At 35.3% G+C, this 57671-nt stretch carries 47 protein-coding genes (2 of these 47 running past the window's edge); 37 read left to right on the forward strand and 10 right to left on the reverse strand.

Annotated elements, in window-relative coordinates; translation table 11 throughout:
* From HCX49_RS24410 to HCX49_RS24470, 13 genes are all read left to right on the forward strand, one after another.
* Positions 1-1199, forward strand: the 3' portion of a protein-coding gene (locus HCX49_RS24410) for a RagB/SusD family nutrient uptake outer membrane protein (RefSeq protein WP_132772192.1). 337 nt of this gene lie to the left of the window's left edge; 1199 of the gene's 1536 nt are visible here — the last part of the coding sequence; its start codon lies beyond the left edge, outside the window; its stop codon occupies positions 1197-1199.
* A gap of 190 nt (positions 1200-1389) precedes the next feature.
* Positions 1390-2703, forward strand: a complete 1314-nt coding sequence (locus HCX49_RS24415; RefSeq protein ID WP_132772193.1) for a PDZ domain-containing protein — start codon at positions 1390-1392, stop codon at positions 2701-2703.
* Positions 2704-3133: 430 nt separating this feature from the next.
* A complete protein-coding gene (locus HCX49_RS24420; protein ID WP_168128402.1) occupies positions 3134-4021 on the forward strand; it encodes an alkaline phosphatase in 888 nt (295 codons plus the stop codon).
* A gap of 82 nt (positions 4022-4103) precedes the next feature.
* A complete protein-coding gene (locus HCX49_RS24425) occupies positions 4104-4931 on the forward strand; it encodes a glycoside hydrolase family 16 protein (RefSeq protein WP_021188184.1) in 828 nt (275 codons plus the stop codon).
* 126 nt (positions 4932-5057) lie between these two features.
* Positions 5058-7430 (forward strand): PQQ-binding-like beta-propeller repeat protein, encoded by a 2373-nt coding sequence (locus HCX49_RS24430; RefSeq protein WP_237682885.1) that lies wholly within the window; start codon positions 5058-5060, stop codon positions 7428-7430.
* Between the two features lie 378 nt (positions 7431-7808).
* Entirely contained in the window at positions 7809-8390 is a 582-nt protein-coding gene (locus HCX49_RS24435; protein ID WP_021188183.1) for a helix-turn-helix domain-containing protein, read from the forward strand.
* Positions 8391-8571: 181 nt separating this feature from the next.
* On the forward strand, positions 8572-9909 hold the full coding sequence (locus HCX49_RS24440; RefSeq protein ID WP_206368703.1) for a DUF5690 family protein: 1338 nt from the start codon (positions 8572-8574) through the stop codon (positions 9907-9909).
* A gap of 14 nt (positions 9910-9923) precedes the next feature.
* Positions 9924-11081, forward strand: a complete 1158-nt coding sequence (locus HCX49_RS24445) for a TIGR03364 family FAD-dependent oxidoreductase (protein WP_168128403.1) — start codon at positions 9924-9926, stop codon at positions 11079-11081.
* A gap of 212 nt (positions 11082-11293) precedes the next feature.
* Entirely contained in the window at positions 11294-11851 is a 558-nt protein-coding gene (locus HCX49_RS24450) for an RNA polymerase sigma factor (protein ID WP_132772195.1), read from the forward strand.
* A 114-nt stretch (positions 11852-11965) separates the two neighbouring features.
* On the forward strand, positions 11966-13054 hold the full coding sequence (locus tag HCX49_RS24455; protein ID WP_132772196.1) for a FecR family protein: 1089 nt from the start codon (positions 11966-11968) through the stop codon (positions 13052-13054).
* Positions 13055-13165: 111 nt separating this feature from the next.
* Complete coding sequence (locus tag HCX49_RS24460; RefSeq protein ID WP_237682886.1) at positions 13166-16522, forward strand: SusC/RagA family TonB-linked outer membrane protein; 3357 nt, start codon at positions 13166-13168, stop codon at positions 16520-16522.
* Between the two features lie 11 nt (positions 16523-16533).
* On the forward strand, positions 16534-18132 hold the full coding sequence (locus HCX49_RS24465) for a SusD/RagB family nutrient-binding outer membrane lipoprotein (protein ID WP_168128404.1): 1599 nt from the start codon (positions 16534-16536) through the stop codon (positions 18130-18132).
* Positions 18133-18199: 67 nt separating this feature from the next.
* Positions 18200-18673: a hypothetical protein gene (locus tag HCX49_RS24470; protein ID WP_168128405.1), complete on the forward strand. Its 474-nt coding sequence runs from the start codon at positions 18200-18202 to the stop codon at positions 18671-18673.
* 109 nt (positions 18674-18782) lie between these two features.
* Here HCX49_RS24470 and HCX49_RS24475 read toward each other — a convergent pair whose 3' ends face one another.
* The 3 genes from HCX49_RS24475 to HCX49_RS24485 all read right to left on the reverse strand — a co-directional run bounded on the left by HCX49_RS24475 (position 18783) and on the right by HCX49_RS24485 (position 22297).
* Positions 18783-19484 carry a class I SAM-dependent methyltransferase gene (locus HCX49_RS24475; RefSeq protein ID WP_021188174.1) on the reverse strand — a complete coding sequence of 234 codons (702 nt, stop codon included), beginning with the start codon at positions 19482-19484 and terminating at the stop codon, positions 18783-18785.
* Positions 19477-20649, reverse strand: coding sequence for a nicotinate phosphoribosyltransferase (gene pncB, locus HCX49_RS24480; RefSeq protein WP_168128406.1), 1173 nt, complete (start codon positions 20647-20649; stop codon positions 19477-19479). The genes HCX49_RS24475 and pncB overlap by 8 nt, the downstream gene beginning before the upstream one ends.
* Positions 20650-20797: 148 nt before the next feature.
* Entirely contained in the window at positions 20798-22297 is a 1500-nt protein-coding gene (locus HCX49_RS24485; RefSeq protein WP_168128407.1) for a DUF6600 domain-containing protein, read from the reverse strand.
* A 258-nt stretch (positions 22298-22555) separates the two neighbouring features.
* Between HCX49_RS24485 and HCX49_RS24490 the strand changes: the two genes are divergently transcribed.
* The 6 genes from HCX49_RS24490 (at position 22556) to HCX49_RS24515 (ending at position 26684) form a co-directional block, all read left to right on the forward strand.
* A complete protein-coding gene (locus HCX49_RS24490; RefSeq protein WP_132772204.1) occupies positions 22556-23314 on the forward strand; it encodes an MlaE family ABC transporter permease in 759 nt (252 codons plus the stop codon).
* 2 nt (positions 23315-23316) lie between these two features.
* Complete coding sequence (locus tag HCX49_RS24495; RefSeq protein ID WP_132772206.1) at positions 23317-24090, forward strand: ABC transporter ATP-binding protein; 774 nt, start codon at positions 23317-23319, stop codon at positions 24088-24090.
* A gap of 4 nt (positions 24091-24094) precedes the next feature.
* Entirely contained in the window at positions 24095-25099 is a 1005-nt protein-coding gene (locus HCX49_RS24500; RefSeq protein ID WP_132772207.1) for an MlaD family protein, read from the forward strand.
* Between the two features lie 153 nt (positions 25100-25252).
* Positions 25253-25948 (forward strand): RluA family pseudouridine synthase, encoded by a 696-nt coding sequence (locus tag HCX49_RS24505; protein ID WP_168128408.1) that lies wholly within the window; start codon positions 25253-25255, stop codon positions 25946-25948.
* Positions 25949-25991: 43 nt separating this feature from the next.
* Positions 25992-26261: a hypothetical protein gene (locus tag HCX49_RS24510; RefSeq protein ID WP_021188167.1), complete on the forward strand. Its 270-nt coding sequence runs from the start codon at positions 25992-25994 to the stop codon at positions 26259-26261.
* Between the two features lie 12 nt (positions 26262-26273).
* Positions 26274-26684 carry a DUF983 domain-containing protein gene (locus HCX49_RS24515; RefSeq protein ID WP_031287100.1) on the forward strand — a complete coding sequence of 137 codons (411 nt, stop codon included), beginning with the start codon at positions 26274-26276 and terminating at the stop codon, positions 26682-26684.
* A gap of 14 nt (positions 26685-26698) precedes the next feature.
* Here HCX49_RS24515 and HCX49_RS24520 read toward each other — a convergent pair whose 3' ends face one another.
* A complete protein-coding gene (locus tag HCX49_RS24520; protein WP_132844490.1) occupies positions 26699-26983 on the reverse strand; it encodes a DUF4286 family protein in 285 nt (94 codons plus the stop codon).
* A 160-nt stretch (positions 26984-27143) separates the two neighbouring features.
* On the opposite strand from HCX49_RS24520, the gene HCX49_RS24525 reads away from it, so the two are divergent.
* The 9 genes from HCX49_RS24525 (at position 27144) to HCX49_RS24565 (ending at position 35980) form a co-directional block, all read left to right on the forward strand.
* Positions 27144-29033 (forward strand): alpha/beta hydrolase family protein, encoded by a 1890-nt coding sequence (locus HCX49_RS24525; protein ID WP_168128409.1) that lies wholly within the window; start codon positions 27144-27146, stop codon positions 29031-29033.
* 7 nt (positions 29034-29040) lie between these two features.
* The gene (locus tag HCX49_RS24530; RefSeq protein ID WP_168128410.1) at positions 29041-30699 is read left to right on the forward strand and encodes a sensor histidine kinase; all 1659 of its coding nucleotides are present in this window, start codon (positions 29041-29043) and stop codon (positions 30697-30699) included.
* Between the two features lie 13 nt (positions 30700-30712).
* Complete coding sequence (locus HCX49_RS24535) at positions 30713-31411, forward strand: response regulator transcription factor (protein WP_132772215.1); 699 nt, start codon at positions 30713-30715, stop codon at positions 31409-31411.
* A 142-nt stretch (positions 31412-31553) separates the two neighbouring features.
* The gene (greA, locus tag HCX49_RS24540) at positions 31554-32027 is read left to right on the forward strand and encodes a transcription elongation factor GreA (RefSeq protein WP_021188161.1); all 474 of its coding nucleotides are present in this window, start codon (positions 31554-31556) and stop codon (positions 32025-32027) included.
* 117 nt (positions 32028-32144) lie between these two features.
* On the forward strand, positions 32145-32558 hold the full coding sequence (locus tag HCX49_RS24545; protein ID WP_132772218.1) for an HIT family protein: 414 nt from the start codon (positions 32145-32147) through the stop codon (positions 32556-32558).
* Positions 32559-32734: 176 nt separating this feature from the next.
* On the forward strand, positions 32735-33385 hold the full coding sequence (locus HCX49_RS24550) for a DedA family protein (protein WP_132772219.1): 651 nt from the start codon (positions 32735-32737) through the stop codon (positions 33383-33385).
* A 5-nt stretch (positions 33386-33390) separates the two neighbouring features.
* A complete protein-coding gene (locus HCX49_RS24555; protein ID WP_021188159.1) occupies positions 33391-33933 on the forward strand; it encodes an inorganic diphosphatase in 543 nt (180 codons plus the stop codon).
* A gap of 8 nt (positions 33934-33941) precedes the next feature.
* Positions 33942-35255, forward strand: a complete 1314-nt coding sequence (locus HCX49_RS24560) for a hemolysin family protein (protein WP_132772221.1) — start codon at positions 33942-33944, stop codon at positions 35253-35255.
* Positions 35256-35260: 5 nt separating this feature from the next.
* On the forward strand, positions 35261-35980 hold the full coding sequence (locus tag HCX49_RS24565; RefSeq protein WP_168128411.1) for a 16S rRNA (uracil(1498)-N(3))-methyltransferase: 720 nt from the start codon (positions 35261-35263) through the stop codon (positions 35978-35980).
* Positions 35981-36001: 21 nt separating this feature from the next.
* Here the strand turns inward: HCX49_RS24565 and HCX49_RS24570 are convergent, their stop codons facing one another.
* The 3 genes from HCX49_RS24570 to HCX49_RS24580 all read right to left on the reverse strand — a co-directional run bounded on the left by HCX49_RS24570 (position 36002) and on the right by HCX49_RS24580 (position 38662).
* Complete coding sequence (locus HCX49_RS24570; RefSeq protein ID WP_132844481.1) at positions 36002-36478, reverse strand: hypothetical protein; 477 nt, start codon at positions 36476-36478, stop codon at positions 36002-36004.
* 176 nt (positions 36479-36654) lie between these two features.
* Complete coding sequence (locus HCX49_RS24575; protein ID WP_168128412.1) at positions 36655-37998, reverse strand: ABC transporter permease; 1344 nt, start codon at positions 37996-37998, stop codon at positions 36655-36657.
* Position 37999: 1 nt separating this feature from the next.
* Positions 38000-38662 carry an ABC transporter ATP-binding protein gene (locus HCX49_RS24580; protein WP_168128413.1) on the reverse strand — a complete coding sequence of 221 codons (663 nt, stop codon included), beginning with the start codon at positions 38660-38662 and terminating at the stop codon, positions 38000-38002.
* Between the two features lie 266 nt (positions 38663-38928).
* On the opposite strand from HCX49_RS24580, the gene HCX49_RS24585 reads away from it, so the two are divergent.
* Together HCX49_RS24585 and HCX49_RS24590 are read left to right on the forward strand one after the other, a co-directional pair.
* Positions 38929-40176 carry a hypothetical protein gene (locus HCX49_RS24585; RefSeq protein ID WP_168128414.1) on the forward strand — a complete coding sequence of 416 codons (1248 nt, stop codon included), beginning with the start codon at positions 38929-38931 and terminating at the stop codon, positions 40174-40176.
* 93 nt (positions 40177-40269) lie between these two features.
* The gene (locus HCX49_RS24590; protein WP_168128415.1) at positions 40270-43098 is read left to right on the forward strand and encodes a TonB-dependent receptor; all 2829 of its coding nucleotides are present in this window, start codon (positions 40270-40272) and stop codon (positions 43096-43098) included.
* Positions 43099-43145: 47 nt separating this feature from the next.
* On the opposite strand, the gene HCX49_RS24595 is transcribed toward HCX49_RS24590, so the two are convergent.
* Together HCX49_RS24595 and HCX49_RS24600 are read right to left on the reverse strand one after the other, a co-directional pair.
* Positions 43146-44303 (reverse strand): hypothetical protein, encoded by a 1158-nt coding sequence (locus HCX49_RS24595; RefSeq protein ID WP_168128416.1) that lies wholly within the window; start codon positions 44301-44303, stop codon positions 43146-43148.
* 208 nt (positions 44304-44511) lie between these two features.
* Complete coding sequence (locus tag HCX49_RS24600; protein ID WP_168128417.1) at positions 44512-45141, reverse strand: hypothetical protein; 630 nt, start codon at positions 45139-45141, stop codon at positions 44512-44514.
* Between the two features lie 878 nt (positions 45142-46019).
* On the opposite strand from HCX49_RS24600, the gene HCX49_RS24605 reads away from it, so the two are divergent.
* The 3 genes from HCX49_RS24605 (at position 46020) to rlmB (ending at position 49586) form a co-directional block, all read left to right on the forward strand.
* Positions 46020-46739 carry an MIP family channel protein gene (locus HCX49_RS24605; protein ID WP_168128418.1) on the forward strand — a complete coding sequence of 240 codons (720 nt, stop codon included), beginning with the start codon at positions 46020-46022 and terminating at the stop codon, positions 46737-46739.
* 153 nt (positions 46740-46892) lie between these two features.
* A complete protein-coding gene (locus HCX49_RS24610; RefSeq protein ID WP_168128419.1) occupies positions 46893-48704 on the forward strand; it encodes a DNA polymerase III subunit gamma/tau in 1812 nt (603 codons plus the stop codon).
* Positions 48705-48812: 108 nt separating this feature from the next.
* Entirely contained in the window at positions 48813-49586 is a 774-nt protein-coding gene (rlmB, locus tag HCX49_RS24615; protein ID WP_132772237.1) for a 23S rRNA (guanosine(2251)-2'-O)-methyltransferase RlmB, read from the forward strand.
* A 160-nt stretch (positions 49587-49746) separates the two neighbouring features.
* Here the strand turns inward: rlmB and HCX49_RS24620 are convergent, their stop codons facing one another.
* Positions 49747-51627, reverse strand: coding sequence for a DEAD/DEAH box helicase (locus tag HCX49_RS24620; protein WP_021187941.1), 1881 nt, complete (start codon positions 51625-51627; stop codon positions 49747-49749).
* 259 nt (positions 51628-51886) lie between these two features.
* Between HCX49_RS24620 and HCX49_RS24625 the strand changes: the two genes are divergently transcribed.
* From HCX49_RS24625 to HCX49_RS24640, 4 genes are all read left to right on the forward strand, one after another.
* Positions 51887-52501 carry an RNA polymerase sigma factor gene (locus tag HCX49_RS24625; RefSeq protein WP_168128420.1) on the forward strand — a complete coding sequence of 205 codons (615 nt, stop codon included), beginning with the start codon at positions 51887-51889 and terminating at the stop codon, positions 52499-52501.
* A 128-nt stretch (positions 52502-52629) separates the two neighbouring features.
* Positions 52630-53592 (forward strand): FecR family protein, encoded by a 963-nt coding sequence (locus HCX49_RS24630; protein WP_168128421.1) that lies wholly within the window; start codon positions 52630-52632, stop codon positions 53590-53592.
* Between the two features lie 154 nt (positions 53593-53746).
* Positions 53747-57118, forward strand: a complete 3372-nt coding sequence (locus tag HCX49_RS24635; RefSeq protein WP_237682887.1) for a TonB-dependent receptor — start codon at positions 53747-53749, stop codon at positions 57116-57118.
* A 217-nt stretch (positions 57119-57335) separates the two neighbouring features.
* Positions 57336-57671, forward strand: partial view of a hypothetical protein gene (locus tag HCX49_RS24640; protein ID WP_168128423.1) — the 5' portion only. It continues 1020 nt past the right edge of the window; the window shows 336 of its 1356 coding nt (coding positions 1-336); the start codon lies at positions 57336-57338; the stop codon falls past the right edge of the window.

Below are 57671 nucleotides of genomic sequence, written 5' to 3' on the forward strand. Positions count from 1 at the left end.
ATTATTACTATAAATTAATTTCGAACGCAAATGAAATTGTATTAAATATTGATGGTGCAGAGGGGCCAGTTGCAGAAAAACAATTTATAAAAGCTCAAGCTTTAACCTTTAGAGCATACAGCTTCATGATGTTAGCTCAAATTTATGGTAATAGATGGAGTGATTCAAACAATGGACAAACTGGCGGCTTAGTTTTAAGAACAGATGTGTCTACGGGTGATATGCCATTGTCCACTCTTGGACAGACTTATGATTTAATTTATAAGGATTTAAGCGATGCGATATCCATGTACGATGAGTCAAAATTAAACCGCGAATCAGGGAAGAACTTTCAGGTTAATAAAGATGTCGCTTATGCTATTTATGCAAGAGCAGCTTTGAATAAACAAGATTATGTAAATGCTGAAAAATTTGCTATTCTCGCTCGCGAAAATTATAAATTGATGAATAATGATGAATATAAGAGCGGATTTTATGATCCAAATGGAGAATGGATTTGGAGTAGTTATGGTGCGGCAGATGAAACATTATTCTTTTACTCATTCCAATCCTATATAGCTTATAATTCAACTGCTAGTGCTGCTAGAACAACACCAAAAATTATCAGTAGAGAGCTTTTTGATAAAATCCCTGTTTCTGATATCAGAAGAGATCTATTTTTGGATCCTAAAGGTGAGGCATATACAACAGCGACTGGTATTGCAGGTCCTGAAATGAAAGCTAGAGCGTTTCGTACATTTCCAGATTTACAATCTACAGCGGTTCCTTATGCTTATATGAATTTTAAATTTAAAGCAAAAGATCTTCCTGGTGTAGGTAATCTGAATCACTTTAGAGCTGCTGAGATGTACTTGATTGAAGCTGAAGCTAAATATTTCCAAAATAAGCCGGCAACTGCGGTTCAAGCTACTTTGAATGAATTAAATTCTTCTTCTGGTAGAGATGCAAAGTATAATTGTACAAAAACAGGTGCAGAATTATTAAAGGAAATCAAATTATATCGCGCAATTGAGCTTTGGGGTGAAGGATTTGACTGGTTTGATATGAAAAGATGGGGTGATCCGATCATTCGAAACGCGCATGCAAATGGAGGAAATTTCTTGACGTCATTAGCCGTTACCATCAATCCTCAAGATAAAAATAAATGGACATGGTCTATTCCATTAAGAGAGTCAGACTATAATAAAGGCTTAGAATAAATATTACTATTAAAGCCTTGATTCAATTCAAAGCCTCCAAGAAGATTTAAGCTTTTTGGAGGCTTTTTTTATGAATATAATTTAATATTATAATATAACTGTTTATCAAGTCGTCATTGAGAATTATTTAATTCAAAATCGAGTAGCTTATTCCTTTTTTCGTATATTGTCTATACCAATATAGACTTTCATGAAAATAGGCCTCCTATTGTTGACATGTTTGCTTTTCCAAGTTGCTTTTGGGCAATCAGGATTCGTTTTGCATAAAAACAAGAAGCTAAGTTTCCCATTTATATTTGTACATAATCTCGTTATAATACCTGTAGAGGTAAATGGTTTTATGATGAATTTTCTGCTCGACACTGGAGTAAAAGAAACAATGGTCTTTGGAAAATCTCTAGGTGAAGTCGATAGTACAATCTTTAAAAATAAGTTTCAGGGTCTGGGGCGGAATACCGGTGTTGACGGTATTTTAGCGATCAATAATCATGTGGTGGTTGGTAAAAAAATGGAAGATATCGATCATCCTATTTTTATATTAGATAATGAACATATTGATATTTCATCACGTATAGGCGTAGAGGTAAACGGTATATTGGGAAGTCGTTTTTTTACTGATCATAAGATTGCATTTGATTTCATAAAAAAGCGAATAACGGTGTATCCCACCGATAGCAATCCAAAATCATGGTCCAAAATGACATCCTTACCATTGGAGATAATTTCAAGTCGCCCCTATGTTGCGATCAAAATACAGCAGAATGAAGGCGAGATCGACGGTAAAGCACTTATTGATATGGGAAATAGTGATGCTGTTTTATTATTAAAAGATAAAATACAAAATTATCAAGTTCGCGCACCTTTTATAGAAGACTATATCGGTCAGGGTTTCAACGGAGAAATTTATGGACTCCGCAATCGAATCAAGAAATTGTCTTTAGGTCCGTTTACTATGTCATATCCTTTAGTCGCTTATCCGGAATTGGAATCTATACAAAATGCAAAGATGATCAATGATAGGATAGGTTCAGTTGGTAATGAACTGTTGAGACGTTTTAAAATTATTTTTGATTACCCCAATAATCAACTTTATCTAAGTAAAAATAAAAATTTTGATAAATTCTATTATCTCAATATGAGTGGTCTAGAGATTATCCATGATGGTGTCAAATGGGAAAAGGAAGAAGTTCCGGTTGCCTTGAAGAAGGATGGTAGTAAGGAAGTTAATTTCGATAATAAGGTCCAATTTAAGTTTGTTTTGAAAACACTTTTTAAAATTGATATGGTCAGACCAAATTCACCTGCTCAATTGGTTGGGATTATGAAAGATGATAAAATTCTCGTTATAAATGGTAAAAAGGCAACTTCGTACTCACTGGAGGATTTAACAAACTTAATGAAATCGGAAGATGGAAAAGAGATCGTAATGAAAATAGAAAGAAATGGTGAAAAAAAGGATTTTCGATTTATTTTGAAAGATCCTCTTCCTTTTGATCATGATTAGTTTACTTTTAGCAAGTTCATAAAGAAATTCCCATTTCTTACTCTAATTATGCTCATCTCGTAATTAACCAAAATTAACGACTCGCTATTTTTTGCTATGTAAACATCTTGTTAGGTAATTGTAAGCGCTACTTTAAATCAGCCTAATACTTGGATCTCTGTGTAAATATCTTGTTATACAGACATTCGTTATGAATTGGTATTGTTTAATATTGATTAACTTTATCGAGTAATTTTTAATATTAATAAACCAAAATCAAGCCTTTTACCTTTTTTGATTCATTTATAAGTGAAATTTGTATGATTTAAGAATGACAGCAATCAAAAATGAATACTGTATTTCTAAAAGCTTTACTACTTTTAAAACCTAAAGTAGGAGCTAAATGATACAGATAGCAACTAGTAATGATTACTAAAACAATTGTATTATAATGAAAAAGAACCTTATTTTTTTAATTGCCCTATTTTTTGCACAAACCATTAGTCAAGCGCAGACTGGAAAAATCAAACACGTTGTGCTGGTTGGTTTTGATGGATTAGGTGCTTATGCAATCCCAAAAGCTGAAATGCCCACTTTGGAACAAATGATGAAAGATGGAAGCTATAGCCTTCACGTCAGAACAGTATTGCCTTCATCAAGTGCGGTGAATTGGGCATCTATGTTGATGGGAGCTGGTCCAACAATGCATGGTTTTACAGAGTGGGGAAGTAAGACGCCCGAAATCCCAGCGATAAAAACAACGAAGACTGGTCTATTTCCTTCAATTTTTAATGCAGTAGCATCTAAAAACCCTAAGGCTACTTTTGCAGTGATACACAGTTGGCCAGGTATCGGTTACCTCATTGATAAAAATATTGTCCAACAAGTGTATAATATGGAAGACAACGAGGATAAGACATTAGAAAAGGCAATTGAAGTTATAAAAAGAGATAAACCAACGCTTACTTTTGTGCATTTTGATCAACCTGATGGTGTAGGACATAACATTGGACATAATACTCCGGAATATTATGCAGAACTGAAAAATGTAGACCGTAGAATTACGCAATTGCAACAAGCTGTTAAAGAAGCAGGAATAGAGAAAGAAACTATTTTTGTCATCTCAGCTGATCACGGCGGTATTGACAAAGGACATGGAGGTAAATCGTTAGCTGAAGTTGAAATACCTTTTATCATGACTGGTCCAGGTGTACCAAAAGGACAGCAGGTAAATCAACCAATGTTAATTTATGATATTGCACCTACATTGACCTGGTTATTGGGAGCAGAGCAAGATGAGGCTTGGAGAGGTAAGCCCATTAAAGTTTTTCAAAAATAAGGATTAAGATCACGTTCAGATTTGAGTACAAATTTGAACTCTTTTAAGTTTAATTACAATAGTAAAAAAACCATTTATTGCCATGTTTAAATATTTTCTAACAGCTATTTCTTTTCTAGTACTTATCACTTCCTGTAGGGTAAGCAATCATCCAAAGTCACATCCCTATGTGTACATTCAAAGCGACGCTCGTGAAGCTAAAAAATGGAAATTGGTTTGGGAAGATCAATTTAATGAAACCTCCATTGATACGACAAAATGGACAAGAATTTCTGCAGGTAGCGCCGATTGGAATCGCCATATGAGTACAGACGATGCCTGTTTTGCAATGGAAGATGGTAAACTGATTTTGAAGGGAATTAATAATACTGATCTGACAAAAGATCCCCGTCCATTTCTGACAGGAGGAATTTGGAGTAAAGGAAAATTCGCTTTTCAATATGGGCGAGTGGAGATCCGTGCGAAACTTGGGAGTGCTCAAGGTGCATGGCCAGCTATGTGGATGTTAGCGGAATTAGATAAATATGGAAAATATCCAAAAAATGGAGAAATCGATATTATGGAACATTTAAATTCTGATTCCATCATCTACCAAACAACACACTCCTATTATACCTTAGATTTAGGACAAAAAACAAATCCTCAACACGGCGGAACAGCTAAGATCAATGCAGGTGATTATAATGTATATGGTATAAGCTGGTATCCTGATCGAATTGTATTCCAGTTAAATGGTAAAGATACGTTTACATATCCTCGCATAGAAGGGGTTGATAAATCACAATGGCCATATGATCAGCCTTTCTTTCTATTAATTGATCAACAATTAGGCGGTAGTTGGGTTGGAAAAGTCGATCAGAAACAACTGCCAGTTGAAATGATCATTGACTGGGTTAAGGTTTATCAATAACCTATCTCAAAGATCAGATTTAATAGTACCAATGAGTAGCTTTATTTTTAGCTGACAAAAAGTTAAAATAATTAGGTTCATTACAAACAAAACAACTTTAAAAGTTAATATACGATAAACTGTAAAATGAAAAAAAAGTATTATCTATTGACATCCTTATTGGCACTAGGGATGGGTGTTGCAAATGCACAGTATAAAGGTCATATCTTTATCGATTCGAATGGAAATGGTAAGTTCGACAGTGGCGAACGTACTGTTGAGCATGCTGTTGTTTCCGATGGTTATCAGGTTTTGAAAACAGATGCAAATGGACAGTTCGAAATACCAGCAAATCCTGCAGCACGATTTGTATTTGTAACTGCTCCGGCTGGTTTCAAGCCTGCAAAAAGTCATTTTTTAAAAATAAGTCCTGACCGTAAAGAGTATTCAATGGGACTTATTGAGGATACTTCTCAAGATCCGGATGTTTTAAATTTTATTCAAATAACAGATACCGAAACATATTTGTATGGTCCATGGATTGAGAATGTCCGTAAATATGCTGCAAATCAAAAAAGTTCTTTGATTATGCATACCGGTGATATCTGTTATGAACCAGGCATGCGTTTTCATGCGCAGCAAGTAAATAGCCAACTGATGGGCTTACCTGTTTATTATGCTGTTGGCAATCATGATCTCGTAAAAGGAGAATATGGTGAAAAATTGTTTGAAGATTTGTTTGGTCCGACCTATTATTCTTTTGATGCCGGTCCTGCACACTTTGTTGTTACGCCGATGTGGGGAGGCGATTATAAACCAAGTTATACAAGAGATCAAGTTATCGCATGGTTGAAGAAGGATCTAGAATTGAAGGATAAGAATAAACCGGTTATTTTTATTAATCACGATTTTGATATCGGACCTGACTTTATTCTAAAGGGAAAGACTGAGGAAATCGATTTAAAGAAATATAAATTAAAAGCGTGGTTATTCGGTCACTGGCATAATAACTATTCTTTTGTTAATGCAAGCAGCGGTGTTCGTGTTATTAGTACAAATGCACCTAATAAGGGGGGGATCGATCATGCTGTTGGCCAGTTTCTGCATATTAAAGTTACTAAAGATGGTGTTGAAGATGTTGCTCCAAAATACAGTAATTTGTTTGATCATATTCAATTGATAGATCCGGCATTACAAAGCACTGAAAAAGGGAAAATTCCTTTCCGTGCGCAAGTATACGATAGTAATCGAGATGTAGCATCTGTCCACGTGCGAGTACTTGATAGTAAAGGCAATCAAGTAGCCTATGCACCGTTTAAACCATTATCAGATTGGTCATGGGAGACAGAACCTCTTATGAATGTAAGTAATAAAACATGTACTGCTTTTATTGAAGTCAATTACAATGATGGTACCCAGGCAACCAAAAAAGAAACTTTTGGAGTGAATGATAAAGCAAATCAGCTTCAACTTAAATGGACTGGAAACTTAGGTGGAAACACTTGGAAAGTGAGTCCATTACTTGTAGAAGGTCTCGTTTTGGGAGCAACTTTTGATGATGGTGGAAATGGTAAGTCCCAAATTGTAGCTTTAGACGAAAAGTCAGGAAAGACTAAATGGACTTTTTCAACAGCTAATTCCATCAAACAGAAACTCCGTTATGAAAATGGCATTGTTGCGGCAACTGATGTGGCAGGAAATGCCTACGCTGTGGATGCTAAAACTGGGAAGCTGATTTGGAAGAAAGAATTAAGCCAGGGACGATTACCAAGTTATGTTACAGCCGGAGCAATTTATGAAGGAGTATACTATACTGGTTACGGTTCTTATCTGACCGCTTTAGATTTAAAGACTGGTCAAGAGCTATGGAGAAATCAGGATTGGAATGGGGGAGAGGCAATGCCAGGAGAGATCATAGTAACCAAAGATCAGTTGTTTACAGGAGCTAATTGGAACAGTTTATTTGCTCATGACCGCAAGACAGGTAAATTGATGTGGAAGAAAAATGAGGATGGTCTACGTTTTAGAAGTGGTGGAGTTGCGGTAGTAGGTAATGAAGTATATGCAACTGGATTAAATACGGTATTTGTGCTAGATAGATTATCAGGAAACGTTTTACGAAAAAAGACACTTGATTATGATTTCAAAGTAATGGCAACGCCTGTAATAAGTGGCGAACAATTATTACTATCGACTTCGGATAAAGGAATTGTTGCTTTGGATAAGAATACGCTGAATGAAAAATGGAATTTCACAACTGGAGAGGCTTTAATCTATACCTCATCGTATAGTTCACCCGATCAAAATAAGTTAGTTGCAACTGTAGAGGCAGCTCCGCAGCAAGTTGGAACTGACTTTGTATTTGGTGCGTCGGATGGATTTCTTTACCGTCTAGATCCACAGGGCAAATTAAAATATAAAATTAATTTAGGTGCTCCAATTTTAGCAGAGGTGCTTGTAAAAGATGATTTACTTTATGTGACAGATTTTGCTGGAAACGTATATAGTTTTCAACATTAACTAACACATTTTTGATTTTTGAAAAGGCCAACCATCAGTTCGTCTTTTCTTGTTTTAAATCTTTATTAAAATTTGCCAAATAAAAACTCTCATACAACATTTAGAGTTTAGCAAATAATAAAATAGCACATCATAGGTATTTGTAAATACGAAACAAACACTATTTATGCTTTACGACTTTTGCAACATAAGAAATTGTTAACATATGCTATGAAACTTTCTTGTGCAAAATTTTCATTCAAGTTTGAAAGCTGATAAAACTTGGAAATGATTATACTTTTTACTAATTTATGGTTGTGCTATAATATTAATTGTTTTTGTGATAATAAAAACTTAATATGCATCAGGGTAATTATTTGTGTACTTTTGAGGTTAATTATGGAAGATAATACAATATTTAAGATCAGTAATAAAATTAAGGAAATCCGCAAGATTAACGGGGTTACCATTCAAGAAATAGCCCATAAAGCTGGTGTCAGTAAAGGGTTGATTTCTCAGATTGAAAATAACCGAACAGTTCCTTCTTTATTTGTTTTGATCAATATCATCAATGCACTTGATGTGGATTTAAATGAATTTTTTAAAGACTTTAATTCCGATAGTACATTGGGACCCATTATCGTCAAAAGGAAAGAAAATTACGAAGAGTTTGAAAAGGAACAAGCAATTGGATTTCATTATAAGCGAATATTAACCTCTTCTATTGATAGCTCTACTTTAGACATAGTCTTATTGGAACTTCTTCCAGATGCTAAACGGCCTATGGTGGAGACTGAAGCCTTTGAATATAAGTATATTTTGAGTGGTCAGGTTGAATATGTATTTAGGGATCAGGTTATTGTCCTTAATGAAGGTGATTCTATTTTCTTTAATGGACGTCTATCGCATACACCGCGAAACATCGGAAAAGATAAAGCAATCATGTTAATTGTTTACTTTTTTGAGCAGAACAAAAAATAGCGAACTCATTTAAGATCATATTATAGACTTTCTCCCATAGAAAGTCTTTTTTTGTTTTAGGCTTAATTCAATTTATTTCTATATTTGTTTACAAATACTTAACAGAAGTTTAGTAATGTGTTAATCTTTGAAGTTTACTTTTGGTTGTGGAAAAAAATCACATTTACCAAATGTCTAAATAATGGAATTAACGCAAAGATTTAAACAACGTATTAGTCAACTGGATGAACGCTCTGTTGCCATGATATTGGCACTTACAGCATTTCTTTGCTATACCTGTATGTATTCATTTAGAAAATCTTTTACTGCCGCATCTTATGATGATGCTTCAGTATGGGGAATCAATTATAAAGTCTGTTTAGTTATTACTCAGATGGTCGGGTACATGTTCTCTAAATTTTATGGTATAAAATTTATTGCAGAAAGTAAGCAAAAGAATCGTGGACGCTATCTGATTATATTGATTTGTATTTCGTGGTTAAGTTTGTTAGCATTTGCTTGGTGTCCACGTCCTTGGAATATTATTTTTCTTTTATTGAATGGATTTCCTTTAGGTATGGTGTGGGGTTTGGTTTTTAGTTATCTGGAAGGTAGACGTTATACAGAAATAATGGGAGCAGTTATGGCTGTCAGTTTGATTTTTGCTTCAGGTTTGATTAAAACAGTGGGACGTTGGTTAATGGCTACTTTTCCAATTGATGAGTATTGGATGCCCTTTTGTACAGGTTTTTTATTCTTACTTCCTTTTATCGGTTGTGTCTGGTTGTTAGAGCACGCACCGGGACCAACAGAACAGGATAAAGCCTTGAGAACAGAACGAGTAGCGATGGATAGTACTAGTCGAAAAGCGTTTTTTAAAATGTTTAAACCTGGAATTTTGCTCACTGTTGTTATTTATACCATGTTGACAATTATCAGGGATGTTCGAGATAATTTTGAAATTGAAATCTGGGAAATGCTGCATGTAAAAGGCAATGGCATTTTTGCAAAAGTTGACGGTATAATTGCTTTGATTGTATTGGTACTGGTGGCATTGTTGATTGTGGTGAAAGATAATTTAAAAGCATTTAAATTGATTCACATGTTGATTATAGTAGGTTTTCTTATAGCAGGTGGTTCTACTTATCTTTTTAGCCATCAACTTATCGATGGATTAAGTTGGATGTTGCTGGTAGGGCTTGGTCTTTATTTAGCATATATCCCGTACAACGCCATCTTTTTTGAAAGGATGATTGCTACATACAAAATGAAAAGCAATATAGGTTTTGTCATGTACTTGGCAGATTCGATCGGATATTTAGGCAGCTTTATAGTTTTACTGAATAAGGAGTTATTACCTAATTCCGTGACGTGGGGAAGTTATTTCATACAATTGGTTTTTTTCGCATCTATCATCGGTGGGGGATTATCCTTACTATCTTTATATTATTTTGCGCGTAAAAAAGAAGCGATGGATAAACAGGAACAGGAGGAAGAGAAACCCTGGTGTGTGAATAGTAGTGATGTTCAAATAAGTTAATAAAAATACATAAAATGAATTTGAGTAAATATGATCTAATCGTAGTGGGAGGAGGAATCTTAGGAACTTTCCATGCCTACCATGCTTTGGTAAAAGGATTACGCGTTCTACAATTGGAGAAAGATAATTATCCGGTAAGCTCAACGGTACGCAATTTTGGACAGGTTGTGCCATCAGGGATGTCTGGAAAATGGTTTGATTATGGTGTTAGAGGTTTAGAAATCTATAAGTCCATTCAAAATGAAATGGATATTTCTGTTCGCAATAATGGCAGTATCTATATTGCATCCGACGCAGATGAAGTACAGATGCTGCATGAATTAAGTGCACATTATAAGCAGGTTGGATATGCGCATGAGCTATGGTCAAAAGAACAGATCTTACAGACCTATCCTATGATGAAGGACACGTATGTAAAAGAGGCTATTGTTTTTAAACAAGAGGTTAGCGTTGAACCAGATTTAATGATCCATCGCTTACATGCTTATATGCAGACTAAGTTTGAGCAGTATACATTAAAATATGATACAACTGTGATGGCTTGCGAGGATTATGCTGACTTTGTTAAAGTGACAACGAGTGATATGCAACTATTCGATGCTGATAAGGTTATCATATGCAATGGATATGAATTCAAGATTCTTTATAGATCATTATTTGACGATAGTGGTTTGAAGATCAGTAAACTTCAGATGATGCGTACAAAGCCGATGAAAGATCTGCATTTACCAGGAAATATTTTAACAGGGCTTACGACAAGACGTTATGAAAGTTTCGAAGAATATTGTCCATCTTTCCATCAAATAAAAGTGCCTGAACACTATAAAGAATTGCGTGAACAAGGAATACATATCTTATTTAAGCAAGCCATAGATGGCAGTATCATTGTTGGAGATTCACATGAATATGCACAAGGTAATCAACTGGATGAATTAGGATTTGCTATTAATTCAAAGATTAATGATCTCATGTTGAATGAAGCGAATCGTATTATCACTATGGATCAGTCTATGATTGCAAGCTCATGGGCTGGATTTTATGCTCAGCATGACAATGATATTTTAGAAGTGGATGTAAGTGAGCGTATTCATGTACGTACCGGAATCGGCGGAAAAGGTATGACAGCCAGTGCTGGTTATGCCGAGAAAAGCATTGCAGCGATCTTTGCATAAAAGCAAAAAATATAAGGTAGTTTTAGAGGCTTAGCATTTCGTTGCTAGGCTTTTTTTATAAAATCAAATTGAATATTGGCTTGATATCAAATATGGATTTTTATGGTACAAATAATAATATTAACTCTTTTTAAAGATATAGTTGATAATTTTTTCTTTTATAGCTATAAAATGATACATTTAGGGAATTAAAAAGAAGTTAACCAATTATAATGAAAAATAAGTTAGGCTATAGATTGCTTTGGGAACGTGTGCGGAATGGTGATGAACAAGCGTTTTTTGATTTATATGCCGCATTATTTAACGAATTGGTGAATTTTGGTATTCGTACATGTGGAGATGCTGATCTGGCGAGTGAAGCAACAGATGAAATTTTCGTTACCATTTGGGAAAAACGAGATCGCCTTGATCGAGTAGAAAATGTGCAGGCATACCTCATTACATTTTTAAAAAGAAAAATTCTTCGACTCTTAGAAAAACAACATAAAATACAAACTGCTTTGCGACATGTGAAAGCAGAAGATGATTGGATAGAAATGCCATATGAAGAATTTATTATTAAGGTACAAACAAATGAATGGATTCAGATTCGATTAAAAGAAGCACTAGAAAAATTAAGTTTTCGGCAAAAACAACTCATTCATCTTAAATTTTTTGAAGGATATTCCTACGAAAAAATAGCAGAAACCACTCAGATGACGGTGAAAACTGCTTATAATACGTTGTACGATGCCTTAAAAGTACTACGTCAAGAATTAAAAGATTTGTAAATTAGCATAATACGTGTATTTTATTTAATTGATTTACAGTTATTTGTGTTTTATTTTAAAATTTCTTTAGGAAAAAAGTACAATCCTCTGCACTCTATAATAAAGACCTAAAGAATGAGCCAAAAAGATTACAACAATATTGAAGACTTTTTAATAGATGATACTTTCCAGAAGTATTGTTCTGGAGAAAATAAATCTTGCATACAATATTGGGAGCAGTATATTGTCAATCATCCTGAGCAGTTAGAAACGATTCAACATGCTAAAAGATTATATCAAGTTCTTGTAGGCAACAAACCTGCTGTTAATGAAAGGTTAGAGCATATGAAAGCGCGCCTTAAAGAGGAGAAAAATGAACTTTCTATTTTTTCTTGGCATCTCTCTCACTTATTTCGTATTGCTGCAGTTCTCGCCCTTTTCGGTTTCGCTTACTTTTGGTATACACAATTTTATTCTAAAAGAATTGAGCCGTTGGATCAATTTGTAGCTGCCCAGATATTCGAAACTAAAAAAGGAGAGAAGAAAACATTTGATTTGCCAGATGGCACCACAATAACATTAAATTCTGATAGTAAACTGGAACTTGATAAGGATTTTAATGATCATGCACGACATGTCTATCTAACTGGAGAAGGCTTTTTTGAAGTTAAAAAAGATAAAGAGAAGCCCTTTGTCGTTTACGCGAATGATTTTGATATTTCTGTCCTTGGAACAACTTTCAATGTGAAATCCTATCCTAATGATGGAACATCTGAAGCTTTTTTAGTGGAGGGATTAATTGAGATGCGGAGTAAGGGAATTAATGAGAACTCCATGATTATCAAGCCTAATCAGAAAATTATCTTATATAAAAATCAATTTATTGAGGCTAAAAAAGACCCCGCCGTTAAAAAGGAAGCGTTAAAAAGCAACGTTAAGGAAATCAAAATTCAAGATTTTTCAGTAGATGAACCTGCCGTCAGTTCTAAGGAGATTGCCTGGAAAGATAATCGATTAGAAATCATGGACCAAGATTTTGAATCATTGCGACATACCTTAGAACGATGGTACGATGTGGATATAGAGATTAAAAATAGAAATCTTGAAGATTATCGATTTACAGCGACTTTTTCAAAAGAAAATATAAACCAAGTATTAAATGCATTACAAAAAGTAGAACCTTTTAATTATGAGATATATGGAAGAAAAATAACCATTTACTAAAAAAAATAGGATGGCGGACCAACGCCATCCTTGAAAAAAAGATTAATTCTTAAGCAGCAATTCTGGAAAAACGTGCTGCTCTTTATTGAATTTTAAACCTAATACTAAAGTATGATAAAAAATTGCTTATTGCAAATGCGTAATGGCTACATTGTGCATTTTAGATTCATTATACGGATGAAACTAACCTTGATTATGAGTGCATTTGTCGTAATGAATGTTTCGGCTAATGTTTATTCCCAACAAAAAGTATCGCTTGATGTCCAAAAAACAAAATTGAGCAGAGTACTTAAAATGATTGAAGAAAAAAGTGACTATTACTTCGTCTATGGCTCAAGTAACGACAATCTGAATAAGGAGGTTTCCATGCAGATTGAGAATGGACGAGTTACGGATATTTTAGCCAAATTATTTAATAAGACTGGCCTTACATATAGTATCTCAAACGAGGGTTTGGTGGTTGTCAGCCAGCAACAGAATAAAGTTTATGAAGGTATTGTAACAGATGAAAAAGGCAACCCACTCGTGGGAGCTACAGTTCGTGTTAAAGGTTCTGCAGTCGCAAGAGCTACTGACTTAAACGGTAAGTTCTCCATTAACGCACTGACGGGAAATACACTTGTCATTTCATTTGCTGGTTATAATTCAGAGGAGCCGGTTCTGGGTAATGATACTTCTATTAAAATCGTTTTGACGGAAGATAATCGTATGCTGAATGAAGTTGTTGTGACTGCGTTGGGTATGAAAAAAGAGAAACGCTCTTTAGGTTATTCGGTTACTCAGGTTCAAGGTGAATCGTTGACGCAAGCGCGTGAAAATAATGTTGTAAATGCCTTAGTTGGGAAGGTTGCTGGTTTGGATATCGGTAGTACTTCTGGGGGAGCGGGAGCTGCGACGAATGTAACGATTCGTGGTATTTCCAGTATAAGTCAGACGAATCAACCGTTATATGTTATTAATGGTATTCCCATGGAAAATAAACCTGTAGGTGTTGGAAATGCCAATTCAAAAGGTAATTCTGGAAGCCAGTGGGACAATGCACCCGATTTAGGGGACGCGATCAGTAATATTAACCCAGATGATATTGAAAGTATTTCCGTATTAAAAGGAGCTGCGGCTTCAGCATTGTATGGTGCACGTGCTAAAGCAGGTGTAATTTTGATCACAACTAAATCTGGAAAAGGTAATTCAATTGATTTCAATAGTAACTTTGTTGGAGAACAAATAATTGACCAAACTGATTGGCAAACAATCTATGGGCAAGGGGCTAGTGGTGTAAAACCAAATAGTCAAAAAGCAGCAGCTCAAGTCGGTAGTTCCAGTTGGGGAGCAAAATTAGATGGTACACCTGTTGTTCAATTTGATGGTAAAGAAAGACCATATTCTTTACAAAAGGGGAATTTAGATCGTTTTTATAGATCAGGTAGTACTTGGACCAATACGCTTGCTCTAAACAAGAGCTTCGATGGTGGCTCGATCCGTTTATCAGCATCTGATGTTAAAAATAAATCGGTAGTTCCTAATTCTGGTTTAGATAGGCAGTCATTTAATCTGGCAGGTATGTTTGAGCCGATCAAAAGGTTGACGATTGACGCTCGTGTTAATTTGATCTATGAGCAGGTGAAAAATAGACCCATGCTTTCGGACGGTGCAGGGAATGCTAATTTTAATGCAATGTTTATTCCAACAAGTGTCAATGTAGATGACTTAAAACCGTGGAAAGATGAGCATGGTAATGAGGTTGCGTTCAATACAGGAAATGTATATGCTACTAATCCATGGTTTGCCGCTTATGAATTTCAAAATAATACAAAGCGTGATCGCTCAATAAGTTCAATAGCCGCAAAATATACGTTTATTAATGGCTTATTTATCCAAGGACGCGCAGGTAGGGATGGCTATAACGATCAATATACAAATGTATTGCCTACAGGTACAGCTTATTACGCTACTGGTAAGATTAGTGAACAGAATACAAAATTTGTTGACATTAATACAGACATATTACTTGGTAAATCATTTCAATTTGGAGATTATTCGATAACTCCCAATGTTGGAGCTGCATACCGTAATACTGAATCTCAACAGACAACCAATAACGGAGTAGATTTTGCCGTTCCATTTGTTTATACAATAAGTAATGCATTAAATAAATCGATCGCTTTGGGTTATTATCAAAATGAGATGCAGTCGGTTTATGGTACAATGGAGTTTGCTTACAAAGATGTTCTTTACTTAAATGGAAGTTTGCGGTCAGATTGGTTCTCAACTTTGGCTTCCCCTGGCAAGGATAATAAATTAAATTCTGTATATCCGTCGATCTCTACATCATTTATTTTTTCTGAATATTTAAAACCATCATGGTTAAGTTTCGGTAAGTTAAGAGCAGGTTTTGCACAAGTAGGACAAGCTACAGATCCTTTTCAAACCATGTTGACTTACGGATTAAGGAGCGAGTCTTTACAGGGTAAACCTCTTGGAATTATTTCAAATGTTAACATTCCAAATTCTTCGCTATTACCATCTACAGCAAAAGAACTTGAAATTGGTACAGAATTACGTCTTTTTAATGATCGTGTAAATTTGGATTTGACATGGTATAATAAAAAATCGAAAAATGAGATTACTTATGTAAAGGTTGCAACTACTTCAGGATATTCTGCAGCAGTTTTAAATGCTGGTGAAATGCAAAATCAGGGATTTGAAGCTTTACTTTCTGCGACAATTATTAAGAATGATCACTTTAAATGGGTGTCAACTTTAAATGGATCTTTTAATGATAATAAAGTACTTTCTTTAGCGGATGGTATTGATGAGAGTAATCCATTAACGATTGCAACTTCTCGTTCAGGAGTAGGTTTTACGTCAATAATAGTCGGTAAATCTATTCATCAGGTAATGGCTTTTGATAATAAATACGATGCAAATGGGAATATCGTTTTACTGGATGATGATGCGAAATCACCTGCGCGAGGTGATTTGGAAGCCTATGGGTCTGCTATGAATAAATGGTTTGCAGGCTGGAATAATGAATTCAGTTATAAAAATTTAAATGTTTCGTTCTTGATTGATGGAAAATGGGGCGGTAAATTGTTTTCAGCAACTAATTATTATGGATACATCAATGGATTACATCAAGCAACATTGGATAATCGTGAATCTTTAGGGACAAATGCAGCGGCCTATTATACGAATGTTGCAAATAACGTTTCAAAAAACTTTGTTCAAAGTTCAGATTTTATAAAATTGAGACAAGTTGTAATTGGTTATAATTTCCCTGTTAAAATGTTCAATAATAGAATTAAATCCCTTAATGTTAGTGCTGTAGGCCGTAACTTATTTGTGCTGATGAAGAAAACGGATAATATTGATCCTGAATCAAGTTACAATGCAACATTTCCTGGTTTGGAGTTAGGTGGAGTACCTGCAGTACGGACGTTTGGTGCTAATTTAAGTGTTAAATTTTAATGAAGTTTACAATGAGAAAAATATTTAAACCAATTATATCGGGTTTAGCAGTTACACTATTGCTAAGTGCAGGAAGTTGTACAAAAGATTTTGAAAAAATCAACACGGATCCCAATGCATATACGAATGAGAATTTTAATCCTAATTATTTGTTATCAACGTCACAGTTGACCTATACAGGAAGTACCGATTTCGCTTACGATACTTGGAGAGCAAATTTAATTTATGCGTCTACAATGATGCAAGGTTTTTCTACAGTGGTGAGTTATTGGGCTGGAGATAAATATATTTTAAATGAAGCATATACAACGGCTTATTGGGGTACATCTGCTGTCGGCGCTTATTCTGAGCAAGTGCGCAATATTGCTGATCTGGTATACAATACAAAAGGAAAACCGGAATATAACAATTTGCATCAAATAGCAAGAATCTGGAAAGCTTTAATTTTTGCAAGACTGACAGATTTGTATGGAGATATTCCTTATTCAGAAGCAGGTCTGGGTTATCATGATAAAATATATACACCAAAATATGATAAGCAACAAGATATTTATAATGATCTTTTAAAGGAAGTAGATGAAGCTACCAATGCATTAACAGCTTCTAGTGAGAATTTAGTCGGAGATGTAATTTATAGAGGTGATATTAATAAATGGAAGAAGTTTGGAAATTCATTTATATTACGTCTAGCAATGCGTCTAATTAAGGTCGATGAAAACAAAGCAAAAGAATATGCGAATAAAGTTATTAATAAGACCATGACGTCTAATGATGACAATGCTTATCTAAAACATGAAACTTCTGGTGCACGCGTCACTCAAAATAGAAATAGCCAAGTGTTATTAGGTGATGGAGGGCAAGAGCATTTTTATACTAAATGGTCCAAGACCTTTATCAATTTCTTGAAAAAATCAAATGATCCAAGACTGGCTAAAATAGCTGTTACTAAATTATATTTATCTGACGGGAATAAAGATCAAAATGCAAGTTTTATTACTGATCCAGCAAAACAGAAAGGAATGCCTAATGGTAAAGATTTAGGTGCTAAACCAGAATACAATATTGCAAGTGACCCGAATTTTACAAAAATGGATGAATACTCTTCGGCTCACCCTGAAATGATCAAAAGAGAGGCACCTACATTTATTCTAACATATGCTGAAACAGAACTTCTATGGGCCGAGGCAGCTCAGAGATGGAGTATTGGCGGTAGTGCATCACAGCATTATAAAAATGGAGTTAAAGCGGGACTTACATATCTAAATCAGTATAGTTCTACATTAGGGATTTCTGAAGCAGAGGCAGAAGAGTATGTTATTAAAAACCCTTTGAATACAAGTGATGCACTTAATCAAATTAATTCCCAATATTGGGCACATACTATCACAATGCTCGATTTTTATGAAACTTGGAGTAATTGGAGAAGAACAGGATATCCTATTTTAATTTCGATCGGTAATTATCCGGGAAATGCAACAGGAGGAACTATCCCGAGAAGATTTCCTTATCCGGTAATGGAAGCTGCTGAGAATCCAGAAAATTATAAAGCAGCTTCAAATGCAGTAACTGGTGGAGATAAATTAACCGGACGTGTTTGGTGGGATAAGTAATTTCTTGCATCTTTAACAGAGATCAAATGCAAGTACTTTGATCTCTGTTAAAATAAAAAACCATTTTATGAAAAACCTAATAAATCAAAAGTTAATCATTTTGTCATTTGTTGCTGCATGTTCATCATGTGCGCCAAAGTCTGATAAACCTGTGGAAAGTATACAAAATATTGCAGGAACCTATCGTTTACTTGAAAGTAAAACCATAAAAGGAACAGACACGATTCTTGCTTTTACAGATACATCAAAAACAGAGATGTTTAAGATGTTTAATGGAGATCATTTTTCTTTTTTTAATCACGATAAAGAGAAAGGGAAAGGAAAAGAACCATTATTTGTCTCGGGAGGAGGTACATATACACTAAATGGTAATAAATATAAAGAACATTTACAGTATTGCAGCATGCGCGACTGGGAAAATAATACTTTTGATTTTGAGCTAACTCAAAAAGGAGATACACTTATTCAAAAAGGTGAAGAAAATCTTCCAGAATTAGGTGTTAAACAAATAATAATTGAAACCTATATCAAGCTTAAATAGCCCATTTTAATTATCAGGTTGGTAATCGTATTTAAAATTGCTACTTATTAAAAAACAAAGCCTTTCGCAATATTTCCGAAAGGCTTTGTTGTATCTCATTAAGTGGGCACTATTTTCTCTTTTCCATACGAACTAAATATTGGTCGTGTTCATCTTCAAATAGAATTTGTACTACCCAGTTTAATTCATGTGCAATTTTAATGAGCATCTTTTGATCCAGATATAACCACTTGAATTTGTCCCCAAAATTTCCCTGATATTGATATTGATAATTTATCTCTCCAAAATAGTGATCAGGTCGTTTTATTTTATATTCCTCATAAAGATACTCGATGTTTGACGTATCAAAGATAAGCTGTCCACGATCTGTCAATATGGATTCAGCATGAATCAAAAGGTTTTTAAAGCCTTCTATATCGCCTGCTAATCCAATTCCATTCATCAAGAACAAGAGCGTATCATATTTATGATCTTTGAATTGATAAAAATCGTTATGATGTATTTTTTGAACCCCTCTCTGTTGCATGATCTGACAGGCTATGTTCGATACTTCAAGTGCTTCAACGTCAAAGTTTTTGTTTTGCAAATACAACGTGTGACAACCTACGCCAGCGCCCACATCTAAAACACGTCCATCACATAGGGAAAGCGCAATAAATTCCAGTTCAGGAATCTCGTCTTCGTCGCGAAAAAATATATCAACGGGCATTTCTTCAATATCACCATAACTACTGTGTAACAGTAGAGGCGCTACCTCTTTTTGATGAATGTAATAATCGTTTAAGGCTTCGCCGTAAATATCTCTAGTCATGTATCATTAATATTTGTTTTGCTAATTTGATAGTCGCTGGATCTCCAGTGTTCTTTTTGGGTTCATCCGATAATTTAATTACCTGCGTCCATTCATCATCTTCTGGTTGTGTTTCAGTCATTTTAATCACTATATTCATTTGTGTCAGGCCAACATCATTAGTGAAGTTCGTACCTACTCCAAATGAATGTCCAATTTTGCCTTTACAATACTGCGTTATATGAGCCACTTTATCATAATCTAAACCGTCCGAAAATATGATGGTTTTCGATAAAGGATCGATTCCCTTATTGACATAATGTGAAATGATTTTTTCAGCGAACTCTATAGGATCTCCGCTGTCATGTCGTACACCATCAAATAATTTGGTGAGTTTTTTGTCAAATTGCCTAAAGAATACTTCTGTTGTGTACGTGTCAGATAGCGCGATACCCAAGTCACCTCTGTATACATCGGCCCAATGTTCAAGACCTAGCAAATTTGCCATTTTATAACCATACTTGGCTGCATGAAACATAAACCATTCATGAGCATGTGTGCCAATAGGTTTAATTTGATATTGCATAGCAAGAAGAACATTACTCGTTCCGATAAAAGTACCAGCCCCATATTCTTTTAATGTTTCTACGACAAGTTTGTGAACCTGAAAAGAATGTCTTCTCCTTGTACCAAAATCTGCGATTGTAATATTTAATTTCTTATATTTTTCAATTTTAGTTTTAGCATCATCAATAACCTGTTCATTCGTTAAGCGCTTCTGTTCAGTTATTTCGTAATAAAGTTCACATATTAAAGCCATGATCGGAACTTCCCATAGAATGGTACGGTACCAATATCCTTCAATTTTAACTTCTAAATCTTCGCCATTTTGAATAATACTGATTTCATCAGGATCATAGCGATAGCCCTGTAGGAAGTCAAAATAAGTAGGGTCAATATATGGGCAGTTTTGGGCAAAAAATGTTTTTTCAGCTTTGCTCAATTTCAGATTTGCCATCGCATCGATTGCCTCTCTTAATTTTTTATCAAATCCTATCGGAAATTTATGTTGACCGCGATTAATGAATTGGTATCGAGCCTTTGCTTTTGGAAATAACTTGACAACAGCATATTGCATCGTGAACTTATAAAAGTCGTTGTCTAGTATGGATGTTAGTTGAGCCATTGGCCTCTTAATATAAAGTGAATAAGGATGTAAATTTAATAATTAACATCAATTTAAAGTAATTGTTCGGAAAATCCAATTTGTGTCTTATTCATAAAAAAGAGGCTTAGTATCATTACTAAACCTCTTCATAAAATTATTTCAATTCTTATCTTGTACGTGTACTGCCGCTTCTGGTAGCTCCCGACTGTGTTGAGCTTCTTTCATTGGTACTTTTATTACTTCTTTCCACACTATTTGACTGTGCTCTCGCAGGTCGTTCCGTATTGGATGAAGGGGCAGTTCTACTACTTCTACTTTCGTTGTTTGAAGATGACTGAACTCTTGCAGGTCTTTCTGTGTTCGTAGGCGCAGTTCTGCTACTTCTAGTTTCGTTGTTTGAAGTTTCCTGTACTCTAGCTGGTCGCTCCGTGTTAGTTGGTGCAGTTCTGCTATTTCTAGTTTCATTGTTTGTACTCGTTTGAACCCTAGCTGGACGCTCAGTTCTAGATTGTTCCACTGTATTTGTATTTCTTGCAGGTCTTTCTGTACGAACTGAAGTATTATTATTATTATTATTATTATTATTATCGATAGATTGTACTCTCTCCCGGGTGTTTCTGGTATTCGAAGAGCCATTATCTGTATTAGATGAGTTACTTCTTGTGCTACCACCATTATTGTTTATACGTCCGTCTGTTCTATCAGTTGTACTATTATTACTTCTTGATCTATCTGTTGATCCATTTTCTCTCGATCTAACAGTAGCATTTCCACTATTGTCAATATATAATTCGCGACTACCTCTCGTACTGGTCATATTATCTCTTGTAGATATCACCCGATCATTTCTATTTTGTAAAGAAGTATTGTTGCTGCGTGTACGGGATGAAGCTTCAGCAACGCGGCTTGGTCTTGCATCAGTTCTTGAATTACGATCCACATTTGGACGATAGATATCAACACTGCTACGCGTTACACGTGATGCACCAGGTCTATCAGAATTATTAATACTTCTTACGCTTACACGTCTTCCTGTACTTCTTTCAATATCTGATCTTCTTGGACCACCATAATAGTTTTTATTATTGATGATAACAGTATTATTGATAATTGTAGTTCTATTATAAAAATTATTATAATTACGAGGGTGAACATAGTAACGATCTAATCTATTGCTATAGATGTTAGACGATCCAACAAATACCCATAAATTCATAGGAAGATTGATCGAAATATTAATTCCTAATGGTGCCCATCCATAATAACCAGAACCTTCTCTCCAATTGACCCAGGCTGGTCCCCATTCATAATCTGGGATCCACGCCCAACCATAATTGTTGTTGTATTCCCATCTACCATAATGGAATGGTGCCCATCCCCAAGAATAATTTGATACCCATGTATTTCCATATTCGGTCATGGTCCAGTATCCATTGGTTGAATAAGGCTGGAAGTTGGGACCTACATCTGGTATCCACATATAACCATAATTGCGGTCATTTACCCAGTCACCATAAGGCGCTAGTTCATCATAAAATGTTTGAAAAGAAACACCACTGTTATAATTAGAATATCCACGTTGTGCTAACGAAGATTTGGGCGTCGCAAAAAACAGGATACTAAAAACTGTTAATGCGATTAATTTTATATATTTAATTTTTTTCATGATATTTCTTTTTTATCGATCGTGAAAAATAGTTCTTTATTTTATACGTATGACACCTATAATGTACATATGGTTTAATCTGTGATTTGTTTTTTATGTAGGCAAAACTTATTCCAGATTATTTTGTTGTTTTCTAGGGCTCTAAGAAAACTTAAGCGGAAACTAAGTGATTATGGTTTGATAATAATTACCTATTTTTTGTACCTTTATCCCTTCAATCGTGTCATCAAATATTGTACACAGGAAATATTTATTTGAATGTTAAATAAACTTCGATCATTTTTTACTGAATTCGCAAATATCCATCGATTCTTAATTCGATTCTGGAAAGAACTTGTCACACCTCCTTATGAATTTAAGGAAATAATACGTCAATGTTTTGAAATTGGATGGAAATCATTACCCTTAATCAGTTTAACGGGTTTTATTGTGGGATTTGTTTTTTCTAAACAATCACGACCTTCATTGGAAGAGTTTGGAGCAACCTCTATGTTACCTTCATTGATTTCCATTGCTATTGTTCGGGCGTTAGCCCCTTTGGTAACGGCACTGATTGCATCCGGAAAAATTGGTTCGCAGGTAGGGGCTGAATTGAGTTCGATGAATGTTACCGAACAAATCGATGCGATGGAAGTTTCGGGAACAAACCCATTTAAATTTTTAATTGTAAGTCGTATTATAGCGACAACAATAGGTATTCCTATTTTATGTTTTTATGTTGCGGGAATCGGACTTCTTGGTGGATACCTAAGCATGGCATCCAAAGATGATCTAAGCTTTTTAAGTTTCTTTACACAAGTCTTCGAAACAATTGGTTATCAGGATTTATGGGCAATGGTTTTTAGAGCTATTGTATTTGGTTTTACTATCGGTGCAGTGAGTTGTTATTGTGGATATTATTCTTCAAAAGGAACTGAGGGGGTTGGTAAAGCGGCTAATGCCGCAGTTGTAGCTTCCATGTTTTTAGTTTTTATTGAAGAAATTATCATTGTACAAATTTTATCAATAATAAATTAGTGATGGAAAAAGTAAAAACACATATCGATTATCAAGATTCTGTCATTACAATACGCGGTGTTAGTAAATCATTCGCAGAGAACCATGTATTAAGAAATGTTGATTTAGACTTATACCGGGGGGAAAACTTAGTGGTTTTGGGACGTTCTGGTACTGGTAAATCCGTATTAATAAAACTTATTGCTGGACTTTTACAGCCTGATGTGGGGAGTATTGAAGTTCTTGGAAATTCTGTTAATGATTTGGATAACCATGAGTTGATGAAGTTGCGGTTGCGTATAGGATTTTCATTTCAAAATAGCGCTTTGTATGATAGTATGACGGTACGTGAAAATCTTGAATTTCCATTGATTCGTAATAAAAGAAATCTTACACGTGCTGAAATCAATAAAGAGGTGGAAGATGTGCTAGAAGGTGTGGGACTATCACAGGCAATCAATCAAATGCCATCTGAATTATCTGGTGGACAGCGTAAAAGAATTGGTATCGCGCGTACATTAATCTTACGACCGGATATCATGATGTACGATGAGCCAACAGCAGGATTGGATCCAATAACCTGTTTAGATATTAATAGTCTTATTAACGAAGTCCAAGAAAGGTATAAAACATCATCCATTATCATCACACATGATTTAGCTTGTGCCCGATCGGTAGGAGATCGTATTGTGATGTTACTAGATGGTAAATTTGAAAGACAGGGATCTTTTAAGGAAATATTTGAAACAGATGATGCGCGAGTTAAAGCGTTTTATGATTATAATTTTATTGTTTAAATAAATGAGCAAAGTAGAAAATAAGAGAGCAGTAATAGTTGGATTATTCGTATTTATAGGATTAGCTATTCTGATTGCAGGTATATTTATACTGGGGAGTCAACAGAAAAAATTTACTAAAACTTTCGAAATTGCTACGTCTTTCCCTGATGTTGCAGGCTTAAAAGTAGGTAGTAATGTTTGGTTTTCAGGTGTTAAAGTGGGGATTATAAAGAATATTCATTTTAAAAATTTACAGGATGTTGAGGTTGTTATGACCATTGAAGAAAAATCAGCTGAATATATCCGTAAAGATGCCATTACCAAATTAGGATCAGATGGTCTTATTGGTAATAAAATCATTGTGATTTCGGGTGGTTCTCAAAATGCGCCATCGATTGAAGCTAATGATTTTCTTCGTTCTGCGAAAGCCGCAGACATGGAAGCAATGATGGAAACCCTACAGCTTAATAACCAGAACTTGGCAAAAATTACAACAGATTTTGTTGAAATTTCACGTGGTTTAGTTGAAGGGCGTGGTGTAGTTGGATCTTTATTGACAGATACAGCCATGTTATCTTCGCTTCATATGTCTTTGCAGTCGATCAGTCAGGTTATGGCCAGTACAAATAAAGCAACATCTAACCTTGTTCTATTGACAGAAAAATTAAATTCGAATAAAGGCTTAGTTCACGATCTGACTACAGATACAGCAGTTTTTGCTAGTTTAAGAGCTTCTGCAGCACAACTGCAGGGCGTTTCACAGACAGCTAATGCACTGATGACAAATTTAAATACTGCTTCAGGTAAATTAAGCAGTAAAGATAATGCGATTGGTACATTGATCAATGATCCAGCTGTTGGCAATGAGCTTAGAGAGGCTGTTCGTAACTTAAATAACAGTACCGCTAAATTGGATCAAAACATGGAAGCCTTGCAAAGTAATTTCTTATTGAGAGGTTTCTTTAAGAAGAAAGACAAGGAAGCAAAAAAGGCAGCTGAATTAGAATTGAAAGATTCAGTGAAATAGAAATTTTAATATATTTAAAAAAGTAAAGGGCAATTTTCTTCGAAAATCGCCCTTTACTTTTTTAAGCTATTCTGATTAGGTGTATCTTTGCCTTTATACATAGGCAAGATTTCTTGCATATGTATAATTATTGTAAGATTTTATTTTAACTAAATGCATAATATTACAGATAGAGATGTTATCTATGAAGATAACCACCTCATCGCAATCAATAAAAGGGCAGGAGATATTGTTCAGGTAGACGATACCGGTGATAAATCTTTAGAAGATATGGTTAAAGAGTATTTAAAATATAAATACAATAAACCTAATGAAGCCTTTTTAGGAGTTATTCATCGTCTTGACAGACCTGTTAGCGGTTTAATCGTTTTTGCAAAAACAAGCAAAGCATTAGAACGTATGAATAAACTGTTTAAAGATAGACAGGTAAAAAAAACTTACCTTGCAGTTGTGAGACAACGACCACAAGAACCTGCCGGTAAATTGATCAATTGGCTTGTGCGAAATCGTGAAAAAATGGTAACAAAAGCTTTTAATAAGGAAGTGAAAGAAAGCAGCTATGCCGAATTGGATTATACTTTGATCGGTGAACTGAATGGTTTTCATTTATTAAAAGTTGAGCCATTAACAGGACGTACTCATCAGATTCGGGTGCAATTATCCACGATGGGGTGCCCTATAGTGGGGGACAATAAATACGGGTACCCTCGGGGCAGCTCAAAGGGTAGTATCTGTCTCCATTCCAGATCACTTACTTTTGTTCACCCAATCAAAAAAGAGGCGATTACATTAAAGGCTCCATTACAGCATGACGGTTTCTGGGAGAAGTTTTCTAAGTTTAATGACTAGAGTAGCTGTAAAATAATCTTAATTTTTTAAGTATCTTTGTATTATGAAAACGCTTAAGTATTTGCTAGTTACAATTGTTCTGTTTTGCACGATTACGGTAACACCAATCAGTTCAGTATATGCCCAGTGTGCTATGTGTTCCTTAAATGCTGAAAATTCTACTCAGAACGGCAATACACAAGGTAAAGGCTTAAATGATGGAATCTTATTTTTGCTTGTCATTCCTTATTTGGCAGCCGCAGGTTTGGGCTTTCTATGGTATAAAAAATATCGTACTGTAAAGTCGAATAAATCTCAGGAAAAAATTCTTTAAAATTAATAAGATATGCCAACATCTAAAATTCATGCGCTTGTGCATTCAAAATGTCCAAGATGTCATGTCGGAAATATGTTTGTCGGACCTGCCTATGGTTTACGTAAACAAAAAACAAATGATGTATGTCCCGTTTGTAATTTGACTTTCGAAATCGAGCCAGGTTATTTTTATGCGGCCATGTATGTCAGTTACGCGATGTCGGTGGCTGAAGTGGTAACATTTGCTTTGGCAACAGCAGTATTAACAGGAAGTGAGTCCCCGTGGACGTATATGGTAGTCCTTTTTGCAACAATTATTATCTTTTCTCCATTTAACTTTCGTTATTCAAGATTGGTCTTATTGCATTACATGACTCCAAAAATTGTTTATGATCCCAAGTGGGAACTTTTAGAAGAAAATAAAAATAAGAGCGATATTTAGTATCGCTCTTATTTTTACAAGTATTTCATTGTACTGTCAAAGATGAAAGCTTTATCCTTATAATTGGATGAAATTTCATGCTGTAAATGGCTAAGATGATCTTGTTGAAATTGTGCAATGTCCTCTTCGCTGGAAACCTGTATCTGAATACAGTATGTTACTCCTTCATGAGGAGAATTAAGCATTTCCAAAAAACGAGGATTGAAATTAGTACTGCTTAGAAGATTTTCTTTTATCCAGGAAACTATTTCCTGATGTACAGATTCTTCTGATATGATGGATATGTTATATAAATACATAAGTGCAAAAATATGAACTTTAATTGCCTTATTGAAATATATATCTGTATATTATCGTGGTACAATAAATGTTAGCTGTTCTTGTAAAAATAAAGTTGCACATGATTTGTTATTGCTAATTAATTTTAATCTTTGAGTAGGTTGACGAATGAGTTTGTTTATGCGCGCATATATTACATTTTCTATATTAATTACCTTGCTGTTTCTAGGCATTAGCTGTTCGAATAATAAGACGGAACGTATACCTATTGAAAGTTTTTTTTCAACTCCTGAAAAGACATCATTTAAAATTTCTCCCGATGGTAATTTTATCGCTTATATCGGTTTAGATAATCATTGTAAGAATATTTTTTTATTAAACTTGACTAATCAGGACAGTTCCAAGCAATTGACGTATCAAAATGATATGAACGTTAATAGTTTTGTTTGGGGAGATAATGAAGAGATTATATTTTCAATAGAACAAACCTCTAATGACAGCCTAAGATTATATGCTGTTAATATTTTTACGGACGCCCTTCAACCATTGATTAAACCCATGAAAGCAAAATTTCGTTGGGTACAGCCGGCAAGATTATATGATAATGGAATTATAGTAGCTATCAATGATCGAGATTCTTCAACGTTCGATCTTCATAAATTATTTATTGATGGACGCAAATCCGAGATGATTCTTCAAAACTCAGGAAACATCAATTCTTGGTATCTTTCTCAGGATGGTCAAGTAAGACTTGTCATGGCTAATGATAGTGTGGAAGAATCAATGATGTATAGGGCAGATAACGAACAACCTTTTCATCAGGTTTTAAAAAATGATTTCAGTTCTACCATTATACCGATGGGTTTCGTTAAAAACTCGACAACAAATATTTACGCACTTTCAAATATCGGCAGAGATAAGCTGTCGTTAGTTGAGTATGATTTAGAGCAGAAGAAGGAAGTGTATGAAGTTTTTAATAATAAGGAAGTAGATCTCGATTGGGGTGGATATTCTTCTTATACCAATGAAATGCTCTATGCCTCTTATACTCTTTCAAAAAAGAAAAGATTTTTTTTCAACGATAAGATTGCAGGAATATTTAAAAAAATATCTGAAAAAGCAAAGGGATCTGAATTTGATATCATTGACTCAGACTCTTCCTTCAATAAAATCATCATAAGAACATATACAGATACCAATCCTGGTGCAATTTATTATTTTGATTGCCAGGATAACGAATTACATAAACTGACCGATAACAATCCTAATTTAAAAGATCGTGAGTTATCGCAAACAGAATCTGTGAAATATCAAGCCCGCGATGGCAAGATCATTACAGGTTTTATTACCTACCCTTTGCATGAAGATAGGAAGAATCTTCCTGTTGTTGTAATGCCACATGATGGACCTAATCAGCGAGAAATTTGGGGTTTTGATCACGAAGCACAGTTCTTAGCCAATCGAGGGTATGTTGTATTTCAGATGAACTATCGTGGTTCAGTAGGCTTTGGTAAAGAATTTTGGTCGGCAGGTTTTAAAGAGTGGGGAGGTAAGATTCAAGATGATATTACTGACGGCGTAAAATGGTTAATCAGAGAAGGTATCGCGGATAAAGATAGAATAGCTATTGTTGGAAAAGGCTTTGGCGGATATTCAGCATTGCATGCGGCTTGTTTTAATTCTGATATGTATGCCTGTGCAGTATCATATTCGGGGTACACAAACTTGTTTACATATTTTAGAGACATACCGCCATATGTAAAACCTTATTTGCAAAAATACTATCAGATTATTGGAAATCCCATTCGCGAATCGAGCATGTTTAAGCAGATTTCTCCAGTATTTCATTCTAATCGTGTCAAAATTCCAGTTTTAATAGCACAAGGGGGAAAGGATCGATTAAGTTCGGTAACAGATGCCAATCAATTTGTGCAGAAACTTAAAAATAATAATATTCCTGTACAATATATATTGAAAGAAGAAGAGGGTAGAACTTTTAAAAAGGATGAAAATGTCATTCAATATTATCAGGAGCTGGAGAAATTTTTAGATAAATATATCGGTAAATAGTGGGGCGATGAGAGGAACAGGTTATAATTATCGTAAGAATTTTGGTTTGCTTTTTGTCTTCTTTGCTTTCGTTACGTTATTGTATTTTGTTGTCATATTTGCAGCTAGAAACTATACTGTAAATCTCGTTAATAACGAATTTACGAATCGCAAATCGGAGGTCTTTGATTTGACATTGGTACCCTTCAATGATTTTTTTCAAAATCGTGTTCCCGAAGTTTCTTTTTATCAGGGATACTTGGATTCTTTGGAAGCTGGGAAATATGCTTACAGTGTCTTAAGCTCTTATCCATTCGTTAAAGAGATCGCATTTTACGATATGCTTTTTAGTAATGATAATAGAATGCTTGCGGGATTTTCTATCAACGGATTAAATATAAGACCTAAAACATTATCCATATTTACAATTAATAATCGCGGTTTAAATAAAAGGTACATCACCAAACGTGAAGAAATGGGACCTTTTAACGAGGAATTGAATAGTATGGGGATTAAGGTGGCAAGTTATATTGATAAGTTGCAGTCCAGCTCAAAACTAACAGATCGCGATATTCTTCGTGTTTTCTACTCCACGCAACCGGGACGTATTACTTATCTCAATATTCCGCGCATTAATGATCTATTGGTATATAAAGATATCATGGATACAAAATTAGATCATATTGTGAACTATGAACAGGATATGTTTGTTTTTAGCGTTGACCCGACCTTATTGGATGTCAAGAACATATATCCCAATCTTTACGAAAGAATTGAGGTAGTACCTATAGTACGTGCTCCCGTCACCTCGGATGTTAAAGAATATGTGACCGAAATGCTTTTACCCGGAGCTTTGGCAGATTATAAATTGTTATTCCATTCCAGTGAATCATTCATCTCTAAAGAGGTGAATCGCAGTTTTTTACCTGTTGTGCTGGGGATCTCTTTAGTTTATTTGATTTTATTGGTCATTTTATATTTGATTTACCGTAATTTAGAAATTAATGGTAGGTTGTTTAAATTGCAATATGATTTTATCAATAATTTGACACATGAGTTTAAAACACCTGTTAGCGTAATAAAAATTGCTGGTAATAATATTAAAAGTGCACAATATCTATCCGATGAAGAGCGTATAATGTATGGAAACATATTGGATCAAGAGTCAGATCGGCTGAACAATTTGATGAACAAATTATTGTCATTTAGTCAGATTGAAAATAAAACAATCAAGCTAAAACGAGAAGAAATTGACTTAAATACATTTGTCGATAATATTGTGGCATCCACACAATTAAAACATGCAGATTTTAAAATAACAAAAGAAATTAACGTCAAATCCAGTCTACTTGCAGATCCTGTATTATTAACAAGTGTGTTTCAAAATTTAATTGATAATGCCTATAAATATTCGGATCAAAAGAGGAAAGTATTAGATATTAAAATACAACAAAATAAAAAGAATTTTGTTATTATCTTTAGAGACGAAGGAATAGGTATAAATAAAAATGAGTTTTCAAATATATTTAAGAAGTTCTATCGGATCAAAAGTCAATACAATCAACAAGGAAGTATTGGTTTAGGTTTAGCCTTTTGTAAAGAGATAACAGAATTTATGGGGGGAGAAATTTCTGTTAAAAGTGAAATCGGTAAAGGAACTACCTTTACTATCATTTTTTCAGTTTAAAATATAATTAATTATGAGCAAAGAAATAACTGTAGCTGTTATTGAAGATGATGAAAATCTACGGTTTTTAGTTCGTCACAGATTAGAAACGGAAGGATACAATGTTGTTCAAACGGGGGATGGAAATGAGGCTGAAAAGTTGATTTTAGAAAAGAAACCAGATGTTGTATTGCTAGATTGGATGTTGCCAGGTAAGGAAGGTAACGAGATTTGTGAAAATATACGTAAAGCAGGATTTGAAAACATTGTTATCATGATGACTGCTAAATCACAAGATATCGATAAGATCGAAGCTTACAGCTTTGGCGTGACAGATTACATAAGTAAGCCATTCAATATGGATGTATTGATCGCTATGATTGAGAATAAGGTTCGTTTCTTTTTACCTAAAAATACACCTGAGATCTATCATTTTGGTAAAACTGAGCATCAACCAAATATTCACTCACTTGTGAGAGATGGTAAGAAAATAGAACTTACCATTTTAGAGAATCGTATTTTATTGCATTTTCTGCAAAATGTCGGTAAAGAAATAACGCGTGAAGAGTTGATGGAAGTTGTGTGGGGCTACAGTTCAAATGTCAATACACGTACCTTAGATATGCATGTGGTTAGATTGAGGAAGAAGATTGAAAAGAATCCTGATAAACCCTATTACTTGCAGACTGTTAGGGGTTTAGGGTATCGATTTGTTGATGAGGAAGAGAATTAAAATGAATTAATGGGTTTGAATTTGTTTTGTTAAAAACAATTCTTACCTTCGTATTATAGACAGCGAGACCATGTTATCCGACAAGGATAACATGGTCTTGTTTCATTTTTGAATAATTAAGATAAAACAAATAACAATAATTATGGCAGAAGTAACTTATTACACCGCAGAGGGATTACAAAAGCTCAAGGAAGAGTTGCACTATCTTAAAACTGAAGGAAGAACTAATATCTCGAATGCAATAGCTGAAGCAAGAGATAAAGGTGATTTGTCTGAGAATGCAGAATATGATGCTGCAAAAGAGGCACAGGGTATGCATGAAGCAAAGATTGCAAACTTGGAAAACACGCTAGCTGGAGCTCGTTTAATTGACGAATCCAAACTAGATTCATCAAAAGTATTGGCTTTATCTATCGTAAAGATCAAGAATAAGAAAAATGGCGCTGAAATGACGTATCAATTGGTGTCCGAAACTGAAGCTGATATGAAATTAGGAAAGATTTCTGTTAAGTCTCCTATTGCCAAGGGTTTACTAGGTAAATCTAAAGGTGATGTAGCTGTAATAGACGTTCCTGCAGGTCAGATTGAATTCGAAATCATAGAAATTACAAGATAAATTATATCGGTTATGTGCGGTTTTGCCATAACCGCATATTAATAAAACGTTATATCATTATTTAAGGTTGCATTACATGCAGCCTTTTTTTATATTTGGGTTATAAACAATTGAAATATGTCTACGATTTTTTCAAAAATAGTGTCAGGAGAAATTGCTGCTTATAAAGTAGCTGAGAGTAATGATTTTTTAGCATTTTTAGATGTTAGTCCATTAGCCGAGGGGCATGTTTTGGTCATTCCGAAACGCGAGACTGACTATATCTTTGATATCAATGATGATGAATATATGGCTCTTTGGGTTTTTTCAAAAATTGTAGCTCAAGGTATCAAACGCGTTTTCCCTTGTAAGAAAGTCGGTGTTGCTGTTATAGGGTTAGAAGTAGCCCATGCTCATATCCATTTAGTCCCGTTAAATAATGTTTCAGATTTAAATTTTTCTCGACCTAGATTGTCGCTTACTCATGAAGAATTTACCCAAATTGCGGAAACAATTAAAGAGTCAATTATCAATGTTACATCTGATAATTAATCGAAAACAACCTCATCTAAAAGTAGTATTTTAAATATAAATATAAAAAAAGACTATAATATATCATATCTTTGCAGTCTTATATAGAAATTATATGTCTATATGAAATGTCATAGATAGGGATTATATTATAATGACATTTTTCACAAAATAAGTGAAAACGTAAAAAAGAAATTATGCAAGATCTTTTGTTGTCTTTTCAACAATTACTGAACCCAGAGGAATTATTAAGCTCTGGCGGTTTTTATTTAGTTTTACTCATTGTATTTGCTGAAACGGGTTTGTTTTTTGGTTTCTTTTTACCGGGAGATTATTTGTTATTTTTAGCTGGACTATTTTGTGCATTAAATAAAATTGAAGTTGATATCGTGACGCTTTGTGCAGGTTTAATTGCAGCTGGCGTACTCGGAAACTTTGCAGGATATTGGTTTGGTTATCGAGCCGGTCCTATGCTTTTCAAACGGAAGGATAGCCTTATCTTCAAACGTAAATACGTCATTATGGCTGAAGAATTCTACCATAAATATGGGGGTACAGCTTTGATCATCGGTCGCTTTGTACCTATAGTGCGTACATTTGCACCAATTTTTGCAGGCGTTGTTAAACTCGATTTTAAAAAGTTTGTAATCTTTAATATATCAGGAGCACTGCTTTGGGTACTATTATTAACTTTATCAGGATATTTCTTAGGTATTGAATTTCCTTGGATTATTAATTATGTCGAATATATTATTGTTGGATTGATTGCGATTGCCTTCTTACCGATCGTCATTGCTTTGATCAAACGTAAAATGAATGAAAATAAAAACAAACAAAATATACAGTAAATCAAATGAGTACACAAAATCCTTGGCATAAAGTATCTCCTGGTACAAATGTGCCAAATTCAGTAAATGCTATTATTGAAATTTCAAATGGTTCAAAAGGAAAATACGAATTAGACAAAGAAACTGGTCTTTTATTATTAGATCGCGTTTTGAGTTCTTCTGTAGTGTATCCAGCTAACTATGGTTTTATTCCGCAGACATACTGTGATGATAAAGATCCATTGGATATTTTAGTAATCTGTTCTGTTGATATTCTTCCTTTAACATTGGTTGAAGCACAAATCATTGGTGTGATGAACATGGTTGATGGTGGTGAGCAAGATGATAAAATTATTGCTGTTGCTAAGAATGATCCTGTGTACAATTACATTACAGATATTGAACAACTTTCTCCACATAGTATGAAAGAAATTGTTCAGTTTTTTGAAAGTTATAAAGCGTTAGAAAAGAAAAATGTTGTGGTTGAAGGCGTACAAGGCCGTGAAGTAGCACAACAAATTTTATTGGATAGTATAGAATTGTACAATAAAGAATTTGGTAATAAATAACCCCCATAATGGCCCTCGATATTTTTTGGACAATATTTTTAGTAGTTGCAAATGGTTTTTTTGTTGCGGCAGAGTTTGCTATAGTCAAAGTAAGAGCTTCACAAATTGAGCTCCAAGCAAAATCAGGAAGCAATGTTGCTAAAATCGCAAAAAATATTACAGAGCATTTGGATAAATACCTAGCTGCAACACAGCTAGGTATTACTTTAGCATCTCTAGGCTTAGGCTGGAAAGGCGAAGCAGTCATGACCGAAATCGTATCTAATCTGTTTTCTTTTTTTCAGGTAGATACTTCACAAAGCTGGGCTAAATGGACCGGTTTTGCACTTGCATTCGGAACCATTACGTTCTTGCATGTTGTACTAGGTGAGCTTGCTCCTAAATCTATTGCTATTCAAAAACCTGTAGCGACTACAATGAAAGTGGCAGTGCCATTGCGTATATTTTATTGGTTATTGATGCCATTAATATATGTATTCAATGGTTTTGCTAATTTCTTATTGCGATTAATAGGTATTCAACCACATCCTAGTGAATCTTCACACTCTTCAGAGGAGCTTCAATATTTATTGGACAAAGGTAAAGAAAGTGGTGCATTAGAATCATCAGAGCATGAGCTGATTAAGAACGTTTTCGATTTTAATGAACGGATCGTGAAAAATATCATGGTTCCGAGAACAAAAATCGTAGCAGTTGAAGAGGATTGTGTAGCGATTGATTTTATCAATACAGTAACAGAAGAAGGATATTCCCGTATTCCTATTTATGCTGATAGCATCGATCAAATTGTCGGTATCGTACACACAAAAGATATCTTACCGATCGTAATGAAAGGTAAAGAGGTGGTATTAAAGGATATCATGCGTAAGCCCTACTTTATTCCTGAAACTAAAAAAATCAATGATTTAATGGCCGAATTTCAATTGAAAAGGATTCAGTTGGCTATTGTATTGGATGAATTTGGAGGTACAGCCGGTATGGTTACTTTAGAAGATATTGTCGAAGAACTTGTCGGTGAAATTCAAGATGAATATGATGAAGAAACTCCAGTTGTTGAACGTATTTCTGAAACAGAATATATGGTGGACGCTGGTGCGAGCATTCATGATGTGAATGAGTTTTTACCATTAGAATTACCAGCAAGTCAAGATTATGATACCGTTTCAGGTCTAGTAAGCGATTTGTTTGATAAAATTCCTGAAGTAGGAGAGTATAAAGAAGTATTTGGTTATACCTTTACGATTATTCGTAAAACACAACAGAATATAGAATTTGTGAAATTAGAACTTGTTGAGTCTATGCATGATGATCAAGATAATTAGCGATTATGCAACTATTTTTTACAGAAGAGATTAAACCTGATTTTAAAAACTTTATTCTAAGTGAAGAAGAGAGTAAGCATGCCATTCGTGTGCTTCGACTTCAAGTAGGTGATAAAGTTCACTTGATTGATGGAAGAGGCGGATTGTATGAAGCTGAAATTTTGGACCCACATCCCAAAAGAACAGTTTTGACTATTTTAAATGTCAAAGAAAACTATCAGCAATCCTCATATCACTTACATATTGCAATTGCTCCAACTAAAAATATCGATCGTTTCGAATGGTTTTTAGAAAAAGCGACAGAGATTGGCATTCATGAAATTACACCTTTAATCTGTGAGCATTCTGAGAGAAAAGAGGTGAAATTAGATCGTCTTAATAAAGTGATTGTAGCAGCAATGAAGCAATCGTTGAAGGCCTATATTCCAAAATTGAATCCTGCGATTACTTTTTCTCAATTCTGTAAGCAACAGGAATCGAATACAGCTACCAAAGTTATCGCACATTGTATAGATAGTGAGAAACAGTATCTAAACGAAGTTTTACAATCAGAACAGCATTATATCTTATTGATCGGTCCTGAAGGAGATTTTTCGACACAGGAGATAGAACAAGCATTAAACCTGGGCTATCAACCGATTTCGTTAGGAGAAGCACGTTTACGAACCGAAACAGCAGGAATAACATCTTGTGTTGAGGTTTCTCTCGTAAACAGATCAAAATAAAAGCCGCAATAGCGGCTTCTTTTATTTTATAATTACTGCATCAACTATCGTAATTTCCGAATTACCTTTTAAAGGATCCTTGTTAAAGACCATTTTGCCTTTTAATTTGATAGGCTCTTCTGTAAATTTTATGGCGTCACCTTTTAGAAATACCTCCACCATCGGCGGGATTCCATTAGAACCGCAAAACATACATTGCGCTACAGGAAGTACCGATATCATAAAGTTTTTATGTGTTCTGCCACTGGTCAAAGGCACCATATAACCGGGCATTTCAACAATCTTATTTTCTAAAGCTTTTAACTCTGCAGGATAGAAAGGAGTATAGATCTTTTTACTGCCGCTATAAGAAACTTTATAAGCCATTTTATCAACAGCTTCCCAGGTTTTATTCATCATTGGCGTATGATCGGGTGTATTGGGATCACGACCGATCTGTGCATTTGCTGTAATACAAAAGGTAATCAGTAAACTAAAGAAAGCGAGTATCTTTTTCATTATAATTGTTTGTTTGTACATTTAAAATTTGCTTTTTGCTGGGCTCTTCAACTTTTCACCTTGAAAATTCCCGTTTTATAATTCCATATTTATATGCAGAAATATTTCGAAATAGTGCGTAAAAATCTTAGATCAGTTTGTAAAAATACAAAAGCTTATGATAATATCATTTTACATTAATTGTTTGATAAAATATGCGAAATTGTTGTTTTATATGCCTTGATCGCAGGAATTAGTGCTGAAATAATACCAATTACACAGGCTAATAAAACAAAAATCAGTTCTATGGGATCAAGCTTAAATGCATCTATAAAGTCAGCACTTTGGCTTGTTTGTGTATTGATATAATAAAGCGCTATATGGGCAAAAATCAATCCTAAGAAACCCCCAATTACAGTAATGACCATTCCCTCACAGATTACCAGAGAGAAAAGTTTGAGCTTGGAAGCACCTAATGTACGCATGATCGCTAAATCATATTTTCGTTGTTTTAAGGCATTGTATAAGCTGATGAAGACACTTAATCCAGCAATTGCCATGATGATATAAGCTAATATCTTTAATGAGTCAATCCCTACCCCTAAAAGAGAGAATAAGCGCGTGCTCTCTATGGCAGGTGAGGCAGCCTGCATTTGCGTATTTTGTGCTATATACTTAGGTAATACCGCAATCGCAGCTGGTGACCGGTACTGTACTAACAATGCCGTAATTTCAAGACCAGAAGAATGAATCATATCCGCACCAATTGATTTTACCATCATATTGGGTTCAGGTTGATCATCATGACCATGTTCATCCTCTTCTGCTTCACCATGATGGTGGAGATGTGCGCTTTTCGTCTCTTCAAGATCCTCTTTAGCCTGTACTTCAGCAAGAGTTAATTCATGGTCATGATCGTGGTGTTCAATTCCATGTACATCCCAGACACTACTTAGACTAGTCAGTATGAGATTGTCCGTAATATTATTGTTGTATGCCAATATGCCTACAATAGTAAACGGTTGATCATCATGACTATGTCCGCCTTTACTTAATCCATGGGAGCTATGAATCTGATCTCCAATCTTAAGATTTTGCTTACGGGCAACATCAGTTCCGACAACAACTTCATAGTCTTTATCAAATAGCTTTCCTTGTTGTACTTTAGTTTCATACAAAGTGAGAAAGCTAGAATCCGTGCCTACGATACGATGACCTCTATAGTTATCCCCCAATGATACGGGAACAGCCAATTTTATTAATGGGTTATGCTGCAATTTTTCGGCTTCAGCCAAAGGGATATTGCCTGTAGGGTTGTCGATGTGATAAACACTCGATAGAATCAATTGTAATGGACTTCCTTTAGCTCCGATTACTAAATCAATATTCTTACTATTATTTTCAAGTTGCTTTTCAAAGCTATCGCTGGTTATAGAAAGTACACATAGTATGGCAACACCAAAAGCCGTCAGTAATATGCTGAGCGCTGTTGATCCTATTTGTTTACTAATATTTTTCCAAACTAATTGAATAGTATTCATGCTATTTGCTGTTAGGATTGAGTGTATTTAGATCGTAAGTATTCGAAAAGTTATTTTTAATTCTTTTATCATGCGTAGCGATCAGTAGGGTAGCGCCCTGTTGATCGGCAATTTCCATTAATAGTGCTAATACCCTAGTTGTATTTTGATCATCCAATGATGCAGTAGGTTCGTCAGCAATTAAAAGTAAAGGCTTATTAATAACAGCACGTGCAATAGCGGCACGTTGTAATTGGCCTCGACTTAATTCCTGTGGATATGCATGGGCTTTATTAGACAATTGTAATTTGTCTAGCACGCTTAAAACTTCATTTTTATTGACTGTTTTCTTTGCTAAAGACTGCGCAAGCTGAATGTTTTCAAGAATAGTTAAGTTTTTCAATAAGTGGGCTTCTTGAAAAATAAAGCCGATATGTTGCGATCTAAATTTATCCATTTCAGATGTGCTCAGGGCATAGATATCTTTTTCATTAATCCAGACTTTTCCTGCTGTCGGTTTAGAAAGTCCCCCCAAAAGGTGAAGCAATGTAGTTTTACCAGTTCCCGAATTTCCAAGAAGCAGTGTATGTTGACCTTTTTGAATTTGAATAGCGGGAAATTTGATTGGTATACCTCCTTTGTATTGGAAGGAAAGTTCCTGTGTTGCTATGATTGGATTGATCATGAAATCAGATATTGAAAAAGTATTCAAAAATAATAAAATATAAAAATAGCCTAAATATGTTAATAAATTGTGCGGTTAATAATTTTATTACACTTCTTTTATATAGTGGCAATTTCAATTATAAATTTAAATTGAAAATCACTGATTTATATATGTATGATTTACATAGTATGTTAACTTAACATATATGTAATGTATTAATAATTCTCAAATAACATAAACTTAACATGAGCTAGGTTACTTTGTGAAGTCATAAAAATGAAATCATGAGAAAGAAATTTTTACCAATTTTCGGAGCACTAGTAGTAAGTTTAGCGACAGTAGGTTGTAGCAGTGATGATCCGATCAGCCCCGGACCTGGTCCTATACCAACTCCAGAGCCAGGAAAGGATATTGTGAAAACCGGAATCTTAAAATCTAATGAAACTTGGACTTCTAATAACATTTATGTGTTAGATGGACGTGTTGTAGTAGATGAAGGTGTAACATTGACAATCGAACCTGGTACTATTGTTAAAGCGAAAGATGGCCAAGAGGCTAACGCTACAACTTTAATTGTAGATCAGGGAGGTAAATTGGTTGCAAACGGAACGGCTGATAAGCCAATTATTTTTACGAGTGTAAAAGATAATATTAAAGTTGGTGAAAAAAAGAGCACACTAAATCCGACTGACGCAGGACAATGGGGTGGGGTGATCCTTTTGGGAAAAGCTCCTATTTCAGTTGCTGCCTCGTCAGGTAAAGGTTATATTGAAGGAGTTCCTGCAGGTTTAAGCTATGGAGAATTTGGAGGAACGGATGCTGCTGATAATTCCGGATCGCTGAAATATGTTTCTATCCGTTATAGTGGTACTACAGTCGCTACAGATAGTGAGATCCAAGGATTGACTTTAGCTGGTGTAGGTAACGGTACTACCATCGAGAATATTGAAATTTTCTCAAATAAAGATGATGGAATTGAGTTCTTTGGTGGTACTGTAAATGTGAAAAATGTAATTATTTATGGCCAAGAAGATGATGGTTTGGATATTGATCAGGCTTATGCTGGAACCATTGACAATGCACTTATCATTCAGACAAAGGAATCGGATTCAGCGTTGGAAATAGATGGTCCGGAGGGAAATGCAACAGGAGCATTTACGTTGAAAAATGTTACTATTAACATGAGTAATTTAGCTGGTAACAAAATTGCAGACTTCCGAGATGGTGCTACTGGTAAATTAGAAAATATTTATGTTTATAATATAAATCCTGACGGAAATGTTGTGAATGCTAACGATGAGAAATCAGTAGGGACATTCAATAGTGGCAAGATCAATTTGATAAAATGGGAGATGGTATTGCCAGCAGGTAAAACAATCGCCAACTTGTTGACATCTAAAGGAACAACAGCTATTGACGTAGTTAAATTCACAAACAATGCGGTCGGTGTTACAGCAGGCTCACAAACAGTTGGTGCAACCATTTCTGCATTCGATTGGACATTTACAAAAGCTAGTGATTTATTGAAATAATCTAAATCATATATTCATCTTTCAGATTGTCCAATCAATCTGAAAGATGAATAAAAAAAACAAACACATTAATCCAAACAAACTAAGATTTTAATGAACAAGCATTTTTCGGTTTTACTATTTGTATTAGTAGTATTGCCAAGTTTATTATTTGCACAAACAGGTAGAATTTCTGGCGTTGTCAAAGATGAAGGGTCCAACTCAGCCCTATCAGGAGTCAGCGTATCTATTGTTGGAGCTGCAAATCAAGCTACAAGTTCAGATTTTGAAGGAGACTATTCTTTTGATATAGCTCCAGGTACATATAAACTCATATTTAGCTATGTAGGCTATATAAACAAAGAAATTACAGATATTAAAGTTGAGGCGGGCAAGTCAGCTGTTGTTGACGTTTCCCTAGCCCCATCATCTAATCAAATTGGCGAAGTTGTCGTTACCGTATCGGCTCGGAAAAATACCGAACTTTCAATCTTAAATATGCAGAAAAACTCGGGTGTCGTGATGGACGGATTGTCCTCACAGGCTATTCAACGTTCGGGAGCAAGCAATATTGCTTCTGCAGTCCGGGTAGTTCCAGGAGTATCGGTACAAGATGGAAAATATTTATATGTCCGTGGACTAGGTGACCGCTATACCAAATCAATTTTAAATGGTGTCGATATACCGGGATTAGATCCAGATAAGAATACGGTTCAAATGGACATATTCCCTACTGGTGTGTTGGAAAATATTGTTGTCATGAAAACAGCTTCTGCTGAATTGCCAGCAGACTTTACCGGAGGCGTCATTGATATTGTCACAAAAGATATCCCTACACAAAAGAACTTAGGTGTTTCTGCATCGCTAGGTTATAATTCGAATGTACATTTTAAGGATGATTTCGTAGGGTACAAAGGAAGCAAGACGGATTTCTTAGGTTATGACTATGGGGATAGAAATCTTCCCGTTACGAAGGATTATACAGTTTTGAATCCGGTTTCTCCTGAAAATAGATATGCTGTTGAGCAAGTTGCAAAGGCATTTGACCCTATTATGGCTGCTCGTCGTCAATCAAATAATATGCCCGATCTAAGCTTGGGGATAGATTATAGCAATCAATTTAAGATAGGTGAAAACAAGCTTGGTGTAATAGGATTGGTTAATTACAAACGCACAACCATGTTTTATAAAGGATTCCAAAATGGAATCTATCAAAAACCTAATCAAAGCGATGTAAGTTCTGAACTTAGGGAGGATAAAATCTCCACAGGAGATTTAGGAGAACAAAATGTGTTGCTATCGGGTATGCTGGGTTTAAATTATAAAACAGCAAGATCAAAATATACTTTAAATGCATTGCGTATTCAAAATGGAGAATCACGAGCTGCTATATTTAATCAGACAACGAAGATTTCAAACTCGAACGAAACCATGCGTCATACCTTGGAGTATACAGAACGAGCAATCACAAACCTATTGTTAAGTGGTAAACATAGTAATGAAAATGCAGATTTTATTACCGAATGGAAACTTTCACCAACATGGGTTAAAGTAAATGATAAAGACATGCGTCAAACTACTTTTGTTTTAAATAGTAGTGGTAATTATGTTATTAATACCGATGCAGGTCTTCCAAAACGTTTTTGGCGGTACCTAGACGAATTCAATGGAGTTTCCAAACTAGATTTCACTAAAAAATTAAATTTATTTGAACGCGAATCGTCTTTTAAATTTGGTGGTTTGTATAGCTATAAAAAACGAGATTATCGCATTAACAATTATAGTATAGAATACCGTAACAACGACAAAGATGTTACCAATGGTGATCCCAATGGATTCTTGAGTCCGGAAAATGTTTATAATGCAAGTGAAGATAGTGGTTTCTGGGTAAGAGGTAATTATCAAGCTTCAAATACCTTTGAAGCATCTCAACTAACGGGTGCTGCTTACGCTTCATTAGAGGTACGTCCTATAGAAAAGCTTAAAGCAATAGTTGGACTTCGTGGTGAAAATTATACAACAATTTTTACAGGAGAAAACATTGATAGACTGAAATATGATAAGGTAAAAACCATCAATAAATTTGATCTGTTCCCATCGCTGAATTTGATCTATAATACTTATGCTAATCATAACTTAAGAGCATCTTATTCACGTACGGTGGCAAGACCATCGTTTAAAGAATTATCTGTCGTTCAGATTTATGATCCATTAACAGAAATGCGGTTTTTGGGTAACTTGCAATTGGTTCCTACTTATATCAATAATATTGATGTCCGTTATGAAGTTTTCGCTAAAGATGCGCAAATGTTTGCATTGAGCGGATTCTATAAAGGATTTAAGAATCCAATTGAATTACAGGCATATAATGATGCTGTTCCTTTTGATATTACTCCCAAAAATGCTCCGTCGGCAACAGTGATTGGTTTGGAACTTGAAGGACGTAAGAACTTTGGATTTATCTCCGAAGAATTGAAAAATTTAAGTTTAAACTTGAATGTTACAGTGGTTAAATCCGAAATCGATATGACAGAAGAAGAGTATGCTTCAAGACAGTCATTTGCACGAGAAGGACAAGAAATTTCAAAAAAGAGGGACTTACAAGGCCAGTCTCCTTATCTAATCAATACAGGTTTATCTTATAACAGTTCAAGCAAAGGATTCGAGGCAGGTGTCTTCTACAATGTACAGGGTAAAACTTTAGAAATCATCGGTTTCGCGAGAAACTCGGATGTATATTCAAAACCCTTTAATAGTTTAAACTTGAATTTATCCAAAAAGATAGGAAAAGAGTTTAAAGCAGGTACCATTTCATTAAAAGTAGATAATCTTTTAGACAGTAAGCGCCTTAGCGTTTATGAAGCTTTTCAAGCAGCAGATCAAATCTATCAGCAACGTATCCCTGGGCGGAATTTCAGTGTAGGGTATAGCTATAATTTTTAAGACATTAAATTCGATATAAATCCCGCTAAGTTAATATTAGCGGGATTTTATTTTTTGATTAAAGCGGGTTCGTAATGATATACGATTTCATATTTTTGTTGTTGGTGATTTAGTGACAGTTCTCCAATGCCTAGTTTGATATCTTGAGGTGTCGGTTCACATAAAGTGTAATAGTTCCCATTATAAAGAATACTTTGTCCTATAGGTTTATCAAATTGAACAGCAAGAGTAACATGAGTTGGATATCGCAGTGCTATCATGGGTAAGTCATAGATTTCCTTGACTAAATAAAAGAAAAGAGCAGCTCGGTCGTCACAATCGCTAATATCATTAATTAATGTCTGTTCAGGCGCAAAGCGTTTTTCAGCCCCGTAAATTTCGCGGTCATCTTCATAAAGAAAAGAATACCTGGTGAATTGCATTAAATAGTCAATTCCCTTTTTTGTTGACATTTTTGATGTATACTCTTTTAAATAAGGGATTATTGACTCATAAGTTTCTTTACTTAATGGAATATTGAAATATGTCTCAAAGTCAACAATTGGATAATTTGCAAAGATATCATTCACTTCGGAGTTGACCTTTAATTTGAAATGATATGCTTTACCATTATACTTAAACCCAATTTCTTTATCAACATAACTATCTGGTCTAAAATCCGGGAGTCTAGTGACTTTATAACTAAAGCTGTTTTTGGCCTCAGGAATTTTTACATCAACTAACTTATACGGTTCTTGATAGTTGAAAATACTCTTATAATCATGATAATTTAAGCAAACATAATTGTCATCGTTTAAATGGAAAAATGGAAGATCTGATATGTCGTCTTTGCTTTTAATGTAAAATATAGTTTGCTTTTCTCTTAATCCTAATCGTGCATCATAACCAGATTTACACATCAAATACCATTTATATAAAGTATATCGACTATAGTTTTCCTGTTTGGGGCTTATTGCTTGCGCTGTCTGACGTACGAGCTGGTAGTAGATCCAATCATTTAGATTGTATTTCTTTTTGTAAGCAAGTAATGAATTGACGACCATAGAATCATGAGATGATTCTATTTTTTTATAAAAATCAAGAACATTGTTCTCGCTGATTTCAGAAGGAACATTTATAATAAATGTGGAATCTAATGAGAATATAAACGGTGCATTATAGAAATCAACTTTGTATTCTTGCGCATAGCTTTCTCGCTTCTGCATAAAGATAAACAGCAGTGAAAGAGCGCTTGCGACCAAATATGAAGATAGAGATTTCAATTCCTTAACAATTTATTAATAATGAAGTTACATAAAAATAACATCAAAAGAAATACCTAAATTCATTACTTACAGCTAAATGACGTTAGAGGTTCACAATAAGGTACTGTGATGCAGTTTTCGAACTATAATATTTGGAAGCTTTTATGTTTTATCCGACCATAAATAATAGAGGAGCCGTCCAATGACTTTGACCATGTTTATTGCGCGCTCTAACTTGAAAATAGATATAGTGGCCGGGAGTAAATCCTGAATAATACGCCCTGAACGAGTTTGTTTTATAGAATATTTCTCCCCATTGTGGGAGTCCATACGAGTCAACCTCTGTTGCAAACCTATAATCATAAAACATATCCCGTCCTACGGGTTTAAATCCAAAGGCGACTTCACCACTTGTACGTCCATCACAAAGAAATGGGGCGGATGGAGTATCAGGAACTTGGCCTTTACGTTTTCTGGTGAGTACAGGGAAACCCGAACTGCGTAGTAAAGATAACTTTCCATCACTGACTAAATTGACATAAGTAACAAGCTGTTGCAACAGTTCACAGAGTTTCCGCTTGCTTTCTCGCTTATAAGACTTCTTTTCTCGGCTTCCGCTTTCAGCCTCGATCACTTTCTTCTGGTAATCTTGGTAAGCATCTTCAATAGTTGGCAGTGGCAAAGTCGGATTAATAAAGACAGTAGAATTCTTCATGCACGATAAAATATAGCTTGCTTTTACAAGTAGTTTTTCGTCAGTATATCGAATAAAATTGGCTTTTGCACGAATATATTTCATCAGAATATCATCTAGGTTTAATCACTAAAATAACTCTTTTTTGCTATACCTCACAATTGAAACGATAGATAGTAAAGATTATACGCGATGCAACGGCTCTTCACGCGATGGAATTCCTAACAGACGGAAAGGCCGAATTCTTCCGCACTATTTCCGATACCCTGAGCATAGTGGGGAGATCATTTTGCGCCATTGCAATTCAGTGATACCGTACTTTTGAAAGATATCTTCTAGTTTCTCTGTAATGATGAAGAGGAACAGGAAGGTTTCTTCTTACAACAAGCTTATATCTCCCAACGGCTTGATTATTTTGCGCGATCTCGCGTAGATAGTTCTACGTAACATGTTTTTAAGGAAATAATACTTTACTCACAGAGGGATTTAGTTTATTGAAAGGAAAGTGTTTGGAGCTATTCACCAGTCTGTCAAGATAAAAGTAAACTCCTGTATTGTCTCGGTGCAGGCAGGGAGATACTTTTCTTTTGACTTATTGATGTTTAACCATCTTGGCGGACTTATATTTCAAGAAAATGTAGCGTATCATCTTAAGAGCATCATCGATTTGCGACACAACAATATAGCGGCGTCATAGCATGTGATGGTACCGTCATCTCTCGCCAACATTAATCAATTGCTCTTTGAACCCATGTTACGTAGAAAAGTAATATAGATCACACTAAAAAACTAAAAATTTTTCATACCTAAAGCGTTATTATCTCATGATTTTAGTATTAAGTTTTACCTGTTACTATTGTACATTATCTGTAGGAAATAATATACATGTAGCTGTATCCTTACTTTAATTTAACTCGCTGAAAAACAGGTATAAAAGGGGCAAGATATTTGACGCAAGTTTGACCATATTATAACTTAAAGAAATGGAAACAAATATTTCTACAAAATTTGTTGCTGAACTAATTGGAACTTTTGGTTTGGTACTATTTGGTTGTGGTGCAGCGGCTGTTGCCGGCGCTACGACTTTAGGCGGATTGTCGGGATTGGGATTACTGGGGATTGCGCTAGCATTCGGTTTATCCGTTGTTGTTTTTGCCTATGCGATAGGCGGCATTAGTGGGTGTCACATCAACCCAGCGGTAACAATCGGTGTACTTGTTGCAGGAAAGATTGCTGCGAAAGATGCTGTTGTTTATATTGTAGCACAATTAATAGGAGCATTATTAGGTGCTTTTGTTCTACAGCAAATTCTAGGAGGACAGCTAGCGGGTTTCTCTCCAGGTGAATGGGCATATGGGTCGAATGGATGGGGGAAAGGCTATCAGAATGAATACGGCACAACCGCCGCATTTTTAACAGAGGCTGTTTTAACCTTCATCTTTTTATTTGTCATCTTAGCGACTACCTCCAAAGTTGGAAATTCCACTATGGCTGGTTTGGCTATAGGGCTGACCTTAGTTTTGATTCATTTAGTTGCCATTCCCATCACAGGTACTTCAATCAATCCGGCACGTAGTTTTGGTCCAGCTATACTAGCTGGGGGCCAAGCCCTTTCACAACTTTGGTTATTTATTGTAGCCCCTATTGTAGGAGCTATAATTGCCGCAGTCGTTTGGCGTGCTCTTGAACCCAAAGGGAATTAAAACTTTTATATCATGATATTGGATAGCTTCATCGAAAAATGAAGCTATTTTTTATCTTCTTGTTTCTGTTATCTAACAGTTTTAAGAGCACACTTTTTTGAAGTATCGCTTTTTAATTTTGTGACGGAGGTACAAAATTTGTATCTTCGTACAATGGAAAATTTTATTGTTTCTGCTCGTAAATATCGCCCGGTCACCTTCGACTCGGTTGTCGGTCAGCAACACATCACCGGTACACTTAAGAATGCTATTCATAACAATCAGTTAGCACAAGCATTTTTGTTCTGTGGACCAAGAGGTGTGGGTAAAACAACTTGCGCGCGTATTTTAGCAAAAACAATAAATTGTGAAAACATTTCAGATATTAGCGAAGCCTGCGGTGTATGTGATAGCTGTAAATCTTTTCAGAATGGTAATTCATTTAGCATTCATGAATTAGATGCAGCATCAAACAACTCAGTAGACGATATCCGAAATTTGATTGATCAAGTACGTATTCCACCACAAGTGGGTAAGTTTAAGATCTATATCATCGATGAGGTTCACATGCTTTCGCAGCAGGCATTCAATGCTTTCCTAAAAACATTGGAAGAACCACCTGCCTATGCCATATTTATCTTAGCAACTACAGAAAAACATAAAATCTTACCTACGATTTTATCACGTTGTCAGATTTTTGATTTTAACCGTATCCGTGTTGAAGATATGGCCAATCACTTGGCCAGCATTGCAACACGTGAAAGTATTCAGTACGATCAAGATGGCCTTCATATCATCGCTCAAAAAGCAGATGGAGGACTTCGTGATGCATTATCGATGTTTGATCAGATCGTTAGTTTTTCAAATAAGCAGGTCACTTATCAAGCAGTTATTGATAATCTGAATATTTTAGATTACGATTACTTCTTTAAATTGACAGATGCTATATTGATCGAAAATCCAGCAGATACCTTATTAATATTAAATGATATTTTAAATAATGGTTTTGATGGCAGTCATTTCATTTCGGGTTTAGCATCGCATTTTAGAAATCTATTGGTAGCAAAAGAACCGTCTACGCTAAAGTTGTTAGAAGTAAGTGAAAGTATAAGAGCTAAATATTTGGATCAAGCACGTAAATCTTCAACGGGATTATTATTATCAGCATTGAATATTGCTAATCAATGTGAGATTAATTATAAAACAAGTAAGAATCAGCGGCTTCAGGTAGAATTAGCACTTTTAAAAATATGTCACTTATCAAGTGCTATTAAGTTAAGCCAGATTGGAACCCTTCAGGCTCCCAATACTGTTGAAGGATTAAAAAAAAAACTCCCTAATGTAGCTCCAGCCACAGAAACAGCTGTCGTTGATGCAAAACCCTCATTACCAGTAGTAGATAAAAATATTGCTATAACTCCGATTGCAGTACCTCCTGCAACACCAGTAGTAGAACAAACGAAAAGCCCAGAAGTCTCTAACTTACCGCCTAAAGTGAAAAAGGGTGGGTGGGGAGCTTCCAAAAGTTCTATGCCGTCATTACCCGATCTAAATTCAATTTTTGAATCTAAAACTGAAGAAGAAGATAGTAATGAACCTAGTTTAGTTAAAGGTACTGAAGAGGAAGTTGTGACTTATGAAAAATTTATCCAATTCTGGAAAACGTTGGCAACAGATATAAAAAAGCAAAATAAGATTAATCTGTATACCTTGATGACAGCTGTGCCCCCAAAGTTAGTTGGAAATCAGATAGAGGTAGATGTGGAGAATATGGTCCAGATGGATGTTCTGAATATGGCAAAGGTAGATTTATTAAATTACCTTCGCCCTGCACTGCATAATTTTTCACTAGATCTACGTGGTATTGTTATGGAGCATGATGTTGTACGTAAACCTTATACCTCGCAAGAGAAATATCAAGCTATGGTACAGAAGAATCCACTTTTAGAAACGTTAAGAAAAGAGCTTAATTTGGGATTAAGTTAAAACTTAGACCAACTTTTTCTTGCACTAACCCATATTTCTTTTTGTATCTTTGCCTTTCAAATTGGTTAGCTAATTGCTAGAAACCAATTCTTATTTAGAATATTAAGCATGCAAAATTTTCAAAGACACGATAGATCATCAGATCGTGAAGCCAATCAGATGGTTTTCGGTATTCGTGCCGTTATAGAAGCGATAGATAGTGGTAAAGAAATCGAATCATTATTTATACAAAGAGGTTTAGCCGGAAGTTTAGTTTTAGAATTGAAAGCTCTTTTGAAAGAGCACGACTTAGGGTTTCAACAAGTTCCAATTGAAAAACTAAACCGTATCACACGCAAAAACCATCAAGGTGTTATAGCCGTTATTTCCCCGATTATCTATCAAAAAATTGAAGACATTGTTCCTGAAATTTATGAAAAAGGAGAAGTGCCTTTATTTTTAATGCTAGATGGGGTTACAGATGTGCGCAACTTTGGTGCTATTGCACGTACAGCAGAATGTTCAGGTGTACATGCGATCATTGTACCAAAAAAAGGATCTGCAGAGGTTAATCCTGATGCAATCAAGACATCCGCAGGTGCATTATATAAAATACCAGTATGTCGCCATGAAGGTTTGGCTAAAGTGGGTAAATTTCTTATTGAGTCCGGCATACAGTTAGTTGTAAGTACTGAAAAGACAAAAGATAGCATCTATGATGTTGATTATACTGTACCAACATGTATCATCATGGGAGCTGAGGATACAGGTGTATCAGACGATTTAATTCGTATCGCAGATCACCTTGCTAAAATACCGATGTTCGGAGAAATAGGATCATTAAACGTATCTGTTTCAGCTGGAGTTGTATTATACGAGGCTATTCGTCAACGCGTGAAATAATATTTGTATAAATATTATATAAAAACGAGAGTGGCTATCTTCAGGGTAGCCACTCTTGTTTTTTAGATGTTAATCACATTAAGAAATCACATAACTGTTGTATAAATAATAAGAGCGGCTATCTTTGGGATAGCCGCTCTTATTTTATAAGATGAATCGATTAGTATTTGTTACTAGATTCTTTTCTTTTTCCAGAAAAGTCTCTAAAACCACCACCATTTCCTTCTCTACGATCTCCACCACGGTATCCACCTTCACGTCTTTCACCGCCACCGCTTCTGCGATCACCACCACCGCGGTAACCACCTCCACCTTCACGTCTTTCACCACCGCCAAAGCTTCTACGTTCGCCACTTCCACCACGGCTTCTGTTTCCACCACCACGGTTTTCAGTTTTTCCGTCTCCAGAAACTTCGATACGTACGTTACGACCGTTGAAATCAACGTCTTTAAATCCTTCGAATACTTTTGTTACCTCAGCATCTTCAACTTCAAAGAAAGTGAATACTCCTTTTAAATCAATTTTACCAATTGATTTTCCAGAAATTTTTGCGTTGTTACAGATAAATCCTAACATGTCTCCACGGCTGAATTCATCTACAGAACCAAGGTTCATGAATAAACGAGTAAATCCTTTAGAGCTACCACGTTCTCCTCTTTCACCACGCTCGCCTCTTTCGCCACGTTCGCGGCCATTGCTGCTGATATCACGTGCTTCGATATTTAAATCATGAGCACCTTTGTAATAATCTAAGAATCTATTGAATTCTAATGAAGCAAATCTTTTTACGATATCTTCTTTCGATAACGATTCAAAACCTTCCATAATAGCTGGTAAGAATTGATTGATTTGATCCTCATTAACTTCTACATTCTGAACTTTATTGATGATCGTTAATAATTGTTTTTCAACAACATCAGCTCCTTGAGGAACTTGTTTACGCTCAAATTGTTTTCCGATAACTTTTTCAAGTTGACGGATTTTGCTTTGCTCTTTAATGTTGATCAATGAGATTGAAATACCAGTTTTACCTGCACGAGCTGTACGGCCAGAACGGTGAGTATAGTTTTCAATTTCATCAGGTAAAGAGAAGTTAATCACGTGAGTTACGTCGTTTACATCAATACCACGGGCTGCAACGTCTGTAGCAATTAATAATTGTAAACTACGGTCACGGTAACGTTTCATCACTTTATCACGTTGTTGTTGAGATAAATCTCCGTGTAATGAATCAGCGTTGTAACCATCTTTAATTAAAGATTCAGCAATTTCTTGCGTTTCAATTTTTGTACGACAAAACACGATACCAAAGATATCAGGATTTGAATCTACAATACGTTTGAAAGCAGCGTATTTGTCTTTAGCTCTAATTAAATAATATTGATGTTCAATATTAGCATTACCAGTGTTTTTCGTACCTACAGTCATTTCAACTGGATCAGTCATATAGTTTTTAGCTATACGGCGTACTTCAGATGGCATTGTTGCAGAGAATAACCATGTTTTTTTAGTGTCAGGAGTTTCTGACAGGATGTTGTTGATGTCTTCTTTGAAGCCCATGTTAAGCATTTCATCTGCTTCATCTAACACAACATATTTCACTTGAGAGAAATCAATAGCATTACGGCCAATGATATCTAACATACGACCTGGGGTCGCTACTACAATTTGCACACCACGTCTGATTTGACGAAGTTGGTCACTAATATTTGCACCTCCATAAACAGCAACAACATGTACGTTGTCGAGGTTTTTAGCATATCTTTCTATATCTTTCGAGATTTGCAAACAAAGCTCACGTGTTGGACACAATACCAACGCTTGAGGATGTTTCTGAGAAAAGTCTAATTGCTGTAATAATGGAAGACCAAATGCTGCTGTCTTACCTGTGCCGGTTTGGGCTAATCCGACAAAATCGTCGTTACCAGTCAATAAAACAGGAATGGCTTTTTCCTGAATTTCAGAAGGTTTTTCAAAACCTAATTCTGAGATGGCATTAACAATTTCCTCACGGATTCCCAGTTCTAAAAATGGGTTCATGAATTAATTTATACAATAGGCTCTATTGCCTAAGGCGATGCAAATATAGGAAAATAATATTTACAAAACTAATTTATAAGCTAAGTATTTGATATAATGTGTTTTTTGAATGACAAATAAATATTTTTATACGTGTTAAACATAAATAAACCACATTGAAAAGAATTATTTGGATTGTGAAACTATTTTATAACTATTCTGCTTTTTTGATCATTTGTTAATGTAGACTTAATATTTCAACCTTACTTTTGATAGTAGTATGGATCAAATACCAATTATATATCAGCATTGGCTTCAAGCTATTAAAGAGCGAAATGATACAAACGCTTTTGGAGAGCTTTATCGCTATTGTTGGAAAGATCTTTATCAGCATGCTGCCCGGCGGATTTTGGATGCTCAGGATGTAGAAGATATTCTCCAAGAATTATTTGTACAGTTTTGGGAAAAGCGCCATACGATCGACATCCAAATGAATCTTCCAGCTTACCTCAAAGGAATGCTCAAGTATAAAATTATAAATTTTTTTAATGCCAATAAAGCTAAAAATAGACTATTGGATCATTGGAGTAACCATATTTTTGACTATGTACAACAGCATCCTGAAGAATTGGAAACTTACCTTGCATTAGAAAGATTACTGGAAGAGGAATTGGAAATTATGCCGCATAATATGCGTCAGGCACTCTTACTTAAATGGGAGCATCTACCAATTCGAGAGATCGCCCTGCGTATGGGGCTTTCGGAGCAGACCGTGAAAAATAACCTGACAGAAGCTTCCAAAAGAATGAGGAAAGCAATAAGTGCAAGACAAAATGTTCAAAATAGCACGCTTAGCGTATTTCTTGTTCTCGTTCTGGAAGAACTATCTAAGTAAATTTTATGAACTGCAGACAATGACTGCCACCAAAAATATACTTAACAATTCTTTTATAAAACATTAACTATTTCTTGAAGTACTTTATAGCTTTTTTGCAGACTTATATATAAACAGCAGGCAAAAAAGTGAAAAGAAGAATATTTGAATCCCTGATCTACAGATATCAGCAGAACAAAGCTACAAAAGCAGAGCGTATGTTGGTCGATCGCTGGTATGAAACACTAGATCGGGAAGAAATTCCTGAAAGTGCAATTGATGAGGTCCAATTATGGAATAGGATACAACAGCAGATTGAAAATACAACTCCTCAAAAATCATCAATTCGGAAAATGGTCTATTGGATTGGATCTGTGGCGGCTACACTTTTGTTTTGCTTTGGCATATTGTTTTGGAAAAACCAAACCGCTCTGGATACCGTAAAACAGGAAGTGAATGTAAAACCAGGGTACCAGATTTTTGAAACAGGAGTTGCACAACGGAAGAAGGTATTATTGGCAGACGGATCAACGATCATTTTAAATGCACGTTCCAAAATTAAATTGGATACCGTCTCATACGACAGAAAGGACCGTATAGTAGAGCTTCTTGCCGGCGAGGCATTTTTTGAGGTTAAAAAAGATCCCACAAAAGCTTTTATTGTTAATACCCAACAATTACAGACAAAGGTATTGGGTACATCATTTACGGTAAAAAACTACAGCGAATCGGATGAAATATCTGTATCTGTATTTACAGGTAAAGTAGAAGTAGCGGCCGACAACAAGTCATTAGGCACATTGGAGCGCGGCGGACAGATTCGTTACACCAAAAATAACCACAGCAGTAACCAAGAGACTTTTGACCTGACTATACGTAATAGTTGGATTGAGGGAAAGATTTACCTAAAGCAAAGCAGTTTTGCAGAATTGGCATTAGCAGTTAAAAATATCTACAATGTAGATCTGAAAGCCGGCGATGATCAGATTGCCCGACAGCGTTATAGCATGCCGATATCGAAACAGCTCTCTTGGTCAGCAACCTTGGAAAGTATAAAAGCTGTCCACCATAACAAGTCTAGGAAGGAGGGGAGTACGGTGCATATCTATTAATTCAGGAATGAAAAAAGAGCTGACGACTGCCATCGTCAACTCTGGATCCTATAGCATCTATAAGGTGCTATAAATAACATATACAAAAACTTACAGAGCTATTATATACGCATACAAATTTATGAAATACGTTACGAAAAACAATATTAAGTTTATGATCAAGTCATCATTGGTGGGACTACTTCTTTTAATCGTATCGGCAGAAATGCTTTTAGCATCAGGTGCATACGGCCAGTTGCTCAATAGAAAGATTTCAGTTTCTTTTAATGAATCTAATATTCCAGCAGCTTTCGAGCAATTGGAATCGCAAAATATACATATTGCCTTTGATGCCAATAAATATAATCTGTCAAAGGAAAAAGTGAATGCCAAAATTTTTAAAAATAGCAGTATAGGAGAAGTAGTGCGCTACCTTCTTAGGGGTACAGATCTGATACCTCAAGATAATGGGGTCTATATTACATTGGTCAAAAAACCAATACAGCAGGTAGGACGCATTTCTGGGAAAGTAATTGATGATCGAGGTCAGTTGTTGGCTAATGCTAGCATTAAGTTGGTCGGAACCAATAAGACGACACAGAGCAGTATTGATGGTAGTTATATTTTAACCGCTGTATCGGGGACTTATGTCTTGGAAGTCAGTCATCTATCTTATCAGACACAGCGCATAGAAGGCGTGAAAATAGAGGACGGAGAACTTACAGCATTAAATATTGCTATGAAAACGCAGACCAATAAGTTGGAAACGGCGGTCGTTAGTGTGTCGTTTAAAAAAGCATCTGTAGCAGGACTGTATGCCGCACAAAAGAACGCTGCCTCGGTGACTGATGGTATATCTGCCGAGCAGATTGCACGTACACCGGACAATGATATGGGGCAGGTGCTAAAGCGCGTTACTGGATTGACGACCGTCAACAATAGAAATGTGATTGTGCGGGGTATGTCCGATCGTTACAATCAAGCCATGTTGGATGGGGTAGTCATCCCAAGTACTTCGCAGAATAGACGTGATTTTTCTTTTGATATTATCCCAACAGAGATGGTAAGCTCGGTGGTGGTCAATAAAACGGCAACACCGGATGTGTCCGCTGAATTTTCGGGCGGACAGGTTTCTATTAATACGTTAGATATCCCGGATAAGGATTTTACCACAATACAATATGGCGTTGGAGGAAATTCCCGCACAACAGGAAAAGACTTTTATCGCCTTGGTGAACGGCATACCAGCGAATATTTTGGTTTTAATCATTCCTCTTCGAAGCAGCCCGAAGGGATACAGCCTTGGTTTTGGAATGGAGAAGCAAGACGTCTAGATGCTCCTCCAGGATATATATTGAACGACCAAAAATTGAATGAAGAATTTTTAATGCCAGGTTCAAATCTCAAGTACAATGACATTGATGCAATAGCCCAGTCCAAACAGGTTAACGCAGATGCGATGAAATTATATCGCTACAAGGCCAATCCTAATCAAAATTTAAGGTTTGCATTGGGAAGGCGGTATAATTTTTCAAATGGATTACTGTTCGGCTTCTCTGCTTCTGCTAATATTCGAAATGAACAAAATATTGTCGCCTTTAATAATGTGCGAGGATCTGGTATCATTAATGGGTATGGAGAGAAGCAACATATGATAGAAAGTGATACGATCGGTCAGAATGGTGCAGGAACCTCCTATCGCTTTAATAGTAGTAGCGGATTGGTGGCGAATTTTGGACTAAAAGGACAGGATTTTAAGCTCGCATTTAAAAATATGTACGCTCGGACTTTTAACAATAATTATAGTGAAAATATCCGGTCAACCTTTACAAATTTAAATAACCCTCCGACCAAAAATCAATATCAATTACCTGAAGCAATGTCTTTGCAGCAGCATCAGTTAAGCGGTGAATATCAGTTGCCGTGGAAAATCAAGGTTGAGGGTATGTTTGCCTATAATAGAATCAAGCAACAGATTTTGGATGAACGTAAATTGCGATATGGATTAACGACAATATTAGACGGGAATTATATGTTTCAAAGTCCTAATTTATTAAGTCTTTCTAACTGGTCTAACCATTCCGAAACGGGTTTTGATTCCCGCATGTGGACTGAGATTAATGAAAATGATTTTAACTGGGCAATGGCATTTTCTCGAGTCTTTGGTGAAGGAAAATCCGTTAGCACTTTGGTTAAGGCTGGATATCAAGGCTGGAAAAAAAATCGTAATCTTTCGGTTTTTCGTTTGTTGCCATTTACCCGCTCTTATATGCCCGATGATCCTTCTAAATCGGCACCTGCTATTGAAAAACCTTATGATATATTGTTCTCTCCAGAAACTATCGGAAACGGAGTTGGTCAAGCTTATTATTATCCTGAGCCTATCGGTGGTAATGTTTATGATGGTGATATGAGTTCACATGCAGGGTATCTAATGTTGGATCAGAAATTTTGGAATAAGCTAAGATTAGTCTATGGATTCCGTGCCGAATACTACAATCTGTTAAATCGTCAGGATGAAATGTTTAGAAAGCAGAATGGCGATCCAGATGCAGATAACAATAAATTACTATTGTATAAACTGATGATTCGTGAAAATAATTGGAAAGTTCTACCGTCCATTAATGCAACTTATAGTGTAACCAATACCTTTAATGTGAGAGGAAGTTATTCAAAGACGGCCATTCGTCCAGACTTTAGGGAGTCAGGTTTTTTTGGATTTTATGACTTTGAATTGGATGCTATTGTTTCAGGGGATAATGTCGAATCAACTTTTATCGATAATGTTGATCTGCGATTGGAATGGTATCCAAGTCCTGGTGAAATTATATCCTTAACCGGATTTTATAAATATTTAGATAAGCCAATAGAACTGATTGAAAATGAAGATGTAAGTCCCGGAACTGCGTATGTTTTCAATAATATGGAGTCAGCAAAAAACATGGGGTTGGAATTTGAAATTCGTAAAAACTTGAGTTTTATTGGTGAGGCCGATTGGCTATCTAAAGCTTTTCTAAATGCCAATGGGACATTATTGAAATCTGAAGTTAATGCATTAAGTCAGTGGAGACATAAGTTGGTAGATGATCGTACAATTGCAGAACGCGAAAAAGAAAGAGCGCCTAATCAAGATCGTCCACTAATGGGACAATCACCTTGGTTGTTGAATCTTGGTGTAGGTTATTGGGGTGATAGTTTTGGTATAACAGCAAGCTATAATCATAGAGGCTATCGTACAAATACGGCCTCCTTCAACCCAAATAGGGTAGAGTATGAACTTGCGCCAAGACAGGTTGATTTTCAGGTGTATAAACGGTTTTTGAAACAGAAATTGGAAGTGAAATTTAATGCTGCCAATCTTCTGGATGAATGGACAAGGTATTATCAAAATCAATCAGCGTATAGTAATTCTCAAGGAGAAAAAGGAGAAATAATTTATGAGCTTGTTAAAGGAGATAATAAGTACAATAGGGCGGACGATGATATCATTACTTACCGAAGAAAAGATGGTCGAAGATTTAATCTTTCAGTGACCTATAATTTTTAAAATTATAAAAATAACTGCGCGAGGCAGCTTCATGCCTCCCTAAAAAAATTGCACATGAGTTCCGAGTTTGTCCAAGTCGCACAACAGGAAAATAAAATAGAAGCAAAATAGGGGGGAATGAAAACAACTATGCAAACTTATGAAATGCTATCCCATAGGGATGCATAGTCTAAAAAATGATCTTGTGATGGCAAAACTAGTAATTATTTAACATAAAATGAAAAAAATCTTAACAGTAGCAAGTGTATGCGCAATCGCATTGGCTTCTTGTAACAAAGACAACGTAGGACCTAATTCAGATTTGAATGCTGGTTTGCCAAACAAACCTCAAGCAACTATTCCAACAGATGCCTCAGGTATTATTACCAAGACAACTCTTTCTGCGGATACCGTATGGAAAATTGATGGTGTAGCTTTTGTAAAACCAGGGGCAACATTAACTATTCAACCAGGTACGTACATTACTTCTGGTGTAACTAAAGCATATAATGATCAGATTACCGGATTGACACAAAATATCAAAGGAGTTTTGGTTGTTCCTAAAATGGCCAAA

It is taken from the genome of Sphingobacterium sp. B16(2022) (genome assembly GCF_012030425.1).
GTDB classification, from domain to species: Bacteria; Bacteroidota; Bacteroidia; order Sphingobacteriales; family Sphingobacteriaceae; genus Sphingobacterium; species Sphingobacterium anhuiense.

Coding starts and splice junctions, on each gene's coding strand:
- HCX49_RS24430 (WP_237682885.1), top strand. CDS start 5,058: ATGAAAAAAAAGTATTATCTATTGACATCCTTATTGGCACTAGGGATG.
- HCX49_RS24420 (WP_168128402.1), top strand. CDS start 3,134: ATGAAAAAGAACCTTATTTTTTTAATTGCCCTATTTTTTGCACAAACC.
- HCX49_RS24485 (WP_168128407.1), bottom strand. CDS start 22,297: ATGAAAAAAATTAAATATATAAAATTAATCGCATTAACAGTTTTTAGT.
- HCX49_RS24520 (WP_132844490.1), bottom strand. CDS start 26,983: ATGTATTTATATAACATATCCATCATATCAGAAGAATCTGTACATCAG.
- HCX49_RS24605 (WP_168128418.1), top strand. CDS start 46,020: ATGGAAACAAATATTTCTACAAAATTTGTTGCTGAACTAATTGGAACT.
- HCX49_RS24625 (WP_168128420.1), top strand. CDS start 51,887: ATGGATCAAATACCAATTATATATCAGCATTGGCTTCAAGCTATTAAA.
- HCX49_RS24595 (WP_168128416.1), bottom strand. CDS start 44,303: ATGCAGAAGCGAGAAAGCTATGCGCAAGAATACAAAGTTGATTTCTAT.
- HCX49_RS24515 (WP_031287100.1), top strand. CDS start 26,274: ATGCCAACATCTAAAATTCATGCGCTTGTGCATTCAAAATGTCCAAGA.
- HCX49_RS24590 (WP_168128415.1), top strand. CDS start 40,270: ATGAACAAGCATTTTTCGGTTTTACTATTTGTATTAGTAGTATTGCCA.
- HCX49_RS24575 (WP_168128412.1), bottom strand. CDS start 37,998: ATGAATACTATTCAATTAGTTTGGAAAAATATTAGTAAACAAATAGGA.
- HCX49_RS24610 (WP_168128419.1), top strand. CDS start 46,893: ATGGAAAATTTTATTGTTTCTGCTCGTAAATATCGCCCGGTCACCTTC.
- rlmB (WP_132772237.1), top strand. CDS start 48,813: ATGCAAAATTTTCAAAGACACGATAGATCATCAGATCGTGAAGCCAAT.
- HCX49_RS24570 (WP_132844481.1), bottom strand. CDS start 36,478: ATGAAAAAGATACTCGCTTTCTTTAGTTTACTGATTACCTTTTGTATT.
- HCX49_RS24505 (WP_168128408.1), top strand. CDS start 25,253: ATGCATAATATTACAGATAGAGATGTTATCTATGAAGATAACCACCTC.
- HCX49_RS24565 (WP_168128411.1), top strand. CDS start 35,261: ATGCAACTATTTTTTACAGAAGAGATTAAACCTGATTTTAAAAACTTT.
- HCX49_RS24460 (WP_237682886.1), top strand. CDS start 13,166: ATGATAAAAAATTGCTTATTGCAAATGCGTAATGGCTACATTGTGCAT.
- HCX49_RS24440 (WP_206368703.1), top strand. CDS start 8,572: ATGGAATTAACGCAAAGATTTAAACAACGTATTAGTCAACTGGATGAA.
- HCX49_RS24555 (WP_021188159.1), top strand. CDS start 33,391: ATGAGTACACAAAATCCTTGGCATAAAGTATCTCCTGGTACAAATGTG.
- HCX49_RS24600 (WP_168128417.1), bottom strand. CDS start 45,141: ATGAAATATATTCGTGCAAAAGCCAATTTTATTCGATATACTGACGAA.
- HCX49_RS24620 (WP_021187941.1), bottom strand. CDS start 51,627: ATGAACCCATTTTTAGAACTGGGAATCCGTGAGGAAATTGTTAATGCC.
- greA (WP_021188161.1), top strand. CDS start 31,554: ATGGCAGAAGTAACTTATTACACCGCAGAGGGATTACAAAAGCTCAAG.
- HCX49_RS24495 (WP_132772206.1), top strand. CDS start 23,317: ATGGAAAAAGTAAAAACACATATCGATTATCAAGATTCTGTCATTACA.
- HCX49_RS24465 (WP_168128404.1), top strand. CDS start 16,534: ATGAGAAAAATATTTAAACCAATTATATCGGGTTTAGCAGTTACACTA.
- HCX49_RS24425 (WP_021188184.1), top strand. CDS start 4,104: ATGTTTAAATATTTTCTAACAGCTATTTCTTTTCTAGTACTTATCACT.
- HCX49_RS24580 (WP_168128413.1), bottom strand. CDS start 38,662: ATGATCAATCCAATCATAGCAACACAGGAACTTTCCTTCCAATACAAA.
- HCX49_RS24545 (WP_132772218.1), top strand. CDS start 32,145: ATGTCTACGATTTTTTCAAAAATAGTGTCAGGAGAAATTGCTGCTTAT.
- HCX49_RS24470 (WP_168128405.1), top strand. CDS start 18,200: ATGAAAAACCTAATAAATCAAAAGTTAATCATTTTGTCATTTGTTGCT.
- HCX49_RS24450 (WP_132772195.1), top strand. CDS start 11,294: ATGAAAAATAAGTTAGGCTATAGATTGCTTTGGGAACGTGTGCGGAAT.
- HCX49_RS24510 (WP_021188167.1), top strand. CDS start 25,992: ATGAAAACGCTTAAGTATTTGCTAGTTACAATTGTTCTGTTTTGCACG.
- HCX49_RS24490 (WP_132772204.1), top strand. CDS start 22,556: ATGTTAAATAAACTTCGATCATTTTTTACTGAATTCGCAAATATCCAT.
- pncB (WP_168128406.1), bottom strand. CDS start 20,649: ATGGCTCAACTAACATCCATACTAGACAACGACTTTTATAAGTTCACG.
- HCX49_RS24635 (WP_237682887.1), top strand. CDS start 53,747: ATGATCAAGTCATCATTGGTGGGACTACTTCTTTTAATCGTATCGGCA.
- HCX49_RS24560 (WP_132772221.1), top strand. CDS start 33,942: ATGGCCCTCGATATTTTTTGGACAATATTTTTAGTAGTTGCAAATGGT.
- HCX49_RS24445 (WP_168128403.1), top strand. CDS start 9,924: ATGAATTTGAGTAAATATGATCTAATCGTAGTGGGAGGAGGAATCTTA.
- HCX49_RS24535 (WP_132772215.1), top strand. CDS start 30,713: ATGAGCAAAGAAATAACTGTAGCTGTTATTGAAGATGATGAAAATCTA.
- HCX49_RS24550 (WP_132772219.1), top strand. CDS start 32,735: ATGCAAGATCTTTTGTTGTCTTTTCAACAATTACTGAACCCAGAGGAA.
- HCX49_RS24415 (WP_132772193.1), top strand. CDS start 1,390: ATGAAAATAGGCCTCCTATTGTTGACATGTTTGCTTTTCCAAGTTGCT.
- HCX49_RS24455 (WP_132772196.1), top strand. CDS start 11,966: ATGAGCCAAAAAGATTACAACAATATTGAAGACTTTTTAATAGATGAT.
- HCX49_RS24475 (WP_021188174.1), bottom strand. CDS start 19,484: ATGACTAGAGATATTTACGGCGAAGCCTTAAACGATTATTACATTCAT.
- HCX49_RS24530 (WP_168128410.1), top strand. CDS start 29,041: ATGAGAGGAACAGGTTATAATTATCGTAAGAATTTTGGTTTGCTTTTT.
- HCX49_RS24435 (WP_021188183.1), top strand. CDS start 7,809: ATGGAAGATAATACAATATTTAAGATCAGTAATAAAATTAAGGAAATC.
- HCX49_RS24500 (WP_132772207.1), top strand. CDS start 24,095: ATGAGCAAAGTAGAAAATAAGAGAGCAGTAATAGTTGGATTATTCGTA.
- HCX49_RS24585 (WP_168128414.1), top strand. CDS start 38,929: ATGAGAAAGAAATTTTTACCAATTTTCGGAGCACTAGTAGTAAGTTTA.
- HCX49_RS24525 (WP_168128409.1), top strand. CDS start 27,144: ATGCGCGCATATATTACATTTTCTATATTAATTACCTTGCTGTTTCTA.